The sequence below is a fragment of the Caballeronia sp. dw_19 genome (genome assembly GCF_018449515.1).
Classification (GTDB): domain Bacteria; phylum Pseudomonadota; class Gammaproteobacteria; order Burkholderiales; family Burkholderiaceae; genus Caballeronia.
Genome location: NZ_JAAVUQ010000043.1, coordinates 1 through 57,277, shown reverse-complemented (window position 1 = coordinate 57,277; position 57,277 = coordinate 1). Strand labels below are relative to the sequence as shown.

The 57,277-nt window shown below is 60.3% G+C and carries 54 protein-coding genes and 4 pseudogenes (1 of these 58 cut by a window edge); 19 read left to right on the top strand and 39 right to left on the bottom strand.

Translation table 11 applies throughout. From position 1 onward, the window contains the following. Positions 1-980, bottom strand: partial view of a bifunctional DedA family/phosphatase PAP2 family protein gene (locus tag HB376_RS34845; RefSeq protein WP_213768243.1) — the start only. Its footprint begins 1,030 nt before the window's first position; the window shows 980 of its 2,010 coding nt (coding positions 1-980); the start codon lies at positions 978-980; its stop codon lies beyond the left edge, outside the window. A 380-nt stretch (positions 981-1,360) separates the two neighbouring features. Further along, positions 1,361-1,972, bottom strand: a complete 612-nt coding sequence (locus tag HB376_RS34840) for a J domain-containing protein (RefSeq protein ID WP_213768242.1) — start codon at positions 1,970-1,972, stop codon at positions 1,361-1,363. Between the two features lie 198 nt (positions 1,973-2,170). Here HB376_RS34840 and HB376_RS34835 point away from each other — a divergent pair, with 198 nt between their 5' ends. After that, the gene (locus HB376_RS34835; RefSeq protein WP_213768241.1) at positions 2,171-2,650 is read left to right on the top strand and encodes a DUF2934 domain-containing protein; all 480 of its coding nucleotides are present in this window, start codon (positions 2,171-2,173) and stop codon (positions 2,648-2,650) included. A gap of 43 nt (positions 2,651-2,693) precedes the next feature. Here the strand turns inward: HB376_RS34835 and HB376_RS34830 are convergent, their stop codons facing one another. After that, complete coding sequence (locus tag HB376_RS34830) at positions 2,694-3,083, bottom strand: hypothetical protein (RefSeq protein WP_213768240.1); 390 nt, start codon at positions 3,081-3,083, stop codon at positions 2,694-2,696. 284 nt (positions 3,084-3,367) lie between these two features. Here HB376_RS34830 and HB376_RS34825 point away from each other — a divergent pair, with 284 nt between their 5' ends. After that, a complete protein-coding gene (locus HB376_RS34825; protein ID WP_255631740.1) occupies positions 3,368-4,150 on the top strand; it encodes an H-NS histone family protein in 783 nt (260 codons plus the stop codon). A 321-nt stretch (positions 4,151-4,471) separates the two neighbouring features. Here the strand turns inward: HB376_RS34825 and HB376_RS34820 are convergent, their stop codons facing one another. The 6 genes and pseudogenes from HB376_RS34820 to HB376_RS34795 form a co-directional block, all read right to left on the bottom strand. Beyond that, entirely contained in the window at positions 4,472-4,849 is a 378-nt protein-coding gene (locus HB376_RS34820; RefSeq protein WP_213768239.1) for a hypothetical protein, read from the bottom strand. Between the two features lie 348 nt (positions 4,850-5,197). Further along, a complete protein-coding gene (locus tag HB376_RS34815) occupies positions 5,198-5,482 on the bottom strand; it encodes a hypothetical protein (protein WP_213768256.1) in 285 nt (94 codons plus the stop codon). Positions 5,483-5,589: 107 nt separating this feature from the next. After that, positions 5,590-6,651, bottom strand: a complete 1,062-nt coding sequence (locus HB376_RS34810) for a DMT family transporter (protein ID WP_213768238.1) — start codon at positions 6,649-6,651, stop codon at positions 5,590-5,592. 102 nt (positions 6,652-6,753) lie between these two features. Continuing rightward, a pseudogene (locus tag HB376_RS34805) lies at positions 6,754-7,197 on the bottom strand (efflux RND transporter permease subunit); the annotation flags it as partial. Between the two features lie 6 nt (positions 7,198-7,203). Beyond that, positions 7,204-7,602: a hypothetical protein gene (locus HB376_RS34800; protein WP_213768237.1), complete on the bottom strand. Its 399-nt coding sequence runs from the start codon at positions 7,600-7,602 to the stop codon at positions 7,204-7,206. Positions 7,603-7,866: 264 nt separating this feature from the next. Next, a complete protein-coding gene (locus HB376_RS34795) occupies positions 7,867-8,055 on the bottom strand; it encodes a hypothetical protein (protein WP_213768236.1) in 189 nt (62 codons plus the stop codon). A 24-nt stretch (positions 8,056-8,079) separates the two neighbouring features. On the opposite strand from HB376_RS34795, the gene HB376_RS34790 reads away from it, so the two are divergent. Continuing rightward, positions 8,080-8,523: a hypothetical protein gene (locus HB376_RS34790; protein WP_213768235.1), complete on the top strand. Its 444-nt coding sequence runs from the start codon at positions 8,080-8,082 to the stop codon at positions 8,521-8,523. 56 nt (positions 8,524-8,579) lie between these two features. Here the strand turns inward: HB376_RS34790 and HB376_RS34785 are convergent, their stop codons facing one another. The 5 genes from HB376_RS34785 to HB376_RS34765 form a co-directional block, all read right to left on the bottom strand. Next, positions 8,580-9,398: a DUF2092 domain-containing protein gene (locus tag HB376_RS34785; protein ID WP_213768234.1), complete on the bottom strand. Its 819-nt coding sequence runs from the start codon at positions 9,396-9,398 to the stop codon at positions 8,580-8,582. A 9-nt stretch (positions 9,399-9,407) separates the two neighbouring features. Next, positions 9,408-10,382, bottom strand: a complete 975-nt coding sequence (locus tag HB376_RS34780) for a transporter (RefSeq protein WP_213768233.1) — start codon at positions 10,380-10,382, stop codon at positions 9,408-9,410. 34 nt (positions 10,383-10,416) lie between these two features. Beyond that, positions 10,417-10,869: a glycine zipper domain-containing protein gene (locus HB376_RS34775; RefSeq protein WP_213768232.1), complete on the bottom strand. Its 453-nt coding sequence runs from the start codon at positions 10,867-10,869 to the stop codon at positions 10,417-10,419. Between the two features lie 75 nt (positions 10,870-10,944). Continuing rightward, positions 10,945-11,889, bottom strand: a complete 945-nt coding sequence (locus HB376_RS34770; RefSeq protein ID WP_255631739.1) for a DUF1214 domain-containing protein — start codon at positions 11,887-11,889, stop codon at positions 10,945-10,947. Positions 11,890-12,364: 475 nt separating this feature from the next. After that, on the bottom strand, positions 12,365-13,285 hold the full coding sequence (locus tag HB376_RS34765) for a hypothetical protein (RefSeq protein ID WP_255631738.1): 921 nt from the start codon (positions 13,283-13,285) through the stop codon (positions 12,365-12,367). 615 nt (positions 13,286-13,900) lie between these two features. Here HB376_RS34765 and HB376_RS34760 point away from each other — a divergent pair. The 5 genes from HB376_RS34760 (at position 13,901) to aqpZ (ending at position 18,169) form a co-directional block, all read left to right on the top strand. Continuing rightward, on the top strand, positions 13,901-14,305 hold the full coding sequence (locus HB376_RS34760) for a helix-turn-helix domain-containing protein (RefSeq protein ID WP_213768231.1): 405 nt from the start codon (positions 13,901-13,903) through the stop codon (positions 14,303-14,305). Between the two features lie 75 nt (positions 14,306-14,380). Beyond that, a complete protein-coding gene (locus HB376_RS34755; protein WP_213768230.1) occupies positions 14,381-14,998 on the top strand; it encodes a hypothetical protein in 618 nt (205 codons plus the stop codon). A gap of 94 nt (positions 14,999-15,092) precedes the next feature. After that, on the top strand, positions 15,093-16,511 hold the full coding sequence (locus HB376_RS34750) for a DUF2252 domain-containing protein (RefSeq protein ID WP_213768229.1): 1,419 nt from the start codon (positions 15,093-15,095) through the stop codon (positions 16,509-16,511). A 45-nt stretch (positions 16,512-16,556) separates the two neighbouring features. Beyond that, complete coding sequence (locus HB376_RS34745) at positions 16,557-16,964, top strand: hypothetical protein (protein WP_213768228.1); 408 nt, start codon at positions 16,557-16,559, stop codon at positions 16,962-16,964. 464 nt (positions 16,965-17,428) lie between these two features. After that, entirely contained in the window at positions 17,429-18,169 is a 741-nt protein-coding gene (gene aqpZ, locus HB376_RS34740; RefSeq protein WP_213768227.1) for an aquaporin Z, read from the top strand. A gap of 159 nt (positions 18,170-18,328) precedes the next feature. On the opposite strand, the gene HB376_RS34735 is transcribed toward aqpZ, so the two are convergent. Then, the gene (locus tag HB376_RS34735) at positions 18,329-18,532 is read right to left on the bottom strand and encodes a cold-shock protein (protein ID WP_031362205.1); all 204 of its coding nucleotides are present in this window, start codon (positions 18,530-18,532) and stop codon (positions 18,329-18,331) included. A gap of 1,150 nt (positions 18,533-19,682) precedes the next feature. Between HB376_RS34735 and HB376_RS34730 the strand changes: the two genes are divergently transcribed. Next, entirely contained in the window at positions 19,683-19,988 is a 306-nt protein-coding gene (locus HB376_RS34730; RefSeq protein WP_213768226.1) for an autotransporter domain-containing protein, read from the top strand. A gap of 336 nt (positions 19,989-20,324) precedes the next feature. On the opposite strand, the gene HB376_RS34725 is transcribed toward HB376_RS34730, so the two are convergent. After that, the gene (locus HB376_RS34725) at positions 20,325-20,582 is read right to left on the bottom strand and encodes a DUF6440 family protein (RefSeq protein ID WP_213768225.1); all 258 of its coding nucleotides are present in this window, start codon (positions 20,580-20,582) and stop codon (positions 20,325-20,327) included. Between the two features lie 158 nt (positions 20,583-20,740). Beyond that, positions 20,741-21,859, bottom strand: coding sequence for an aminotransferase class I/II-fold pyridoxal phosphate-dependent enzyme (locus HB376_RS34720; protein ID WP_213768224.1), 1,119 nt, complete (start codon positions 21,857-21,859; stop codon positions 20,741-20,743). 176 nt (positions 21,860-22,035) lie between these two features. On the opposite strand from HB376_RS34720, the gene HB376_RS34715 reads away from it, so the two are divergent. The 3 genes from HB376_RS34715 to HB376_RS34705 all read left to right on the top strand — a co-directional run bounded on the left by HB376_RS34715 (position 22,036) and on the right by HB376_RS34705 (position 25,597). Further along, a complete protein-coding gene (locus HB376_RS34715; protein WP_213768223.1) occupies positions 22,036-22,929 on the top strand; it encodes a LysR family transcriptional regulator ArgP in 894 nt (297 codons plus the stop codon). 136 nt (positions 22,930-23,065) lie between these two features. After that, on the top strand, positions 23,066-24,775 hold the full coding sequence (dhaL, locus tag HB376_RS34710) for a dihydroxyacetone kinase subunit DhaL (protein WP_213768222.1): 1,710 nt from the start codon (positions 23,066-23,068) through the stop codon (positions 24,773-24,775). 30 nt (positions 24,776-24,805) lie between these two features. Beyond that, the gene (locus tag HB376_RS34705; protein WP_213768221.1) at positions 24,806-25,597 is read left to right on the top strand and encodes an SDR family oxidoreductase; all 792 of its coding nucleotides are present in this window, start codon (positions 24,806-24,808) and stop codon (positions 25,595-25,597) included. Positions 25,598-25,612: 15 nt separating this feature from the next. Here HB376_RS34705 and HB376_RS34700 read toward each other — a convergent pair whose 3' ends face one another. Genes HB376_RS34700 through denD form a run of 3 tightly spaced genes read right to left on the bottom strand, consistent with a single transcriptional unit; the run spans position 25,613 to position 28,883 of the window. Then, a complete protein-coding gene (locus tag HB376_RS34700) occupies positions 25,613-26,512 on the bottom strand; it encodes an NAD(P)-dependent oxidoreductase (RefSeq protein ID WP_213768220.1) in 900 nt (299 codons plus the stop codon). Beyond that, positions 26,509-27,876 (bottom strand): MFS transporter, encoded by a 1,368-nt coding sequence (locus tag HB376_RS34695; protein ID WP_213768219.1) that lies wholly within the window; start codon positions 27,874-27,876, stop codon positions 26,509-26,511. Before HB376_RS34695 ends, HB376_RS34700 begins: the two co-directional genes overlap by 4 nt. After that, complete coding sequence (gene denD, locus HB376_RS34690; protein WP_213768253.1) at positions 27,873-28,883, bottom strand: D-erythronate dehydrogenase; 1,011 nt, start codon at positions 28,881-28,883, stop codon at positions 27,873-27,875. The genes HB376_RS34695 and denD overlap by 4 nt, the downstream gene beginning before the upstream one ends. 197 nt (positions 28,884-29,080) lie before the next feature. Between denD and HB376_RS34685 the strand changes: the two genes are divergently transcribed. After that, positions 29,081-29,824, top strand: a complete 744-nt coding sequence (locus HB376_RS34685; RefSeq protein WP_213768218.1) for a Crp/Fnr family transcriptional regulator — start codon at positions 29,081-29,083, stop codon at positions 29,822-29,824. A 400-nt stretch (positions 29,825-30,224) separates the two neighbouring features. Here the strand turns inward: HB376_RS34685 and HB376_RS34680 are convergent, their stop codons facing one another. The 8 genes and pseudogenes from HB376_RS34680 to HB376_RS41430 form a co-directional block, all read right to left on the bottom strand. Beyond that, positions 30,225-30,779 (bottom strand): carboxymuconolactone decarboxylase family protein, encoded by a 555-nt coding sequence (locus HB376_RS34680; RefSeq protein WP_213768217.1) that lies wholly within the window; start codon positions 30,777-30,779, stop codon positions 30,225-30,227. Then, a pseudogene (locus HB376_RS34675) lies at positions 30,776-31,087 on the bottom strand (hypothetical protein); the annotation flags it as partial. The gene HB376_RS34680 and the pseudogene HB376_RS34675, both read right to left, overlap by 4 nt. 37 nt (positions 31,088-31,124) lie before the next feature. Beyond that, a complete protein-coding gene (locus HB376_RS34670; protein WP_213768216.1) occupies positions 31,125-31,781 on the bottom strand; it encodes a TetR family transcriptional regulator in 657 nt (218 codons plus the stop codon). A 60-nt stretch (positions 31,782-31,841) separates the two neighbouring features. Further along, the gene (locus tag HB376_RS34665) at positions 31,842-35,192 is read right to left on the bottom strand and encodes an efflux RND transporter permease subunit (protein WP_213768215.1); all 3,351 of its coding nucleotides are present in this window, start codon (positions 35,190-35,192) and stop codon (positions 31,842-31,844) included. A 10-nt stretch (positions 35,193-35,202) separates the two neighbouring features. Next, positions 35,203-36,435, bottom strand: coding sequence for an efflux RND transporter periplasmic adaptor subunit (locus HB376_RS34660; protein ID WP_213768214.1), 1,233 nt, complete (start codon positions 36,433-36,435; stop codon positions 35,203-35,205). Positions 36,436-36,518: 83 nt separating this feature from the next. Continuing rightward, positions 36,519-38,087, bottom strand: coding sequence for an efflux transporter outer membrane subunit (locus tag HB376_RS34655; protein ID WP_255631737.1), 1,569 nt, complete (start codon positions 38,085-38,087; stop codon positions 36,519-36,521). Positions 38,088-38,715: 628 nt separating this feature from the next. Beyond that, positions 38,716-39,348 carry a hypothetical protein gene (locus HB376_RS34650; protein ID WP_346730646.1) on the bottom strand — a complete coding sequence of 211 codons (633 nt, stop codon included), beginning with the start codon at positions 39,346-39,348 and terminating at the stop codon, positions 38,716-38,718. A 181-nt stretch (positions 39,349-39,529) separates the two neighbouring features. Continuing rightward, positions 39,530-40,069, bottom strand: a complete 540-nt coding sequence (locus tag HB376_RS41430) for a hypothetical protein (RefSeq protein ID WP_255631736.1) — start codon at positions 40,067-40,069, stop codon at positions 39,530-39,532. Positions 40,070-40,382: 313 nt separating this feature from the next. Between HB376_RS41430 and HB376_RS41425 the strand changes: the two are divergent. Beyond that, positions 40,383-40,610 (top strand): annotated as a pseudogene (locus HB376_RS41425) (alpha/beta hydrolase); the annotation flags it as partial. Between the two features lie 25 nt (positions 40,611-40,635). On the opposite strand, the gene HB376_RS34640 reads toward HB376_RS41425, so the two are convergent. Beyond that, the gene (locus HB376_RS34640; protein ID WP_213768212.1) at positions 40,636-41,898 is read right to left on the bottom strand and encodes a multidrug effflux MFS transporter; all 1,263 of its coding nucleotides are present in this window, start codon (positions 41,896-41,898) and stop codon (positions 40,636-40,638) included. Positions 41,899-42,168: 270 nt separating this feature from the next. Between HB376_RS34640 and HB376_RS34635 the strand changes: the two genes are divergently transcribed. Then, positions 42,169-42,435: a hypothetical protein gene (locus HB376_RS34635; protein WP_213768211.1), complete on the top strand. Its 267-nt coding sequence runs from the start codon at positions 42,169-42,171 to the stop codon at positions 42,433-42,435. 149 nt (positions 42,436-42,584) lie between these two features. Next, positions 42,585-43,100, top strand: coding sequence for a GNAT family N-acetyltransferase (locus HB376_RS34630; protein ID WP_213768210.1), 516 nt, complete (start codon positions 42,585-42,587; stop codon positions 43,098-43,100). Between the two features lie 203 nt (positions 43,101-43,303). On the opposite strand, the gene nudC is transcribed toward HB376_RS34630, so the two are convergent. The 6 genes and pseudogenes from nudC to HB376_RS34600 form a co-directional block, all read right to left on the bottom strand. Beyond that, complete coding sequence (gene nudC / locus HB376_RS34625; protein WP_213768208.1) at positions 43,304-44,248, bottom strand: NAD(+) diphosphatase; 945 nt, start codon at positions 44,246-44,248, stop codon at positions 43,304-43,306. A 309-nt stretch (positions 44,249-44,557) separates the two neighbouring features. Beyond that, positions 44,558-46,375, bottom strand: coding sequence for a glutamine--fructose-6-phosphate transaminase (isomerizing) (glmS, locus tag HB376_RS34620; RefSeq protein WP_213768207.1), 1,818 nt, complete (start codon positions 46,373-46,375; stop codon positions 44,558-44,560). 99 nt (positions 46,376-46,474) lie between these two features. Next, a complete protein-coding gene (gene glmU / locus HB376_RS34615; protein WP_213768204.1) occupies positions 46,475-47,836 on the bottom strand; it encodes a bifunctional UDP-N-acetylglucosamine diphosphorylase/glucosamine-1-phosphate N-acetyltransferase GlmU in 1,362 nt (453 codons plus the stop codon). A gap of 131 nt (positions 47,837-47,967) precedes the next feature. Then, a pseudogene (gene ttcA / locus HB376_RS34610) lies at positions 47,968-48,864 on the bottom strand (tRNA 2-thiocytidine(32) synthetase TtcA); the annotation flags it as partial. Between the two features lie 74 nt (positions 48,865-48,938). Further along, a complete protein-coding gene (locus HB376_RS34605; protein ID WP_031362233.1) occupies positions 48,939-49,340 on the bottom strand; it encodes a dihydroneopterin aldolase in 402 nt (133 codons plus the stop codon). Between the two features lie 44 nt (positions 49,341-49,384). After that, positions 49,385-50,224: an SDR family oxidoreductase gene (locus HB376_RS34600; RefSeq protein WP_213768202.1), complete on the bottom strand. Its 840-nt coding sequence runs from the start codon at positions 50,222-50,224 to the stop codon at positions 49,385-49,387. 13 nt (positions 50,225-50,237) lie between these two features. Between HB376_RS34600 and HB376_RS34595 the strand changes: the two genes are divergently transcribed. Together HB376_RS34595 and HB376_RS34590 are read left to right on the top strand one after the other, a co-directional pair. Further along, the gene (locus HB376_RS34595; protein WP_213768200.1) at positions 50,238-51,452 is read left to right on the top strand and encodes an SAM-dependent methyltransferase; all 1,215 of its coding nucleotides are present in this window, start codon (positions 50,238-50,240) and stop codon (positions 51,450-51,452) included. A gap of 4 nt (positions 51,453-51,456) precedes the next feature. Next, positions 51,457-51,651 (top strand): DUF2905 domain-containing protein, encoded by a 195-nt coding sequence (locus tag HB376_RS34590; protein ID WP_213768198.1) that lies wholly within the window; start codon positions 51,457-51,459, stop codon positions 51,649-51,651. Positions 51,652-51,665: 14 nt separating this feature from the next. Here HB376_RS34590 and HB376_RS34585 read toward each other — a convergent pair whose 3' ends face one another. From HB376_RS34585 to HB376_RS34570, 4 genes are all read right to left on the bottom strand, one after another. Further along, on the bottom strand, positions 51,666-52,895 hold the full coding sequence (locus tag HB376_RS34585) for a multifunctional CCA addition/repair protein (RefSeq protein WP_213768195.1): 1,230 nt from the start codon (positions 52,893-52,895) through the stop codon (positions 51,666-51,668). Further along, complete coding sequence (locus HB376_RS34580; protein ID WP_213768193.1) at positions 52,892-53,512, bottom strand: glutathione S-transferase family protein; 621 nt, start codon at positions 53,510-53,512, stop codon at positions 52,892-52,894. Before HB376_RS34580 ends, HB376_RS34585 begins: the two co-directional genes overlap by 4 nt. A 33-nt stretch (positions 53,513-53,545) precedes the next feature. Further along, a complete protein-coding gene (locus HB376_RS34575; protein ID WP_213768192.1) occupies positions 53,546-54,502 on the bottom strand; it encodes a complex I NDUFA9 subunit family protein in 957 nt (318 codons plus the stop codon). A 118-nt stretch (positions 54,503-54,620) separates the two neighbouring features. Beyond that, the gene (locus HB376_RS34570) at positions 54,621-56,591 is read right to left on the bottom strand and encodes a lytic transglycosylase domain-containing protein (protein WP_213768190.1); all 1,971 of its coding nucleotides are present in this window, start codon (positions 56,589-56,591) and stop codon (positions 54,621-54,623) included. Between the two features lie 23 nt (positions 56,592-56,614). Between HB376_RS34570 and HB376_RS34565 the strand changes: the two genes are divergently transcribed. Further along, on the top strand, positions 56,615-57,208 hold the full coding sequence (locus HB376_RS34565) for a 5-formyltetrahydrofolate cyclo-ligase (RefSeq protein ID WP_255631735.1): 594 nt from the start codon (positions 56,615-56,617) through the stop codon (positions 57,206-57,208). The last annotated feature ends 69 nt before the right edge of the window (positions 57,209-57,277 follow it).

The window sequence follows — 57,277 nt, the reverse complement described above, 5'->3', positions numbered from 1 at the left end:
GCAACCGTGCGCCAACGGCGTTCAAACGTCATCCATACGACGACCAACGCCGTTAGCGCGGCGAGTGTCGGCACGCTGCCCAGCGTGGCGAGCACCGCCAGGACGGCGTCGCCCCATGACGATCGGAACGATTGCAGGAATCGATAAACGGACACATCGACTTGAACCAACGGGTCGCCGCGCGAGACGCCGTGGAGCGTGGAAAAGAACACGGTGGCTGAAGCAAGCAGCAGCACCGAGATCACCGCGATAAGCGCGGCGGCCTGATGCTTGGGGTCAAGGATACCGAGCACTACCCGGCCAATTGCGCCAGGGTGATGACGCGCCCAAAGCAGCAGATTTCTGCGCGAGGAGTCCGTCCACGCCCGTGCGTGCGACACGACGAGACTCGTCAGCCTGAAGGTCAGCCAGGTCGCGGCGACCAGGATGGCAAGCACCGCGACGAGCCGGAAGGACACGGCGCCCGCCAGTTCGATCGATGCCCCGAAGACAACGCCCGGAAGGATATGCACGGGCGCCCAGACAAGCGCCGAGATGATGTTGATCACCAGGAATCGCAGGGGCCGCATCCCCATCATGCCCGCTACGACGGGAACGACCGCGCGCAGCGGCGCAATAAAGCGCGCGAAGATCACGCTTTTTACCCCGTGCGCCTCGAAGTAGCGCTGCCCCGCCGTCAGCATGCCGGGGTGCGCGCGGAACGGCCACAGCTTCGCGATGGTTTCCTTGTGGCTGCAGCCGAACCAGTAGCTAGCGGCATCGCCTGCCACGGCCCCCACGAGGGCGCAGGCGAATACCCAGCCGAGGTTGAGCGAGCCGGTACCGACCAGCGCGCCTGCCACGAACATGGCGGTGCTGCCCGGAACAAACGTGCCGATAAATGCAATGGATTCGAAAAACGCTGCAAGCAATACGACCGTGAGCGCCCATTCAGGATGGCCCGAAAGCAGATGCAGCAATTTGAAGTAGGCATGCTCCATCGACGTCTCCGGGCCGTACTTTCCTTTCAGCAGATTTTAAGACTGTTCCCGCGAGGCTAGAAGCGGTGTTGAATCTCGCCGTATTGCCTGCATGATGCTGGTTTGAATGGCGAGTATGTTCCTGCGACACCGTTATTGCGCCGATACCGTTCGCCTGTCTCGTTTGGCGTGGAGCGCGTGACATGGAAGGATCCTGCCCCGAGTCAGGGCGGCCCAGCGTCCTGGCGCGTGAGAGCGCACAAGCGAGCCATAAGCGGACCAGACGGATACCGGCACAGCGTCGCTTAAGCTTATAAGCTTAAGATGAATTTTGCGGGGCTCCGACAGATCCGATTCAGAGGAGGTAGGTAGCAAGACTACGACCTGCCGGGCGCGAGCGGTCATGATCGCAGCACGTTCCAGAAGGGCAGCCAGATATCGGAAAACGAACGCACGCGATCCGCAGGCGCCGGGTCCTCTTCTTGCTGCGCGTTGTGTGTGCCGTGCGCGCCGTGCATATCGGGAGCTACCTCTTCTGGCTCCGCCGATTCAGCGTCGGACTGCCTGGATGCGTGCAGCGCAAGGGCGCTATCGGCGATACGGCATGCAAGGTCGTCGCTGCAATCGTGGGCCAGCAACACGCCGCGGACGACGTCACGGTTATAGCCCTGCGTCGCGAAGCGCATCGCGAGCGCGACTCGGTCGGCATACTTCGCTTCCTGCGCGGCGCGCACCGCGGCGTCGCGTTCAGCCTGCTCCTGTTCCTCACGCAACCGCTGCGCTTCCTGCCGCTTCATTTCCTCAGCAAAAACGGAGTCGTAGACCTGCCTTTGCGCGGGATCGGACAGAATTGCGTAAGCATTTCGAATGTCGAGAAATGCGGCTCGCGCAGCCTGCTCCTGACCGGCATTGCGATCCGGATGCCAACGCATGACCGCCTTCCGGTAAGCCCGTTTTATCTCTTCAGCCGTCGCATTTTCCGGGACGGACAAGGTGTCATATAAGGTTGTCATCGCGATACCTCAAACTTATCCGCGAGACATCCTAGCACGGGAAAAAAGACATTTTTATAGCGTGGCAAGATCTGACCGCGCGTCGTGCCCAGATGAACTCCACGCTCAAGCAGCGCGCTCAATGCGCCCTCCGCCCGTTCACAAGCGGAGCAACGCTCCTGTAACATGAACGCTCGAATACGCGAAATGGTTAATGGAATGCACAACAAATCTTTGGAAGAAAAGCTTCGTTTGCAGGCATACCATCTATGGGAAGCGGACGGTCGTCCAGAAGGACGGTCTACGGAGCATTGGGAGAAAGCACGCGTCTTGCTAGAACAAGCGCTTGCCCCCGTCATACCGCCCCATGAAGCAAACGAAACGGACACGGTTGCCGCGCAGCCCGCAAAGAAGCCGGTCAAGACGAAGTCGAAAGCGACGCTTGCCGGCGAGGACAGCGTCAAAACGCCAAAGGCCAAGTCCAAAGCTGACGCAAAAACCAGCGCCAAGGTTGCACGCAAGACGGCGACCAGGACGGCAGCCAAACCCGAGACTGCCGACACTGATATAGCGCCGAAAAAGCCCAAGTCCGTGAAGTCCGCGGCCAAGCCAAAAGCGATCGCCGAGGCTGGAGAGAAACCCGCCAAGAAGCCAGCAGTCAAAGCCGCGGCAAAGGTTTCGAAGACCCCGAAGAAGTAGCAGGGTGCCGTGTTTTGCCTGGGACGCCAGTCTCGGGGTGAAATCACACGTGCGTTTTTATTGCCGGATAGTGCATCGGCGAGTCAATGATTCTGTTCGTATTTTTGTGGAGCACGTATGCGAAGATTTCTCGCGGTCGTCCTGTTGACCGCTGCAGCGAGCGCCGCCTTACCCACGGTGGCGGACGCCCGTCCGCGGCAGGAATGCCGGCGGGTCTGGGTCCATGGTCATTATGTGCGGCGCTGCCGTCCGCTGCCGCCGCCGAGACACCATCATCATCGCCCGCCGCCGCGCCATCGACCGCCGCCTCATCGGTATTAGAGATCGCCAGCGAGCGTTCGCAGGAACTCCTGCGCGACACAGCATTGGCGGCTTGCCGATCGAACAGATCAAGGCCGTTATCAAGGCCGTTAAGCAGCACCTCTCTGATCAAGGCACCTCTATTACTTCTCTACGCGTTCGGCTCGTCCTTAGGGCAATCATGGCAGCCGGACGTTCGCCCCCTTCACTACTCGCGCGATCAATAGGTCGTTGTCCCCGCGTTTCACAAACCTTCATCGATATCCTGCGCATTTACATCCGCGCCTGACCAATGCCGGAATCGTGCGGCGGCATAACGCAGCGCAGAGTGTTAAAGCCCCGCGCTTCTCCCATTTTTAATGCGCTGCAAGCCAAGCGAATCTAACCCTAAGCATTCAACGCGCGAGGCCTAAAAGCTTGGTCTTTTTGTCACGGATTGAAACAAACTGTATTAAGAGACGCGTGCCTTTAATGCCAAGCTCTATTACCCGCTTCCGAAATCAGAGAACGCATGGCATAGTGCGGGCAATCACTCTTAAGGAAACCATAATGCCGACTCTGGAACAGATTCAAGCCAAGCTGAAAAAGCTGCAGGCGCAAGCGGAAGTAATGATCGCCAAGCGCGCGCAATCCGTGCTCGACGACATCCGCAAGCTCATGGAACAGCATGGACTGACCACCGCTGATATTGACGCGCATTCATCCACGAAGAAGCCGCGCGGGCGGCCTGCGGGCAAAACGTCCAAGCGTGGCGCCAAGGTCAAAGCGGCGGCAAAGCCAAAGCTGCCCGCCAAGTATCGCAATCCCAAGACCGGTGAAACGTGGAGTGGCTGGGCACGCCCGCCGCTTTGGATCAAGGACGTCCGGGACCGTACGAAATTCCTGATCGATGGCCACAGCGACAGCCATGCCCTTGTCGCAAGCGCGACAAAACCTGCCAGCAAGAAGGCGTCAAAGAAAGTGACGGTCAAAAAAGCGGCGGCTAAGACGCTAAGCGAAAAGGCGCCGGCAAAGAAAATTGCCGCCAAGAAAGCGTCGGCCAAGAGTGCGACTGTAGCGAATGTCCCCGCGAAAAAAGCAGCCGCCAAGAAAACGCCCGTGAAACGCGTGTTGGCGAAGAAGTCAGCAACCGCCGCTAGCAAGACGCCGGCGGCTAGCCAGGATTCTGCATCGACGGTAGCGGTTACGCCTGCGGTTTAACGAAAAACCAAAGCGCCCTTCATTGATAACCGAAGGGCTCGCCAGGCTTGAATATTTTGATTTCCGTTTGGCGTCGTTCAACTGCGGGCCCAGCCTGGAAATTTGACCGGGCCTCTGAGAACAGCAGAGAAGCTTTACCGGAATGCGCAGCATGCGGTGCGACGCTGACGCTCGCTCCGCTTGCTGTGTTTTGGCATGAACGCCTGACGCAGTCAAGCCACGCAGGTTCGCTGGATGTTTGATTACTGACAAAGCGTCCGGCAAGCAGCACGCATCAGACGCTGTCACATCAGGCTAACGGTCACGTGATTGGCGCCATTCTTAGCCGCGGCCACCGCCGTGCCCTCCGCCGCCGGCGTGCCCGCCACCGCCCTGCCACTGTCCGCCACCACCGCCATGCCCGTAGCCGCCACCGTGGCCATAGCCGCCGTGATAGCCGCCATACCCGTGGTTCCAACCATGCCAGTTAGCACCATGGTTATAGTAGTGGCCGCCGTACCAGCCGCCACCACCGCCGACATAGACACCACCGCCGTAAACAGCCGGATAACCAGAGTAGTACGGCCCCGAATAATCCGTTGCGTAAGGGTCACCGTATCCATAGCCGTCGTATCCATAGCCATAACCCGGCGCAACGGCACAGCCGCCTAGAGACCCAACAAGTACGAATAATGCGAACAATGCAATTGGCTTAAGCATGTGATTCTCCGCGCTTCTTAATTCTTAAGTAAGAGCCGAAGAACCTTGCTTAGTTCAAGCGCAATTGTGTCTCTGAATTACATAGCGGAAGGCGTGGCGAAGGAACATATTCGTCGGCTAAATTCGCGCGCGGCTAATGCCGTCATGCTTCGCGTCCTTCTGTCACGCACCAGATCCAAGCTTCATTTTCAGCTGGAAATTTTCGTGGCGTCATGCACCAAGTCGATGCCATCGATGCGAATAAAGGCCGGTCCTAAAATCGTGATGCCGCTAATGCGTGGCTAACAGCGGCGACACCACGTCAGAGGACCATTCCCGGCGCCTGGCACCCGCCAGCATGACATTGCCCTACTGGGCGTTCTTTGCAACGCCCTTGGCGCCATTCGACGGCATCGCGCCCATGCTGGCGCTGTTTTCCATCCCCGGGCTTTGCATATTGCCGGGCATGGAACTTGTAGGCACGGCAACCGGATCGCCCCAGTGCGTCATTCCAGCCGTTGCTGCGCTGTGCGCATTACCACCGCCCGAGCCGCCGTTCCCGTTGCCGCCACCCTGCGCGAATGCTGCCGTCGAACCGCACAAGAACGCCGCCGATACACCCGCCAACATCGCTTTGCGCATTACCTTGTTCATGGTTTTTCTCCATTAGCCGCGAGTGCTGGATTGCGTCGCGTCAAGCTTATATACGGGCCTGGCGGGACGCTGGATGCAATGCATGTCTAATTGAAGAAATCCGCCGCTCAATGAATGTGACGATGATGAATATCCGGGAAATGTCCATGGGCGTGCGTCATCGGCACGTGTCGATGCGGGTGTGTGTGCGGCTCCTCTCCATCCCACTTGAAATCGTGCGTATGTTGATGATGCTCGTCGTGGCGATGCCGGTGATTGTGGTCCATCAACACGTGCGTATGGGCGTGCTCGTGGCGCTCACGAATATGCAGCCACACGCCAAGCGCCATCAACGCGGCGGCCACCCAAAACAGCGGGTCAGGCAGATCCGGCCAAAGGATCAGCGAAAGCGTCACGCCGAATATCGGCGCAACTGAAAAGTATGCGCCGGTGCGTGCGGTGCCGAGATTGCGCAACGCGACAACGAACAAGACCAGGCTGACACCGTATCCAGCCAGGCCGATGAACATGGCCGCCGCCGTCGCGACCCAACCGGGAAGATGCGCGCCGAGCACAAGGGCAATGCAAAGATTCACCGATCCCGCGATCAGCCCCTTCAGGCAGGCAATGACCATGGCGTCATTCGTCGATACCTTGCGCGTCAGGTTGTTATCGATCGCCCAGCACACACACGCGGCGGCAACCAGCAGCGCGCCGGCGGATACACCGGCCGCGCCCGGCTGCCACGAGAGCGCCACGCCGCCGGCGACTATTGCCACCATGCCGAGAAAAATCTGCGCATCCACATTCTCGCGAAACACGACCCACGCGATCACCGCCGTGAATACGCCTTCAAGATTCAGCAGTAGCGAACTCGTCGCGGCTGAAGTGGTGCTCAGGCCGAACATCAGGAGCACCGGACCGGCGATACCACCGGCGGCAATTGCTCCGAGCAACCAGGGCATTTCGGCCAACTGAATCCGGCTTTCGTTAGCGCGTTCCTTTTGGGACCGCCTGACACGCTGGAAAGTGATAGCGACAGCCAGACCGACACCGCTGCCTAAATAGAACAACCCCGCGACCATGAACGGCGACATAGTGCCAAGAAGGGTCTTGACAAGCGGGGTCGTCGCGCCAAAGAGCGCCGCCGCGAGAAGCGCCGTGAATGCAGCGTTGTAGCGTACAGACATGGGTGTTCCTGACTCTGGATTTAACTACGATTCTAACGTTTCAGGTACAACAACATCACCACGCCGAACTCCTCCGCCACACCAGCAAGCCATCACGATAGCGGCGCCGATTGCGACCGCAATGCCGCCGAGCGACATCGGGTTTGCGTTGACGCCCTGATTGCACATCACAATAAATGCTGCGAGCACACCCAGCGGCAACGACAGGATGGCGCCAAAAGCGCTTCGCAGATGGAACAAAAACAGCGCACAGACCAGGCTGACGATGACAAACTCCTCGATCAGCCTGGATCTATCGTAGGTGGTGGTGACTTCAACTCCAGGCGGCAGCGACTTCTTCAGCGTATCGAGTTTCGCTTTCACGGCCGCGACGGTCGTGAGCGCATTCTTGCCGGAGCGCATCACGATCACGCCACCAGCGACCTCCCCTTCGCCGTTCAGTTCGGCAATGCCACGCCGCATCCAGGGTCCAATCTGGATACGCGCAACATCGCCCAGCAACATGAGCGTCCCAGCGTCGTTAGTGCGCAAGACAATGCCGCGAAATCGCGGTCACGCGCATTCCCGGTCACGCTCCTGATGACGCGCACGCAACGCATGCAAATGGACTTCCGCGCGCTCTGCCGCAACCAATTCGCGCTTGCCTTTCAAGGTTGCGCTTTTGAACCGCGGGTCGCCCATCGCAGCGACGTACTTGTCCCACCGATACTTCTGATAGCGGCGGAAAAAATCCGGCCCGGGCAAGCCGTTGTCGCATGCAAGCAGCACCCCGTAGTCAATATCGGAACCATCATTGAGTTCCCGCAGGGCAGCATCGAGCACTTCGTATCGCCGGGTCAGTGGAACCATGCGCTCAAACAGGACATGGAAACGTTTGTACGGTAATACCGTACTTTGCAGTGCGGCCCGTTCAAGCGCTCGGATGACAAGGGGCAGCGGATTCGGGTCCATACGAGTCTCCGGTTGAACAACATTCATCGCCACGCACTGCCGGCCAGAACGTAAATTTGCGTTCCGCTCCGGCCAGTGCGATTGAGGTAAAAGATTTAAGCGTGTCTCCGGTCCACGCTCGCGCCGTCTCGTTTCAACGCGGTTTTTTCGGTGGTGAAATTCAACGGTGTGTCAGGGACGATCCAGCCGAACCGCGTGTTTGCGAACGAGGCAAGCCCAACCGGCGCCGGATACTGAACGAACCGGCCGGGCCATCAACGCATGTCATCTGGGCGCCGTAACAACGATGTACTGCACCTGAGCGCCAACGTATTGCGGCTGATACCAGTTCGGCCCGCAATGTTCGTAAGCGATGCCGTTCACCACGATGCTCGAGCAGCTCGGCGGCAACGCGGCAACCGTCGCGCCGACCACCACTGCCGTGGTTACGCCAACCGCTACGCCCACAGCCACCGGGTTCCCATACCAACCGTCATCGTGATAGTGATCATCGTGGTGGTGGTCATCATCGTGATGGCCGTCGTCGTGATGATGGTCATCGTCATGGTGACCATCATCGTGGTGGTCGTCGCCACCGCCGCTGTGGTCGCCGTCGCCGTGGTGATCGCTGCTACCACCGCCGCTACTACCGCCGTTGTGACCTCCTCCGCTGTTGCCGCCTCCATTGTGATCGCCGCCGCCGTTGCTGCCGCCGCTGTGACCGCCGCCATTGCTGCTGCCGCCACTGTGACTGCCGCCACCGCCTCCGTTACTGCTATGGCCCACGCCGCCGCCCGGATGCGCGCCTGCCTGTGGGGCACCGCCCGGACCACCGGGGTGGAAACCACCACCGCCTCCGCCGCCGTGAAAACCGCCTCCCGGCGGCGCGTGAATACTCGTGCGCGCGCCGCCGCGGAAACCAAACGCGTGAACGCTCAATGACGTCGCAAGAAAGACACCGGCAATGCCGGCAACCGCAAGTTGTTTAGTGCGTGACATCATTCGCTCTCCTCATACGGCGTACGCGTAGCAGGCTTCAACTCGATAGCTTTCGCATTCGCCGCAGGCCGGAAAGTAAAGGTCGACGCAGGAAACTCGGGATTGAGTTTCCAGTGATAGGTCACGACGTGTCGTGGACGTGCGTCCTGGGTTGTATCGACAATCTCCATGCGGCACGGCAACTGACGTGTTCCGCTCTGGATCCAGAGCTCCCAGTCGGCGCCGTCCTGCTGATACGCGTAGTGATTGCACCAGCGCGTATCCACGCGCTCCAGCCCGATGAAAAGCGCCGACGTCAATGTGTTGTCATCGACCTTGCCGTCGCCCCAGTAAAACAAATCTGCAAGCGGGGTATCAATGTTGTAAGTCGTCGATAACTCGCGCACCAGCAGGTCGATCGTGGCCGGCGCGGGGTTCTTCGAGTAGTAGCCTTCCACCGTATTGAAGATGGTGAATGTCCTGCCGTCGTAGATCAGCCCCTTGGGACTGCGACTTCCTGTGATATCCACCCTGAGACGATTCGGCCGCTCGACCTTCAGATCCGTTTCATGAAGAAACGCAACGGTCTGTCCGCTGTCGAGAACGGCATCGGTAGCAGATGTCGCGGTCACATCGAAGCGGCTCAGTGAACGCAGATAGCGTCCCATGGACGACAACGCATCGATAGCTTGTTTCTGGCGCTCGGGTTGTGCAGCAGCCGCGGTTGTGGCCGCTGCGGCGCTCGCCGGGTCGGGGCTTGTTTGCGCGAATGCGCTGACCGCGCTGATGCCCAACGCGATAAGCACGCCGCGTATTGGTCGGTGATAGTGTCGTGGCACGTCGTCCCCTTATTGAAAAGTGGCGCTGATTGAAAGTTCGACCGCATTTCCCTTCGGGCGGTTACGCACTGCAAATTCATTGACCCATCGCAACGATGCCGACACAGGTGTGCTGCTCAGCTTCCCCGACCAGGTTGCCATCGGGCCGATCCCGACGGAATGCCCGCTGGTGCCGCCCGTCACGTCGGCGAGACCGCCGGTGTCGTCGCCAAGTTGCTGAATCCAGCCGCCGACTACACCAACACCCCATCCGCCCGTGAAGCGCTTGAGCGCAAGCAGGTCGAGCACGCTGATCGGCGCGTTGTGATAGTGCGTTTCGTTGTTGGCTGTATAGAACTCAACGCCGTAGTTCGCTGACAGCTCGACGTTGTGCTCGGGCAGGAGCTTCGTGTACGCGACAGTCGGAATGAACGTCCACGTGTTCAGCCCGGGATTCGCCAGGCGGTTCACGTTATAAGCCCCCGTGGGCGCATACATCTGAACGCTCAAGGCAATATGGTCGGTCTGCGTCAGGTGATAACCGGCAACCACAGGCGTGAAGAAGATGTCGGTGAACTGCGTGCCGCTGTCGTTAGGCAGCCGGCCGTTGAACGAGGAGATCGACGTGTATTGAAACGGCACGCCGAACGACGACGCGAAGTTCCACCCGCCAGCGGTGATGCCCCAGGTCTTCACTGCATTGATGATGGTGTAAGAGATGTGATAGTTGAGGCCGGCGGACACTGTGTTGCCGATCGGAATTGTTTTGGATTTTCCGAACGAACCCTCGTAATAGATGGTCGAGACGGAAAATATCCAGTCCGACGTGGGCGGCACGATGCCCATGTACGGCGCTATTTGCATACCGGTTAATGGCCGTCCCAGACCACTTTCAGTCGCGTGGGCGGCAGTCGCAATGCCGAGCACAGCAGTGGCGAACGCGACCGCCTTCAGCTTCCGGTGCACGCTTTTACGCACAGCGGCCCACTTGTTGTACGTGTCCATACTGATTCCTTCGCTAAGTGGTTTTCGCAGGCAATTACTGGACGGTATAACCGCGCCCCTGCATGCATGCGCCGTAGGCACGCCAGTACGTGTTCATCTCAGCTTGCTTATTGGCTTGTGCGTTCTGGGCCTGGGCGGCATGCTGCCGGCGGCTACGTACTCCGCCGACTACTGCCCCAGCTGTCGCACCGACGGCCGCGCCGTGCCCCGGGTCGTTGTGGTTCACGTCGCCGATGAGCGCGCCCGCCGCCGCACCGCGAGCCGCGCCGCCCACTCGCGCACCGGTGGGTCCCGGGGGCGGCGGCGGAGTGCCGGCAACGACCGCGGGATCGATGCCTGTGTTTTGCTTGGCCCAGGCGTAGCACGCGCCGTCATCCTGCGACTGCTTGCTGGCGCTTTGGCCATGCGCCGGATACACAGCGGGCTTGGCTGCAAACGCGGTGCTTGCCGTCATGGCAAGCACCGCGGTCAGGAAAATGCCTTTCATACCAACCTCAATATCGATTAGCAAAACTTACATTCTAACAAATATGGAATTCTAACAAATCCGGATGGTTGGATATCAGCCCTCCCCAGCCTTCTTCGGCTTCACGAGCTGCCACGTTCCATTCAGCACCTCGGCATTCGGTCCGTAGATGCGCATGATCAGGGTGTAGGCACCCGTCGGCGCCGGCAACCAGTTCGCCTCTTTCCCCTTGCCCGGCGACTGATGCTGGACATAAAGATCGAGCGAGCCATCCGCGCCATATTTCAGGTGCTTCGTGCGGTCGCCGATCGAATAGCGATTGATTGGATTCGCGACAAGATGGCGCCCCGGAAGGTCATACAGCGTCATCGACCAGAAGAATTTGGCGGGCGGCAGGTCTTTCTTGTCGAAGTGCAGGACATACGGCTGAGCGCCCACGAGTTGCTTGTTGTCCGCATCCACGCGATACCCGACATACACCGCTTCTTCCTTCGTATTGCCGTAGATCCCCATTGCCGCCGCGACTGCGCGTGTCGTGTAGTCGTTCTTCAGGTCGTCGCGTGAACCGAAGAGACCGAAGGAACCCGTCGTCGATTTTTCCGCGGCCGCCAATGCCTGCTTGCCATCGGTCACACCGCGTTCCAATGCTTCACGGGTTGCGGGATCAAGCTTGCTGATATCGAACGGCTTGCCTGGCGCAATCCCTATCTTCGCGAAGCGCTGCATCAGTTCTGTCTCGGACGGATTGGGCGGCTGCGCGAATTGCAATAGAAAATTCAAATAGCCGATAAAGTCGACCGATGTCGCCCTGGCCTCGTCCCACTTGGGGAAGGTCACGCTCGCGACGTCGGGTGGCGGCGTGGTGTGTTCGAAGCTGGAGAGCGGCGTCAGCTCGTACTGCTCCTGTATGCGAACGACGTGTCCGACATCCGAGGGTCCATTCAGCGCCGTACGGCCGAGCGTCAGAACGAGATCGGTCTCCGACTTGAAGACCTTGTCGATACCGGGTGGCGTCGATCCGTTCCAACGAGGGCCTGCCAACAGGTAAATGGCCAGCGCCGTTGCCGGTCGCGCGCGAGCCGACGTAAGCAAAGTTGTAGGTGTACAGGTCGATCCACTGAAACACGTAGTAGCGGTCTTCGGGAACCTTCGGGACCGACAACACCCAGGGTTCGCGGCGCAGATCCAGCCAGGCCCACGAATAGGGTGTGTCGTTGTTCGGCGTGACTATTTCCTTGTTCTGCGGCCCATACAGTTGCGAATAGTGGCGAAAGTTCCCGAATCCGCCGATATACGCCTTCGAGTTCCTGTCCTGCGTCTGCTGGTAGAGGGTCTTGTAGTTGAACAGCATGGGGTACGCATAGATGAATGCGTCCTTGGCGATAGCCTCCGTTTCCTGGGGCGTCGCGCCGGTGGGCTCCTGCTGCGCGCTCGCGGACAAAACACCTGCCAGCGTCAACGAAGTCATTAGTATTCCGAATCTCACGAGATATCCACGTTTCATGGAAGTCCTCCGTTATTTGCCGAAAGTCATGTTCAACCCGGCGAAAATAGTGAATTGCGGAACACCTTGCCCTGAATGAGCGACCGAATATTGCGGCTCTATATATGCGTTGTAGATGGTCGAGCCGCTTTTCCATGCTTTGCCGCCGCCCAGGCCAACCGGGATGTAATAGCTTCCGTGCTGCAGGTCGAACGTCCAGGTGCCGGTCGAGCGCACATACCATCCACCGGGTAAGTTAAAAATGCCGAAAGGCTGGGCCGTCAGCGACTGCACGGCCGGGCGGCTATCCTGCCCGGCAAACGAGTGTTGCCACTGGACCAGCGCGCCCAGCAACCGTTCCTTGGTCGCACTGACCGCGACTGCCGCAAGACCGCCTTGCCACTTGCCCGTTCCCAGGCTTGGGTCGGTAGCGCTCGGCATGGTGATCAGTGGTCCGACGCCTATCTGGACGCCCTCCTGAGAGAGCAGGAAGATATCGAAAAGATTGATATCGCCCAATCCGGTGTTGTATCCGCCATTGGGATCGGGACGGGCACTGACAGGCACGGTTGCGCGGAAGATCTGCGGCACGCCTATCAACCCGTTGGGCCCGATTGGAATGGTCGGGCGCAGTAACAGATCATTAGTATGGGAACTCGCACCAAATACGCTAGGTGTATAGTAATTTTGAATATTGAATGAAGCAGCCAGATTCAGCGGATTATTGCTTTTATTAGCTTCGTCCGCGGCGCTTTGCCCGAATGCCAGATTCGCCCAGACTGCCATAATGAAGCCCGGCAACGATCTACGGACGAATAGTTGCCTATGGCTGCTCATGAATTTTCCCAACGTTAATTTCACAAGATGCAGATAGCCCTTCAGCGTTAATTGAATAACGTTTTTCGGGGCACGCGAGCAGAACCGTTCCCGGCGCACCGGGAAGAGGTTTTCCATGTTTCTATCAATCTGTTTTCCGCGATATACCCACACGGAAGAACGACATGATTTAAGCGAACTGCGTGGAACGAGAAATAGCCATACGTTAGTCCTCTCAAAGACATAACAGGGCACGTTTGTCCTGTGCGGTCTGCTTTAAGCAGTGCATTAGCGGAATTACATTTGTTACGGATGCTAGCAAACGTTTTAGCGTTTGCCAATATTATTTTGTAACTGACAAAGTCCCAATCCAATCAGCCGGTATGTTTCAAAAAAACGTTAGCAAACGTTCGTGAATACCAGGTTGACTGCTCCGCGTCTTAGACAATAATCAAGTAAATTTCAAGTAATAAATTTTGCACAAAATCGGCCCCAAATCTAAAAAAAGCAGATATTGGTAATGAACTTAACCTCCGGGGCTTCCATTCCGACGGCTTGCGCAACAGTGCAATTAACTGAATTAAGCGTTATTCGCCTGACGGATCTTTCTCGGATATTCATATTCTTTTGGAAATCGAAACGGAACGTCAGAGCGTTTCAAAATGGAGATCAGGCCGCCCTGGCGAGCCCGAGTTAAAAACGAGCGGCGACGGACTGCCGTGCATTCCTGATGACACAAGGACGAGTGCACAGATGCTTTCTCAGCCCGAGAACCTTCCCAGCGTCGTACGCCGAATGACGGCGGGACAGATGCTGCTCGACGGAGCGTCGCTGGATGACGTTGCCGAGCAGCTTCATCTGTCCATGGCGACGGTGAAACGCTACAAGGCGCTGATTGACGCCGGTGGCCTGGACGCGTTGAAACAGTTGGGCGTGGGCGGACGTTCTTCCGTGCTGGATCAGCGAGCCCTTGAGTGGATATCCGCGGCGCTTCAGGGCTCGGCCAGGGATCATGGCTTCGACAGTGAGGCGTGGACCAATGCGCGGCTACGGGCACTGATTGAGTCGAGATACGGCGTCCGTTACTCCCGCGTGTACATCTGGCAGATAGCGACCAACCTTGGACTCGGGCACTTGCTGTCCAAGTCGCGTAGGTAACCCCAGGCTTCATCACCCGGCGTTTCGCCGGTCATCCGCATCCATCAACATCGCAACGAACGAGAGGATTCCCTAATGACTCACAAGACTCGCCAATACCCGTCGCAGATTTTCAGCATCAACATCCTCAAGGCAGCAATGGTTGTTTCCGCCCTGCTTGCCGCGCCGGCGTTTTCGCAGAATGCAGCCTCGGCCGCTGGTCCGGGCGGAGTGGGCGCCGCCGCCACCGCGGAAGTTCAGGCGCGTGTAGTGGGCATCGATACCGCGTCGAATAGCGTCTCGTTGCAGGGGTCAGGCGGGAGAGTCGTCGATATTGCCGTGAATCCGGAAGTGGGCGATGTCAGCAAGTTGCAGATCGGCGATATCGTCCATATCAAGTATGAAAACGCCGTGCTGATCCGTGCCACCAAGGTCGCGTCGAATGGTATTCGCGAGCGGGTCGACGAAACCGCGACCATCCCCGCGTCCGGCGGATCGACTGCGACCGCACGTCGGGTGCAAGTGCTGGCAACGGTTCAGAAGGTCGATCATGCAAAACGAACCATTACGCTTCGCGGCCCGAATAAAACAGAAACGCTGCAGGCGGGCCCCGACGTTTCGCTGAAGGGAATAAAGACCGGTGACAGCGTACACGCCGAATTTATTGAAGCGACTGCCGTGCTGGTGACACGCAACGGCGCTCCAATAAAGTAAGCGGTTGGCCGGAAAGCAGTCGTGACGCGGACCGGCCGCTCGTGCAGGGCCGTGTGTGTCCAATGCGTGACGTAAGCGACATAGGGGAGAGGAGATGGCGGCTGAAAACAAGACAGCGTCGCGTATGGCCGCGGGCAAAGCGTACCGCGAGCACATGGCCCGTTCCGCGCACGCCCGGATTGGAACGATCGACCGCGACCCGATCGAGCTGCTCGAGCAAAACAGCAGGGGACGCGTAGAACGGCTGGTCCCGCTCAGATACGGCCGGATGATGGCGTCGCCTTTTACGTTCTTCAGGGGCAGCGCGATCCTGCAGGCTAACGACCTTGGCAAGATATCGAATACGGGCCTGGTGATGCCCATCTGCGGCGATGCGCATCTGATGAACTTTGGCGGATTCGCGACGCCGGAACGCCAGCTCGTGTTCGACCTGAACGATTTCGATGAAGTCGCGCTTGGGCCCTGGGAATGGGATATCAAACGGCTGGCCGCAAGCTTCATGGTGGCCGCACGGCACATGCGCTTAAGCCGCCTGACAGGCGAGAGTCTGATCGAATCCCTGGTGACGCAGTATCAGACGCGCATGCAGGAATACGCACGATACAGCGCTCTGGAGCTTTGGTACGAGCGCATCACTTTCGACCGGATGCTCGAAACCGCCGTGACGCCGGAGCGCAGGCGCGCGTTGCGTAAAGGCATGGAAAAGGCCGCTAGCCGCACACATGACAGCATGCTTGAGAAGGTGGCGGAATTTAATGACGAGACCGACGCCTGGACTCTTCGCGACATGCCGCCGGGCATGTTCCACGTACACGGCGCCAACACGCTGTTCGAAGCCGATGATGACTGGATCAAGCTGGGGAACTGGCAGGCGTTGATCAAGGGCATGTTTGCGCAGTATGTGAAAACGCTTAGCCACGACCGCCGCGCGCTTCTTAAACATTTCACTGCGCAGGACCTGGCGTTCAAGGTAGTGGGCGTTGGCAGCGTCGGGACTCGCTGCCTGGTTCTGTTGATGATGGATGAACTCGGAAAGCCGATGTTCCTGCAGATCAAGGAGGCACGGCCCTCCGTGATCGAACAGCATTTCGATGCCGAACGGCTCGACCATGCTGGCGAGCGTGTGGTGCGCGGCCAGCGGGTAATGCAGGCCGCCAGCGACATCTTCCTTGGCTGGGCGACCGGACCATCGGGACGCCATTTCTATTTCCGGCAACTGCGGGACATGAAACTGTCGGCGAACATCGAATTATTCGATATCGACGTGCTGGAAGGTTACGCCCGGTTGTGCGGCTGGATACTCGCGCGAGCTCATGCAAAAGCGAGCGGCAAGGCTATCGAGATCAGCGCTTATCTGGGCCAGGGCACTCAATTCACCGAAGCGCTGGTCGCCTATTCAAAGAACTATGCGGATCAGGTTGAACGCGATTTCGATCTGTTCACACACGCCGTCCGAACCGGCCGGATAGTCGCCCGGACAGACGATGATATGGCCGCGGACTTCCATGTTTGAACGCCCCGGGAAGCTCGGCGGCAGCCCGTACTTTAAGGAAGCTTTATGCACATCCGATCATCGTCTTACGGCCGTATCGGCTGGCGTCAGTTAGCGGTTTGCAGCGTATTCCTGGGCTATGCCGCAGGCTCCTACGCGGCCAACCTCGGCTTCCTGATGGACACGCCGATCAGTTATATGAAACAGCGCGATCTGCAGCAACTCAACCGCGCCGCGCGAACGGCCCTGGACTCGAAGCAGGACGGTGAAGCGCTTGACTGGAACAACAACGGCACTGGAAATCCGGTTCACGTGGAGGGCACCATCACGCCGCTCAATACGCGAAAGGACGGCGACCGGAGTTGCCGGACGGTTGCCATCGTCGCGAAGGCGAAAGGCCAGACGCAAAGCTGGGCGCCGACTGCCTGCAAGGACGCCGGCCCGGATAGCAAATGGCAACTGCTTAAACAATAGGAAGCGTGATGCGCCAAGATCCCTGGGCGCTTGGGCCGGCTGAAAATTCACGCGTGGCGGGACGGCACGCGGACGACAAACGATCGGCGCGCCGGGCTGCTGATACTCAAACCCATTCCGCAACTGTGATGACATCGATTTTTAAAAACTTTGTCCTACACTGAATTCGTGTCCGAACGACCTCACCCGCGCGATTGAAGTGCGATTGAATCACGCAAAAAGCGATGTTGTAGATGCACTGCACCACGTATTTCCACAGGCAAGCCGTCTGCATCTACCGCTGCACATGCGTGCCCAGCGCGCGGGAAAGTCTTGCGGCCAGGGACGGCCAGACACATAACTCGAAGCAGAAACGCAAACAGGATCGACTATAAAAAAGCGGAGCTTTTCGTAAAGCGCAATTATCAGTTAGCGCGGTCTGACCACTTCGTATTGAAACCGTTACCAATCTTGGATGGCACATCATGCGATTACAACAACGTCTTGCTGCGGAAATGTTTGGCACGTTTTGGCTAGTACTTGGCGGTTGTGGCAGCGCAGTTCTCGCGGCCAAATTTCCCGGTACCGGAATTGGATTTGCAGGCGTCGCGCTCGCGTTCGGATTGACCGTCCTGACCATGGCCTACGCACTTGGACATATATCGGGTTGCCATTTGAATCCGGCCGTCAGCGTGGGCCTCACCGTTGCAGGCCGCTTTCCTGCCCGCGACCTGGCGCCTTATATTGTTGCGCAGGTTGTTGGCGCGACCATCGGGGCATTCGTGCTGTATCTGATTGCGTCCGGCGTGCCCGGATTCGACGTGGCTGCCAGCGGATTTGCATCGAATGGATACGGCGCGCGTTCACCCGGCGGTTATTCGATGACAGCCGCCCTGATCTGCGAAATCGTGATGACGTTTTTCTTCCTGATGGTCATTCTCGGTACCACCGACGGACGCGCCATCTCCGGTTTCGCGCCGCTGGCCATCGGGCTTTGCCTGACGCTGATTCACCTGATATCCATTCCCGTAACGAATACCTCGGTCAATCCCGCACGCTCGACCGGACCCGCGCTGTTCGCCGGTGGCGCTGCGCTGGGACAACTCTGGCTTTTCTGGATCGCGCCCATCATTGGCGCATGCATTGCGGGCGCGTTATACCCGCGGCTCTTTCCCGAGAAGGTCTCGGCGGTTGCCCCGGCACCCCTGGCTATCGACGCACCTTGACGCGGGAATGATGGGGTGGGTGCATGGGGACCTGTTGCGACGCGATCACCGGACAACGGACGCTCATGGCGTCTGCGGCTTGTCCTCGTACCGTGCAAAAACGAATGGCCCGCCTAAGCGGGCCATTCGGTTCATGCAATCAAGCCGGGCTGTAACGAATTACAGCGGCTGGATGTTCGACGCTTGCAGACCCTTCGGGCCTTGCTTCGCTTCGTAGCTTACTTTCTGGTTTTCCTGCAGTGTCTTGAAGCCTTCCGAGCGGATCTCAGAGAAATGCGCAAAGAGGTCATCGCCACCGCCGTCCGGCGTGATGAAGCCAAAACCCTTTGCATCATTAAACCACTTCACAATACCTGTTGCCATTTGCTGATTTTCCTAGAAGAGACGTAATTCCGTTTGGTAGCGCCACCGGCCGTCAATCGGCCAAGCGTTGCAGACTCCTTTTACCACGCGAAAATGTCAGTCTGCAATTGGATTCTGCCCGATGTTTCCAAAACAAAGCTCCAAAAACCGTCACGTGCGCAGTCCGGAGACGCTTGGCGCCCACAATCCGGAAGGTCAGATAATAAATAAAACATTTGATAAGACAAAGGAAAAAATCTATTTTTAGCGGTCATCGAAGGTCCTGGGAGCGCCAGTCAACTAAAAAAAAGCTGGGTACCGGCGTTTGCAGAGGCGTTTTTGTGTCGGAGGCGCTGTCAGGAGCCGCTAAGCAGCATGCAGTTCGACTGGACCGCGGATTGGAACGGGTGTCGTTTGTACCGGCGCCGGCGTTCTTCCGGCTGCCCGTGGCCCTGGAAGATGGCGCGGGCGCGTTCGCCCGGGCCGTCAGCGGTAGTAATTACTTCGACGGAGTGAAGATTGACGCCGGGGCACTCACAGTCGGTGATATATCGCATTCAAGCGCGGCGCTCGGTTGTGACCCGTTTCGGTAGCCATCGGGGTAAACCTTGGTGGGGAAGCGTAGTCGCAATGCCAGCGGCTCCAGAACGCTGCTGATCACGAGCATTGGCGGTACGGGTGCTGCGACGGGTCCCCGACGGCATACAGGCGGTTCAAGCCGCCAATGGCGCCATTTCTGCCCTCGGCGCGATTTCGCTCCCCGCATCCATCAAGGCGGGCGCGTATTCGTACTACCGGGCGAAGGGCGGCGTGACGGCCCGGACCAGCGAGCGCGGGTATTTGCGCAATTTCGTGGCCCGGCAACCCCGGTTGCGCCGACGCAACCCAGCGCTCCGTCAGGTCGATCCCACGGACACCCGGTACACCTGCTGGAACGTCGCCCGCCCCCCAAGGTCGCCTCATCCGGCTCCGCCCGACAATACTGTCGACCGACCAGCGGCCGGATTGCTGCCGCGGGCACTCCGCCCTTGTCTACCCCGCCCCCACCCGGTTCCGCGCCGGATCCCTTTATCGTCCGGAAGTGGCGCTGTACGCCGCCATTCCGCTGATTACCAGAAAAATCAGCATTCAGTAAATCGATACCCTCCACGACCGGCAAGGTGACCGGTCATTGCTCACCGAGACCGGCGCGCTGCCGGCCGTGTGGGCACGCGTATGGGGCGGACATTCGGTAAGCAGCCTGGACGGCGCGGCGAACCCCGAGTTCAACAGCTCGATTTTCGGCGCGCAAGTAGGCCATGACCTCTACTCGGACGTGACGGCGTCGGGTCATCGGAACCACTATGGTTTGTTCGTCGGCTTCGTCCGGACAGTTGGCGGTGTCGACGGCTTTGCGCCAGGTTTTTCCAATGTCGATGGCGGCCATCTGGCGGTGAACGCCTATAGCCTCGGCGGATACTGGACGCATGTCGGCTAGTCGGGCTGGTACGTGGACGCGGTGCTGATGGGATCGTCGATCACGGTGACCGTTATCGAGTCAGGCAACCGGGCGCGGGAACGCACGGTACGGCGGCGACGGGCTCCGTCGAAGGCGGCTTCCCCATGACACTAGGCGGGGCTTTGTCATCGAGCCGGAAGCGCAAATCATCTGGCAACACGTGCCCCTCAATGACTTCAACGTGACTTCAACGACGGCGTATCCCGCTTTTCGGTGCGGCGTCCGCGCTTGGCGACTTGCCTCGCTCGGGCTCATTTGCCATTTTCCATTTCCCGGCCGCGCGGTCGATCAAGACCTCGCAACGCTGCGCGTTGGCTATTGCTGCCCGAGTTTCGGCGCGTTGCAGTCGGGCGTGCCGTTACTCTTCAGAAGCGGCGTGATGCCCTGGCCTTCTGCAATCAGATAACGGCAGCCTGTTTCATGATCCGTTTCCATTTGGACGTTGATGTCCTCGGTGGTATCGCGAGTGAACCGCGGTGATGAGTAGGCACTCGAGGCCTGCTTCGGTTCAGCGTTCTGAGCATGTGCGCTGTATCCAACCAACGCTGCAAGCGATACAAGTAGCCACTTCATATTTTGTACTCCGTGATTTGCACGTCCGTGAGTCTTAGCGATATAGCACCTTAGTGTACGAGTGAATCGGCAAACGTAAAGCGCCAGTGCGCATCGGCACTAGCCCCGGAAGGGGAGAAGTCCACAAACCTAAGTCGGTCAGCGCCTCCCCGGCGGTCCTACTTCGTACCGCGCTCACGCAAATAGTTCTCGAATATTTTCAGGACCTCCGGCAAGTTTCTCCGTCCGAGGCCAATACGGAAATGCTCGTCGCCATGATCGAGAAGCGTGCTGGGAAGCAGAAGTACGCCTGTATGTTCGAGGACTTCAGCGCAGAAGCGCTCGGCTCCCCCGCGCCTCAGTCTAGGAAACGCGACCGTCCCTGCTGACGGCCGGCGCCACTCCAGGATCTCTTGATGACGTTCGAAGAACGGATCGAGGATGGCCAGGTTATTCCTGACAATCGACGTATTGCGTTCGATCAACGCGCCCGTGTTACGCACCGCAATGGCCGCGAGATACTCGCTGGGCGCGCTATTGCAGATGGTCAGGTAGTCCTTGAACGCGCTCATGGCCGCGAGCACATCGCGATCCCGGGTGGCGACCCAGCCAACGCGCAGCCCCGCCAAACCATGCGACTTCGATAAAGCCCCAAGCGATATCGCTTTCTCATAGAGATCGCAGGCCGCCGGCAAACGAGCTGCGGGATCATGCTCCAGCCCTCGATAGACCTCGTCGCTGAATAGCCAGAAACCACGTCGCCGGCAGAACTCAACAACAGCTTCAAACCGCTCGCGCTCAGGCAGATAACCGGTCGGATTGTGCGGAGCGCAGATCAGCAACGCTTTCGTTTCCGGCCTGACGAGCTTCTCCAACTCGTCGGGATCCAGGGCCCAATTCTCCGATTCGCGTGCAAGCCACGGCGACACTGAAACACCCGCCGCTTCAGCGATCGAGTAGTGCGACTGATAACCAGGCATGTGGACGATCATATGGTCGCCCGCCTTGAGCATCGAATGGACGAACGAGAAAATCGCTTCCTGAGCGCCCGTGTGCACGATCAGGTTATCGATATGGATTGATTCGTACAACGTTGCAAGTTCTCGCCGAAGTTCAGGCGCACCGGGATATTCGGTGTATCCCAGACGCAGGCTGCCAAGGCCTTCCATGGAACCGGGTTCGAGCGCAAGCAGGTCAGCGATCGACATGGATTCCGGATCGGAGCTGCACAGCAGATAGCGGGCGGTGAATTCGTGAACAGCGAAATAACGCTCGAGTTGAAACGGCGATGGAGTCATGGCTTTTTCCGGGAGAGGATTCTGTCTTTGCAGCGGGTAGCGAGGCGCGCACGTGCGACAGCCAGCGCCCGGTCCGGCAAAAAAGGCCAGTGGACGTGCACTACCAACAGGCGTAGTCTGCCTTTCGTCGATGCTTAAAAGAAGCTAACTTTCCTAATGCGAGTTAAATTTTACTAATGTTGGATTACGCCTTGCTCGATGCACTCGGAGCGGTCGTGCGCCTCGGCTCGTTCGATCGCGCCGCCCGGGAACTGAACGTGACGCCATCGGCCGTCTCACAGCGAGTGAAGCTGCTGGAGGAAAGAGTCGGAAGCGTGCTGGTGAAGCGCGGCCAGCCGTGTATTGCCACGCCTCCGGGCGCGCTGCTTTGTCGTCATATAGAACGCGTGCAGCGACTCGAAACAGAACTCGGCGGGCAGATGCCAACCTTGCCGGGCATGATCGCTGGAAAGTGGCCAACGTTTCGCATGGCGGTCAACGACGACAGCGTGGGCACCTGGTTCATCGACGCCATCTCCGGCTTCTGCGCCGAACGGGAAATGCTGCTGGATCTGGTTATCGAAGATCAGGAATACACGGCGCAACAACTCCGCGACGGCAGCGTGCAAGGCGCGGTCACCACGCAAGCCGAGCCGGTGCAGGGATGCCGCTCGACCAAGCTGGGGCGCATGCGCTACCTGCCCGTTTGCTCACCGGCGTACTTTGACCGGCACTTCAGCGCGGGGGTGACGCGCGATGCGCTGCGTCACGCGCCGCGCGTCGACTTCAGTCCGAAGGATCAGATGCAAAAGCGCTTCATGCGGCGGATCACGCGGGCGGATCTCGATCCGCCGCGCCATCTGATTCCACACGTTGCGGGCTATCTGCGGGCGTGCCTGTCTGGAATGGCGTGGGGCATGTGTCCCACGCAGATGATCGGGCCGGCACTCGCGTCGGGCGAGCTGGTTGAAATGGTGCCGGGCGCGCATATCGATGTCGATCTGTATTGGCAGAGCTGGCGTCTGTCCATCGGCTGGCTCGATGACTTCAGGGCCATGCTTCAGCAACGCGCGGCCGAGTTTCTCGACTGACATGCGTGACTGACAAGCGCGATGTAAGAGCGATTGAAGAACGCAAAAGCGCGATGCAGTCGGGCCATCTATCATGTCTCCCAACCGCAAAGGGCTCGTACCGAAGAGCCATCGGCTTCAAAGAAGGATGGCTGACATGAAAAAGCTCATCAACGACGTCTCCGAAGTCGTGCCCGACATGCTCGACGGACTCGCCGCGCTCAACCCGGGCTTGTCGTTGCTGCAGGGCAGCACGATCATCGTGCGCGCCGATGCCGAGGCGGCAGCAGCGCGCGGCGAAGTGGCCCTGATCTCCGGCGGCGGCTCGGGGCACGAACCCGCGCACGGCGGTTACGTGGGTCCCGGCATGCTCAGCGCGGCGGTCGCCGGCGAGGTCTTCACGTCGCCCTCGACCGATGCCGTCCTCGATGCCATCCGGACTGTAGCCGGTCCCGCAGGCGTGCTTCTCATCGTCAAGAACTACACGGGCGACCGGTTCAATTTCGGCCTTGCCGCGGAGATCGCGCGGGCCGAGGGCATTGCGGTGGACATGGTGATCGTCGCCGACGATGTCGCTCTTTCCGCACACGGCGAGCACGCCGGCCGGCGCGGTCTCGCCGGGACCGTGTTCGTGCACAAGGTCGCGGGCGCCGCTGCGGCCGAGGGGCGGCCGCTCAGCGAAGTAGCGCAGATTGCGCGCGACACGGCGGCATCGCTTGGCACCATGGGCGTGGCTCTTACGCCATGCACGGTGCCGGCCGCTGGCAAGCCGGGTTTCCAGCTCGCCGACGATGAAATCGAATGGGGTCTCGGCATTCACGGCGAGCCCGGCGTGGAGCGCGGCGCGCTCGAACCGGCCGCGCAGATTGTCGGGCGCCTGCTCGCGAAAATCATCGGCGATCTTGCATTGAAGCCCGATGACCGCGTCGCGTTGCTCGTGAATAATCTGGGCGGCACGCCGTCGAGCGAGCTGAGCATTGTTGCGGGATCGGCGCTGCGCACCCTTCGCGAACATCGGGTCCGGGTCGAGCGGGCATGGTCGGGCACGTTCCTGAGCGCGCTCGATATGGCCGGCATTTCCCTCACGTTATTGCGCGTGGACGATCAACGGCTCGCATGGCTCGACGCGGCTGCGCAGACCACAGCATGGCCCGCGTTGAGCGGCCGCGTCGCGCAGGCATCGGTTAAGCCGGCACCTGTCGCGCCGGTTATAGCTAGCGGCGCGCGGCTCTCGCGTGACTCGTCGTTGCGACGGGTTATCGAAGCGGTATGCGCGTGCCTTCTCGAAGCCGAACCGGTCCTGACCGAGATGGATCAGCGCGTGGGCGACGGTGATCTCGGCATCAGCCTGTCACGGGCGGCCCGCAGCATCCTTCACGAGATCAATACCTATCCCTCGGAGCACACACCGGGAGCCGTGCTGCGGACCATGTCCGCCACAATCCGGCGCGTGGTGGGCGGCACATCGGGGCCGCTCTACGCAGTTATGCTGTTGCGCGCGGCAGCGGTTATCGAACAGTCTGGCGAGTCTGCTGCCAAGGATTGGTCAGCGGCGTTCACTGCGGCTGTCGATGGCGTAACAGCGCTGGGCGGCGCGCATCCCGGCGATCGAACCATGGTCGATGCGCTGCATCCGGCGGCCGTCGCACTGCAAAGCGCGCTCGCGACATCAGGCGGTATCGATACGGACGAAGCATTGAAAGCAGCCGTCGATGCAGCGACATCAGGCGCTGCGCAAACGGCGTCGATGACCCCGCGGCTCGGACGTTCCAGTTACGTGGGCGATCGTGCGCTGGGCTTTGCAGATCCCGGTGCACACGCGGTCGGATTGTGGCTTGCCGCTATCCGCGGCGCACTGAACACTTGAACTTAAGCAACTAAAAAGGAGACGATAAAAATGGATCTGAATTTGCGCGGCAAGGTTGTCGTATTGACGGGCGCGAGCGTGGGCATCGGGCTCGCTGTCGCGGAGGCCTTCGCGGCGGAAGGCTCGAATCTGCTGCTAGCAGCGCGGCAGGAAGAACGGCTGACGGAGGCTGCTGCGCGCATCGCGCGGGAGTTCGGCGTATCGGCGGTGCCGGTCGCTTGCGACGTCGCCACGACCGAGGGCGTAGACAAGATCGTTGCTGCGGCGAGCGCGAATTTCGGCGGCGCCGATATCCTCTTCAACAACGCCGGCACGGGTAGCAACGAAACCATCATGGACGCGCCCGACGAGAAATGGCAGTCCTATTGGGACCTTCATGTGATGGCGGCCGTGCGCCTCGCGCGCGGTCTCGTACCGTTGATGAAAGCGCGTGGCGGTGGCGCGATCCTGAATAACGCGTCGATCTGCGCGACGCAGCCGCTCGGCTACGAGCCTATCTACAACGTGACGAAAGCCGCGTTGATGATGCTGTCGAAGAATCTGGCGAACGAGCTGATCAAGGACAATATCCGCGTCAACACGATCAATCCGGGGCTTGTGCTGACACCCGACTGGATCAAGACGGCCAAGGAACTGACGCGCGATTCGGGCGGCGACTGGGAAGCGCATTTGCAACACGTCGCCGACGAACACGCGCCCATTCGCCGTTTCGCTACACCCGACGAGCTGGCGAGCTTTATCGTCTTCCTATGCTCGGAGCGTGCGAGCTATAGCGTGGGATCGACTTATTTCGTCGATGGCGGGATGCTGAAGACGGTTTGAAACTCGCCCATGCGCTCAACTGTCTTTACGGCTTAACGACAAGTTGTTCTCGCGCCGGATCTCGCGAATGAGCGCGCTATGGTCGAGATCGCCGTCACCGTGATCGACCATTGAAGCGAACAGCGCATCCACAATGTGCGCCACCGGCAACTCAAGCCCGAGGGACCGTGCCCGCGCCAACGCGGTACGCGTGTCCTTCAACTGATACTTCGCGGCGCCACCGGGCGCGAACGTTTCGTCGATCATGCGTTGGCCGTGCTTGCGCAGGATCGGCGAATCGGCAAAGCCACCGGCAAGCGCTTCGATAACCTTCGCCGGGTCCGCGCCGCCACGCTCCGCGAACAATAACGCTTCAGCCACGGCAGCAATCGTGTTTGCCACGATCAACTGATTCGCAAGCTTCGTCTGCTGTCCTGTTCCGGCGGGGCCAACGCGCACCGGGCGACCCATTGCGCCAAGCAGTTCGCGCGCCGCCTCGAAGGTATCCAGTTCGCCGCCGGCCATGATCGCGAGCGTTGCATCGATCGCGCCTTGCTGGCCGCCCGATACCGGCGCGTCGAGATAACCCAAACCCCGCTCGGCGCTCGTTCGCGACTGTTCGACGGCGGTCTCCACGGGAATCGAACTCATCACGATCACCGTCGCGCCGGCGCTGAGCGCAGCCAGGACAGTCTTGTCGTGGAATACCACGGCGTCGCAGGTCGGACCATCGCTCAGCATGCAGATCAGCACGTTCGCGCCTTGAGCCGCGTCTGCTGGCGTGTCGCAAACCACGGCGCCTTTTTCAGCGAGCGCGGAAGCCTTCTCCTTCGAGCGATTCCAGGCTCGCACGCCATACCCGGCCGCCAGCAGGTTGCGCGCCATCGGCTCGCCCATCAGGCCGGTCCCCAGAAATGCAATCACCTCGTCCTTCATGCGTCACCTCGCTGTTCGGTAGTCACTATCGGCATGGTCGCCGATCCGGGACGGCGCGGCAACAACAGCGCGCCCACCCCGCCCGCACCGACCAGCGCGGCGATCAGCAGGAAGCCCGGCGTATAGCTGCCAGTGGCCGTCTTGATCAGTCCAATGAGGTAAGGACCCGCAAAACCGCTCAGGTTGCCGACTGAATTGATCAGTCCAATACCCGCTGCCGCGCCCACGCCCGTGAGTACCTGACCCGGGATAGCCCAGAACGTGATTACCGCGCTATAGACGCCGATTGCGAGCAGGATGAATCCCACGATAGTCGCCAGAGGATGATCCACAACGAGCGCAATCGCGATGGATACCGCGGCCAGAAGTGCAGCGCTGGCCACGTGAACATAGCGCTCCTGCTTGCGGTCCGAGCGCCTGCTCCAATAGAACATCGCAACGCCGGCAAGCGCGTACGGGATCGCTGTAATCAGGCCGTTTTGCAGCAGTCCGAGCTTGATCCCAAACGATTCCTGAAACGACTGGAGCACGCTGGGGAAGAAGAAGTTCATCGCGTTCGAGCCGGATGTGATGCCGAAGTAAGTCAATCCCATCGCCCAGACAACGCGGTTCTTCAGCACCGTCCGGATCTGCGCGCCGTGGCTCATGCCTTTGCCAACCGCAAGCGGCTTTGCGGCTTCCTCGGCCGCGAGCGTGCGCATGAGCCAATTGCGCTGTTCGTCGGTGAGCCAGCGCGCTTCCGACGGCCTATCGCTCAGATAAAACCAGCAGACCACCCCCAGCAAGATTGCCGGCAGACCTTCGAGCACATACATCAACCGCCAACCCGTCACGCCGATATGTTCGCCAAGCTCGATCAGGCTGACGCTCAGCGGCGCGCCGATCACCTGGGAGATCGGCACGCCGAGATAGAAACCCGCGATCACCTGCGCGCGGTACCGCGCGGGAAACCACAATGAGAGCAGATAGATGACGCCCGGAAAGAACCCCGCTTCAGCGACCCCGAGCAGCGCCCGCAGCACGACGAAATGCACGGGCGTTTGCAGCATTCCCATCACGCTCGCCACGATGCCCCACGTCACCATGATCCGCGCGATCCAGAGGCGTGCGCCGTATCGATGCATGAAAATGTTGCTCGGCACTTCGAAAATAAAATAGCCGAGAAAAAAGATGCCCGCGCCGAAACCATACAAAGTCTGACTGATGCCAATGTCCTGGTTCATTCGCAACGCGGCGAAACCTACGTTGGTCCGATCGAGAAAAGCGATGATAAAAAGCAGCGCCAGAAACGGGATCAACCTGCGCGTCACGCGGCTGATCGTCTGCTTTTCCAGATCCGAAACTGGCGTGGATAGTGTGCTCATGCGCTCACTCCTCGCGGGTCAACCGTACGCGCGACAGGGACAGCTTCGTCCTCGATATGCGCTTTTACGATGGCATCGAAGTCCGGATCGGCATGAAAACCCAGCGCGCTCGCACGCGTGGCTTCGACATGCGTCGGCCAGCTTTCCACAATACGCTGCACCTGAGCGTCCGGCACCCAATCGATCAACTCGGTCGCCGCCACACCGCCCGCGCGGGCCAGCGATTCCACCATCCCGGCAACGCTGACCGTCAGCCCCGGTAATGGCAGCGTGCGCTCGGCGCCGATGGTGGCATCGGCGAGATGCATCGCGCGCAGCATGGCGTCGAGTGCGCGACGCGGCGACGAGATATACACAACCGTGTCGGGCTTCACCGGACACACCGCGCGTTGACCATTGAGCGGTTCGCGGATGATCGAACTGACGAAGGTCGACGCGGCCTTGTTGGGTTTGCCCGGACGAACCGTGATGGTCGGCAGGCGCAGCGTGCGGCCATCGATAAAACCCCGGCGGCTGTAGTCAGCCACCAGCAATTCGCCGACCGCCTTCTGCATGCCATACGACGATTTAGGCGTGGGCGCGGTTGCATCGGTGACGACGGGCGGCAGTTCTCCGCCGAACACCGCGAAGCCGCTTGCATAGACCAGACGCGTGCGCGTGTTGCGCTCGCGCAATGCTTCGAGCAGGTTCAGCAGGCCGTACAAATTCACCTGCATGCCGAGATCGAAATCGGCCTCGGCCGCCGAACTGACGACCGCGGCGAGATGCCAGACGAGATCGACATCGCGCGTGATCTCCGCGACGGTCTCGCGGTCGTCGATATCGCCAATGCGGACTTCAATGCGGGCATCGCTGGGTACGTCTTCGCCGGGGAAGGCGTCGAAGAGAATGATCTTGCCAATCTCGCGGGGCGCTTCGCCCTCCAACTGGAACGTGCCTGCATCAAGCAGGTGACGCGCAATCCGCTTGCCGATAAAACCAGTTCCGCCGGTGATCAGGATACGCAGGGGTGAATGTGATGGCACAGGAACGTCCTCCATTGGATGAGCCGCCCGGCCTACACCGGACCCGCTCTGTCTCGTCTAACCTTTTTTGGGCGGCCGAGCCGGTTTCTCCCGGTGCCGTTAAGCTGTCGTCAGACGCGATGCATCGCGTCGTGTGAACACGTTTATAACCGCACTTCGTCGAATAAAGTGTCGCCTACATGACAGTCTCCCAATTCCCTGAGAACGGCGGCGAGCGTCCGTGGACCAACGCCGACACGCTTGCCCGACTGCGCTCATGCGTCCGCAAGGACCCGGTTCTCGCGGCGTTGCCTCTGGAGGAGATCGACTGGATGGTCGAGCGTGGGTCGGTTCGCCAACTCGACGCCGGCGACGCGATTCACAGCAAACACGCGCCGTCCGATTCGCTGTATCGCGTGCTGTCTGGGGCGGTGCGGATCAGCTCGGTGTCGGCGGAAGGACGCGAGGCGATCTTCAATTACTACGGGCGGGATGAATGGTTCGGGCAGATTGGATTGATCGATGGCGGTCCGCGCACGCATGACATTCGCGCTTGCGGACCGTGCGTGTTGCTGACGCTCGCAAGACGCGATGTGGAGGCGCTGCTGGGGCGGCGTCCGGCTTTGTATCGGGAATTTGCGCTGCTGTTGTGCGCGGTGATTCGATATTCGTTCGCGCTGGTCGAGGATCACGCGTTGCTGAGTTTGTCGGCGCGGCTCGCGAAGCATCTTGTGACGCTGGTGGATGCGTATGGGGCAGATCATCCGGCGGGACGGATTATCGACCTGCATTTGCCGCAGGAAGACTTGAGCATGCTGCTGGGCAGTAGCCGGCAGACGATGAATCGCAAGCTCGCCGAGTGGTCGCGGCTGGGGTGGATCAAGGTGCAGTACAGCCAGATCGTGGTGGTGAACCGCGAAGCCCTCGTGCAGCTTTATGAGTGAGCCGATGTTGGTGGCGCGCCGTTGCTTGCTGCACGCAAAGCTCTGGATAACTCCGGCATAACTCGGTGAAGAGCTGTGGGTGGAATCTTGATAACTCGAGTACCGAGCATCAAACGCCAGAAGTTATCCTTCGGCCACCGCCGCAGTCCCCACTTGGTACGCGAGTTACCTTTTCGTTAGAGCGTTGATCCGAAGGGAGATTGATCGCTTATCCACAGAAACGGTCGATGCTTGTTAACTATTACTATGTATACATATCAATCCATTAAAAACCATAAGGCATGGATGCGCATCGCGGGTTGATGCTGCCTTTTTTGTGAGCGCTGGGTCCGAATGTGAAGACTCGTAGCGCGTAAAAAAAGCCACCTTCGAAGTAAGGTGGCTTTTTAATCAGGGTTCGTTATTCCGGGAACGGTAGTGTGGTCTGCCCTTCGGCGCGCATGCCGAACGTGTTCAGGGTCATCGCGACCAACACGTAGTAACCGAGCAATCCGACCAGATTGATGACGACCACGTGCTCGAAGCGTGCGACGGCTGCGGCGAACGTTTTATCGGACACTCGACGGGTCTCGTATAGCTCAGTGGCAAACTCATAGATGAGCGCGTCGTCGGCGTCATCGAACGATGGCCGCTCCCCTCGGTGGATGGCGTCGGCAACCGCCTTCGGAACGCCTGCATCCAACGCGATGGGATAGTGAATGAACCACTCCCCTTGCGATTGCCATCGCGCGGCGGTGACGAGAATTGCCAGCTCAGACAAGCGCAGTGACAAGCCCGTCTTGTATCGACAAAACGCGCCAAGCCGTTGAGCGTGGTCAGCCAGTTCCGGACTATGAATCCATCCGAGGAACGGGCCGTTCAAGTTGCCGCGTGGACCGTTCAGGATGCTTTGAAGAACCGTTTTTTGTTCGTCGGTGGCGTTGGCGATATCGAAATTCGGAAGGCGATGGGTCATGGGTTATCCAGAGTTTGATTGTCACTTAGCGATCGCCCGGTGCGCCGATTTGCGGTTAATGCGCTGTCTATGGCGTCGGGTGCCGATTTGTCCGGCCGTCGCGATGAACGGTGGCGTCAGAAGCACGTGGTCTCCTGCCGCGCCGTCACTGTACCGCGCATCGGATAGACCATCTGGCCGCGCTTCATCGCTTCGGCTTTTACTATTGCGCGTAACTTCTCATCCGCGAAGACCCGCTGGACCTACAGCGCCGCCGCGCAAGCTATAGCGTGCCCATGCAGGAAGAAACCGGAGCCGTTGACAATGGTGTGTAGATCTCGTCGCTGACCGGCGTCCCGCGCCAAGTCATTCGAGCGAATGCGTATCGCCGCACCTTCGCCGCAACGAAGGCGAATCCGCCAGCATGCCGATGCACACATCCGCCAGATACTCAGCATCGCGCGGCAATACGATCGAATCCTGCTCCAGCAGCCAGTCTCGCAAGACCCCGCCGAGAAACGCATGCACGACGCTTGACGCGCGAGCCGTATCCAGGTCGCGCGGCAACTGCCCTCGTGCGATGGCGTTACGCAAAGCAAGCTCAAGCTGCTTTCTTCCATCTCGGGCGGCGTTGCGCTGTCGATCAAACACAAGATCCATGTCGCGTGTGTGCTCACACTTCGTGAACAGCACTTCGAACACACGGCGGCTGTGTGGCTCTACTACGGCCTTGCCGAGGCAGAACACCAGCAGTTGCCGTATCCTGCCTAGCGGATCGGGCTCGCCGGCATCAACCGACGCTGCGACCAGCATTTCCATTGGCAGCATGACCCGGTTCGTCATGGCGACGAATAGCGCGCCCTTGTTGCGAAAGTGTCCGTAAATCGCGCCGCGCGTGAACCCTGCCCGCACCGCGACCTCCTCCAGCGTCGTATGGGCGACGCCATGCTCGGCGAAGACCCGCTCGGCGGCGTCGAGAATCTGATTGCGCGTCTCCAGCGCCTGTTGCCGTGTGTTTTTCATCGGTTGCTGCGGCGGTGCATGGCTGACTGAAGCGCGTCGCATCTGGCGCGCGTCGGCTCGCTAGGCTGGCGCGCCCTCCCCGGCGGGGCTTTGGCCGCTCCCGCTCCCGCCGCCATGACCGTCACCACCCGGTGTCCCACCGTCGTGCTTGCCGTCGTCGTCGCCGCCGTCGTGATGAGGCATCTTGTGCGATACCTCGTCGAGCTTGTCGCCAAGCATTCGCCGTACTGCTACATAGAACACCGGAATCAGCAGCAGACCGAGGAACGTCGCAAACAGCATGCCGCCGATCACGCCGGTGCCAATCTCGTGACGCGAAGCGGCGCCTGCACCTGACGAGATAACGAGCGGGAACACGCCGAGAATGAAGGCCATCGATGTCATCAAGATCGGACGCAGTCTCAGCCGGGCCGCGGTCAGGACGGCATCGCGCAGCGTCATGCCACGTTGCTGACCCTCCACCGCGAACTCGACGATCAGGATCGCGTTTTTCGCCGCGAGACCGATCACGGTCACGAGGCCGATCTTGAAGTAGATATCGTTTGGTACTCCGAATGAGAGGCAGAACGCCAGCATGCCGAGCATGCCGAGCGGCACGACCAGCAGCACCGCAGCCGGAATCGACCAGCTTTCATACAGCGCGGCGAGACACAGGAACACCACCACGATCGACAGCAATAGCAGCGTCACCGCCGACGAGCCCGACAGCAGTTCCTGGAACGACTGCCCGGTCCAGTCCGCCGCGAAACCCGTCGGCAACTGGCGGTCCACGATATTCTGCAGCACATCGATCGCCTGCCCGGTTGAATAGCTCGGCGCAGAGTTGCCGACGATCTCGATCGCGGAGTAGCCGTTGTAGCGCGGCAGCACCGTCGGTCCGAAGCTCCATTTGGCATTCACCACGCTTGCGAGCGGCACCATGTTGTAGGGGCTGATCGACGTATTCGCGGGCGAGGGATCGGCGGGCGTCGTGAAGCCGTTCGGCGACGTGCTCGCGACGGTCGATGACGACTGGCTCGCGGTCGTGCTGGTGCCTGCGCTGTTTGTGAAAACGCTCGGCGTATACAGGTGCTGGAGTGCATCGAGTCCCATCCGGTACGGCGCATCCGCCTGGATATAGACACGCTTCACGCGCCCGCCGTAAGTGAACTGGTCGATGTAAAACGGCGCGAGCTCCATCTGGAGCGTGTTGTAGACATCGGTCAGCGTGAGGCCCATCGCCTGGGCCTGGGTCCGGTCCACCGCGATGTCCAGTTGCGGTGCGCTCGGCAGCGAGTTGGGGCGGATCCCGAACAGCACCGGGCTCTTCGCCGCACCGGCGAGCAGCGTGCCCGTCGCCTGACCAAGCTCTGCGCGCGACTGGCCTTCACGTGCCTGCAAATACATGTCGATGCCGCCGAACTGGCTGAGACCGCGGATGGTCGGCAGATTCACCGCGAAGATCTGCGCATCGGAAATGCCATGAAGGGTCTGGTTGATCTTTGGAATCAGCGTCATCGCGGTGTCATCGCGCTTGTCCCAGTCTGCCAGCTTGATGAACGACATGCCGACGTTTTCGCTCGTGCCGACAAAGCTGAAACCTTCTGGCTGGAAAATCCCCACGATTTCCTTGCTGAACGGACTGTGCGTGAGCTTGTCGCGCACCTCGGTCATCACGTGATCGGTGCTCTCCAGCGTCGAGCCGGGCGGCAGGTTGATAAGTGCGAGCGCGAAGCCCTGATCCTCGTCAGGCACGAAGCTGGTCGGCAGCTTCGTGTACAGAAAGCCAGTCAGCACCACGACGAGCACGAATGCGATCATCCAGCGCGGCGCATGCTGCACGGCACGGCCGGCATGTCCGAGATACTTTTTTGTTGTCCAGTCGAAACTACGGTCGAACCAGCGGTAGAACCAGTTCTTTTTCTCCGCGTGTTCGGGCTTCAGGATCGCCGCGCACAGCGAGGGGGTGAACGACATCGCGAGGAACGCGGAGAATCCCATCGACACCGCGATCGTCAGCGCGAACTGCGCGTAGATGATGCCGGTCGCGCCCGGCTGCAGCGCGGACGGGATGAACACGGCGGAGAGCACCACCGTGATCGCGATGATGGCGCCGGTGATCTGGCCCATCGCCTTGCGTGTCGCCGCCCTTGGCTCTAAATGCTCCTCGGTCATGATGCGTTCAACGTTTTCGATCACGACGATCGCATCGTCGACCACGATGCCGATCGCGAGCACCATGCCGAACAGGGTCAACTGGTTGAGCGTGTAGTGCAGCGCCGACAGGCCAATGAAAGTGCCGAGCAGCGCGACCGGAATCACGAGCGTCGGAATGATCGTGGCCCGCAGATTCTGCAGGAAGATCAGCATCACGAAAAACACCAGCACGATCGCCTCGACGAGCGTGCGGATCACGTCCACGATCGATGCGGTAATAAACGGCGTGGTGTCGTAGGGCACGCTCCACGTGACGCCCTCCGGCAGATCCTTCGCGAGCGCCGCCATCTCGGCTTTGACTGCCTTCGCGACCGCGAGCGCGTTGGCGCCCGGCAGCAGGAACACGGCCATGCCCCCCGCCGCCTTGCCGTTATAGACCGGCGCGAAGCCGTATGTCTGCGAGCCGAACGAAATGCGCGCCACGTCGGAGAGCTTGACCGTGGTGCCGTTGCTGTTCGCGACGACAATGATGTCCTGGAACTGCTTGAGCGACGAAAAGAGGCTGTCGCCCGTCACGTTCGCCGTAAACACCTGCCCTTTCACGGCCGGATCAGCCCCTAGCGAGCCGGCTGCGAACTGCGCATTCTGCGAGGACACGGCATTGAGCACCTGGGTCGTCGATAGCCCGTAACTCTGCAGCTTGTCGGGGTCGAGCCAGATGCGCACCGCGTACTCCGAGCCGAGCAGCGTCGTATTGCCGACCCCGTTCACACGGCCGATGTTTGGCTGGATCTGCGACGCGAGGATATCGGAGAGACGACCTGCATCGATCGCCGGATTGTCCGACTGCAGCGCGACGAACATCAGGATGTCCGGGCTCGCCTTCGCCACCACGACCCCTTGCTGCGTGACCTGCGAAGGCAGCAGCGGCTGGGCGAGCGTGACCTTGTTCTGCACCTGCACCTGCGCGATGTCCGGGTTGGTGCCGGTCGCGAACGTGAGGGTGATCTGGGTCTGCCCGTTCGAGCTCGATGTCGAACTGAAATACAGCAGGTTGTCGATGCCCGTGAGCTGCTGCTCGATCACCTGGGTCACCGTCGATTCCATCGTCTGCGCGCTCGCGCCCGGATACTGCGCCGTGACGGTCACTTCCGGCGGCGCGATGTCCGGGTACGAATCGATCCCCATGCCGTGCACGGAGATGATGCCGAAGAGGCAGATCAGGATCGCAATGACCCAGGCGAAAACGGGGCGGTTAATGAAAAAACTAGGCATGAGCGCTCTCCTATTTCGCCATGCCGGCCGACGCCGGTGACGCCGCGGGACTCGACGCCACCCCTATGGACGCGGCCGAGGCCGACGCACCTGCTGCCGCCTCGGGCAGCTGCCACGCGACGGTCTTCACCGGTGCCCCTTCCCGCGCCATCTGCACACCCGTCACGATGATCTGGTCGCCGTCTGCGAGCCCGTGCGTGACGACCCAGTTGTTGCCAAGGCTATTGGTCGCCTCTACGTCCTTGCGCGCCACCTTGCCGTCCGCGCCAACCACGAACACATATGCGCCGACCGTGTCGCGCTGCACGGCCTGCTGCGGGATCAGGAACACATTGTTCTGCTGGCCGAAATTGACGCTTAGCGACACATACATGCCGGGCAGCAGACGCCGCTGCGGGTTCGCGACGAGCGCACGCATATTGATCGAGCCGGTCGCCGCATTCACCGTCACGTCTGAGAAATCAAGCGTGCCCGCAGTGCCGTACGACGCGCGATTGGGCAGCGCGATCTGCACCGTGGTGTGATTCTGCTGCGACAGATCGATCGAGCCGCTGCTCTGGGACTGCTGCAGCGTCGCCAGATCGGCGGAACTGAGCGTGAAGTTCACGTACATCGGGTCGATCTGCTGGACGGTCGTCAGCAGCGTGCCGCTGCCACCCGTATCAGACGTGCTGGTGCCGACCACCGCGCCCGCCGTCACCTGTTGCTGTCCGGCGATACCGCTGATCGGCGCCGTCACCTGCGTGTAGTTGAGCGAGACCCGTGCGCTCTGGACGGTTGCCTCGTCGGCCTTGAGCTTGGCCGCCGCGCTGCGTTCGGCGGCATCGGAATTGTCGACGGTCTGCTGCGAGACCGAACCGACCGGCAGCAGCTTGCGATTGCGCAGGGCCGTGATGTGGTCGTTGACGTAGGTGGCCTGATCTTCGGCCAGCAGCGCGAGGTCATTATTGAGCTGCGCACGGTAAAAGACCGGATCGATCTCGAACAGGAGCTGCCCCGCGCGAACCGGCGAGCCCTCCGTGTAGGTGCGGCGCAGCAGCACGCCGGACACGCGGGCCGTTACGTTCGCGCTGTAGTAAGGTGAAAGCCGGCCGACGAACTGACGCTCGAGCGGCACCGACTGCATGTGCACCGTCACCACCGCAACCTGCGGCGGAGGCGGAGGCGGCGCGCTTTTCGAGCAGGCGGCGAGTACGATCAGACACAGATACGACAGCGGCGCGCGCTGAGCACGTGACTTCATGAGAACTCCGTTCTTGCTTGAGGCCGGCACACGCGTTACGCCTTACGCCGCGCAATGCCACATCGTAGGGAACAGCATGTAAGTCAGTCGGCTGACCCCGCCGCGGCAGGTCGTACTGCAGTTTCCGAAGCGGGCGATGAAGCGGCGGCCGGCACCGACGCGACCTCCGCGTCGTCGCGCTGCCAGCCGCCGCCAAGGTTCTTGACGAGCAGCACGTTGCTTTCGGCAAGCAGCGCCTGCGTGTCGCGCAGACTCTGCTCCGCCTGGATCAATGTCAGCCGTTGCGTCAGAACGTTCTGCTGGCTGACGGCGCCGGCATCGAATTGCGCCTGTTGGCTTGCGAACAGCCGGCTGTTGCTGTCGTACACCTTCGCGAACGCATTTGCCTGCGCCCGCAGGTGATTCATCGACGACAGGCTGTCCTCCACGCTCTGGAACGCCGTCAGGACCGTATTCCGGTAGTTCGCGACCTCTTCGTCGTAGGTCGCGCGCGCACCGTGCACGGCGGCCGTGCGTGCGCCGGCGTCGAAAATCGTTTCCGCGAGATCGGGGCCGAGCGTCCAGAAGCGGCTCGGCACGGTGAACAGATGCGCCAGCGTGTTGTGCGCGAAACCGCCCTCGGCCGTGAGCGTCAGCGACGGATAGAACGCGGCTTCGGCCACGCCGATGCCCGCGTTGGCCGCCGCTGCCGTGCGCTCGGCGCTCACCACGTCGTAGCGCCGCTCGAGCAATTGGGAAGGCAGGGCCGGCGGCAGCGCAGGTGAAATGAAAGGATAGTCCGGATCGGAGTCGATGCTGAATGACTCCGGCGGTGTGCCGGTCAGTACGGCAATCGCGTGCTCGTCCTGCTCGCGTGTCGTTTCGGTCGCCTGCAGGTCGGCGATCACAATTTCGAGCGTCTGCTGCGCGTCGAGCACGTCGTCGTTCGACGCTTCGCCTTCAGCGAACCCGGTTTGCGTCATCGAGAGAATCCGGCTGTCGATGTCCTGCTGCTCCTTCAACGCGTGAATGTCGAAGTCTGCCTGGCGCAGCTGGAAGTAGTCGGTCGCGACACTGGCCGCGATCGAGATGCGTTCGCCGGCAAGCTGCGCATCCGATGACTCGGCGTTCGCTTTCACTTGCTCGATCTGGCGCCGTATCTGTCCCCACAGGTCCAGTTCCCAACTGACGGTGCCGGAGGCAATGACGCTGTTACCCGCCCCGACCGACGACGAACCGGTACTCGCCGCAAGCCCTCCGATATTGCCGCCGGAACGCGAGCCGGACAGGCCGGCCTTGACGACCGGAAACAGGCCCGCCCGGTCTTCCTCTACGGTTGCAAGCGCGACGCGGTAGGCGGCTTCGGCCGCCGCGATCGACTGGTTCGCCTGCAATGCCTGCTCGACGAGACCATTGAGCTTGTCGTCGCCATACATGCGCCACCACGTGCTCGAAATCGCGGCCTGCGGATTCGCCTCGGCGCGCTGCCAGTCGACGCCTTCCTTGAACCCTTCGGGTACCTGGACCTCGGGCTTGCGATAATCCGGGCCGACCATGCACGCCGCAAGGGACGTCGCAACGACGAGCGCGATGCAGCCCTTCACCGCGCGCCGTGATCGGGGATGCGTATGTTTTTTGTAAGCAGGCCCCGAGGTCCACGAATCACTTTTCAAGTGCATTCCCTCTGTGTCGACCTGAGTGAGCGCTTACTCTGATCCCATAGCGCCTACTCCGGTCCCATGCAGACTCATTCTTCATACCGGATTGGCAGTCCGACAACGAGACGACACAAGCTTTGTATATTTAACTATCTTAAAAGAAAATTTCAATCTCGATCGCTGCTACGAACGCAATCTGATTGCATCGGCGGCGGCGCGCCGTCCGCTATCACCACTCATTGCGCCACAAATGCACCCTGCGCCGCAACATCACTTTGTTACCTGACATGACGCCGGTCAGACGTTGTAAGGTTGGCAGGATTAGCGAGTGAATGCGTTGTTCCGTTGTAAGGAACCCAGGACGAGGCTTACCGCATGCCAGCGCTGGACAATCAGTGGATCTCATTTCCGTTTATTGATAAGGACACCCTATTTTTGGCATAAACCCCGATCATCTTCTAGAGTTGCTAAAACCCTCTGGAGCCGGATCAGATGACGTACGCGCTTTCCAACAGTCGCTCCGGCCGACACCCATCCGGCTGGCGCTAGACTCGCAATTGCAATCAAGTTGCATTATTTGTGACGCACCACCCTAGCAACGGGACGAGCCAAGCTCTTACTCCATCGTGACCCTGGTTCGCGATTAGCGGTCGTCGGAGACGTAATCAGCAAACAGTGCGTTCATGTCGTCGCTGACCCCGTAACCGAAGTTGGCACAAACGCGGCGTACTGCATCGAGCCGGGCGATAAACGCATCGCGTTCGACATCCGGCAGGGAGGCCACCGACTTCAGCGCCTGTTCGTACATACGCACCAGCGCTCCGAAAAAGGCATCGTCTTCCATCCCGATGTCATCGCAGAATCCAGCGGCCCGCTCGCAATAGAACACCATAAGTTCCGTCAGGCCCTCTGGCCGACCAATTGCTTTCTTGTAGTCGGAGATCGCTTTCTTCGCTTTCGAGACCGATACGTCTTGATTCTTGAAAGCGTCTGGCCATACGCATGTGTCTATGACCTTTTTGTATACCTTCAGGACATCGTTTCCCAAGCCGAATTTGGCGTGTAGAAACGCCTGATTGTCCTTGCTTGCGGCGTACAGGTCCTGGACGAGGCCTAGCAGACCAGCGCGATCGAACGCGGAGAGTTGAGCCTTGATGTCGACCCACGAGGGTTTGGCAGGATTTTTCACGGATAGCAAGATGACGAATTGAGATATGCGCCCACGGCGCGATGGCAGTGGCAATGCTACCGCAATATTTGTTGCGTGATCGTCCACGAAGGGGCTGCTGTGCGGATGATTGGAGTTCGCGTTGAGCTGGCATGGTCGTGACGCGTGGCGAGCGTAACAACCGACGATTACCCAGATGTGTTCGGTCGTTTTTCAAGCAGTATCAGCTTCGGCTTCCGGCCATAGACGCGGAAACAGATATCGGAACAAGGTAATTGGCAATGCGAGTTCAACGGGACCTTTGGGCGTTCTCGAGCGAACGATGCCCAGCTTGAAAAGATCCGCCAGCACACGATCCGCGGTTCGGCTCGCTAGCCCCATCATGCCTTTGAACCGGGCTCTGTCCATCGACTCGACGGTTGCCAGATAGGCGAATGGCTTGAGGTACGGACGCTTCAAAGAACACATTGGAGTCGAATGTGGAGAAAGTCTTTTCGCCCCAGCGCTCGGTGACAATATGAGCGACCGCGATGCGTTGCTTGCGCGCTTCATCAGGCCTGCTGGAGAAATCTTTTTGCAACGCGCGCTCGATCAGCAGCGGCTCGGTATGTTGTCCCTCTATCTTGTTCGTATAGTAGGAGTTCATCGGCCGTAGCGCCTCGCGCAGCAGATTGCGCAGATGCGGCATGCCGTAGGCTGCCAGATCCTTTGCCCGCCCGATCACATCGGCGGCTAACGGGCGCAGGGCGTCCAGCTTCGGCTCGGAAGGCAGCAGCGGATGCATCCGGTGAACCGCGTAATACGGATATTTGGGCTTGGAGGCGATCATGGCGGCTATTCTGGCGGATCTTTTCGCGGAAAATTATCGCAAATAATCGATATAATACAGATAGATAGCCGGTTCATGGCGAATCTTGTGGCGTCAAGACCGATCGCCTTGACGTACCGTAAGCATGTTGAAGGCGCGCTTAACCAGAGCCCGCAATGTCCGCTTCTCAAGCGGTACGTTGGCCTCGATGAGGCGGGCCCAGTTATCCGTCGCGAGCAAGCCTGAGCAAGCTCGCATGCTTCACGGCGAGAACACGGGTGCCGGCACGATCACCGTTGATTATGATGGTCCGATCGACCCAAACCGTGCGCGCAACGATATGGACACCTACGCAGCCGACGTCGCCGAACTCACCAAGGCGCTCGATCTCAAGAATGCGGTGCACATCGGTCATTCCACGGGCGGAGGCGAGGTGACACGGTATGTCGTCCGACACGGCACCGGAAACGGGCGCGTAACGAAGGCGGTGCTCATCAGCGCAATTCCGCCGCTCTTTATCCAATCGGAAAAGAACCCTGATGGCGTTCCAAGGAAATCAGATCGCCTGAGCAGCCGCCGGTTACGCGCTACGCCACCTTGCCATTGCGGCACACGGTTGCGTCGGGCTGCAGTTGAGCCAGATGTCGCAGCAGCTTCGTCACCATCCAGACCACCCCGAACGCGAGGATCACGAAGAACACCGCGAGCGGCGTCAGGACCTGCACCGACAAGAAGCCGGCGAGCCCCATCATTGCCGACGACACGAGCAGCAGTGCACATCCGAGGATCGCGCTTGTCAGGCCCGCGATATGCGGGAACAGGGAATTGCCCTTGGCCATCAACGTCGGATACATCGCGCCTGCGCAGAACCCCATCACGAGCACCGGTGTCGCGAGCGTCCATACGCGCAGGCCGACCGTCAGCGCAAGTAACAGCATCGCAATCGACGTGGCCGCCATCAAGCGCGCACCGATGTACAGCCGCTGTTCCGGGGTCGGCAGACGCGGGCCGTGCATACGGTTCGACAGGCCGCCCAGGAAATACATCATCCCGATGCCGAGCGCGAGGTAGCCGAAATAGGTCGGGGGCTTGTGCAGCGTGTTCTGCACCATGAACGGTCCGATGATGTTGAAGACGAGCAAGATGCTGTAGCACAGGCCCTGGGCGAGGAAGCAACTCTGGAACACCGGACTCGAGAGCACCTTGCCCGCGTTTGTCATCAGCGCGCGCGGCTCCAGGCGCACCGGGCGCAGCAACGTTTCTCGGTATCGCCAGATCACCGCCCACATTACAAGCGAATAGACGAGCAGGAAGACGAGGCAGGCCTTCCAGCCAAACAACGTCTGCAGGTGGGCGCCAATCACGGGCGCCACGATCGGCGCAAGCCCCCACGCGATTGCCATGTAGGTGAACGCATGCATCAGCGCCTGCCCAGAAAACGAGTCGGTGATGATTGCCTTCGCGAGCAGGTTCGTGGCGGCGATGCCGAAGCCCTGCAGGCAGCGGGCGAGGAGAAACGTCTCCAGATTCGGCGCGGCGAGCGACAGCAGGCAGCCGATCGTGAAAATGACGAGGCCGAAAGCCAGTACGGGTTTGCGTCCGTATGCATCGGCTACGGGCCCGAAGACGAGTTGGCCGAGCGCGTAAGCCGCCATGTAGCCGGAAACGCTCGACTGGATTGCCTGAGGCGAAGTAGCGAAGAAACGCGCCATCGCGGGTAGCGCCGGCACGTAGATATCGATCGCAAGCTGCCCGGCGGAGGCGAACAGGCAGATCAGGAACAGCAGGAAGCGCGGCGAATTCGGCACGGGCGCGGGAGGGACAGGACGGTCGAGGATAGTGTGGTTCATGAAAGCATCGAAGAGGCGAATTCGGTGATGCGGTATCGGCGCATTCGAATATCGAGCACGACGCGTTTCGGCGGCATCGCTGCGTATTGTGCCTGTCATCTTGCAATTCGACACGATGCCCATTGCGGGTGCATGTGTTTGACAGTTGCGTCGCGTCCTTCTGTGGGCGGCTACCGCCCGCGCAGTCGGCCGTAGCGGTCGATGCAAAGCACCACTTGATCGTTGGAACCTGAGTCTCAGCGTGTCTATCACCTCACGGGCCCACGTGCCATGACGATGCATGAAATTGCAGACGAACTTTCACGACTGCCAGGCCGCAAAGTCATTTATGGGGAGCGAACCCTCGAACAGAAGCGAGATGTTCTGCTGGCAGAAGGGCTTCCGGCGTTCGTCGTTGACCTGCTTGTCGGTCTCGACCAGGCATTCCGCGACTCGGCAATGAGCGAAACGACCACGACTGTCCAGGAGGTGACGGGAGAAGCTCCTTTGCCTCTGACCCGCTGGCTTGTAGAAAACATCGCCATTTTTCAGAAGTAGAGCTACCGCTTGAGCGCCCAGTCTGATACGTCAGCCGTTGCCCGGGCGCAAGCCTTGGCACCTCCACGAAAAACGAGCGTGGGGCCCGCTCTCACTGTGACGGCATACTGCTAACATTCGCTCTCCCGTAGCTATCAAAGGGATAAGTGATGACAAAAAGAATCGTCCGTATGGCAGGGGAAGGGGACGTACCGGCTCTCACGCAAATCCGTAACGATGCACACGCAAAGAAGGTGGCGCACTGCGACTATGCGTGGGGCAAGGAAGGAGACGGATTTTCCGAGAGATGGGTACTAAACAATGTTTCCCAAAAAGATGTGTATGTCGTCGAGCAAGATGGCACGTCCGTCGGAACGTTTTCGCTCGATTTCGACGATGACAGCCACTGGGGGACGCAAGAACCGATCGCCGGTTATGTGCATGGGCTTTGCGTGAGAAAAGGTTTTAACGGACATGGACTTGGCAGCTTCATGCTTGATTGGTGCGCTAACAAGGTGAGCGGCGTGAACCGGCGTTTTGTTCGGCTCGACTGCGACGTCCAAAACGCGAAGCTATGCGCCTACTACGAGTCGCTTGGCTTTATCCGCGCAGGACTGAAACCAGACGGCTATGTCTGGTCACTGTACGAAAAACTGGCCTACCAGCTTTCGACCGGACGACCATGAAAGTTGCAGTCACGGCCGTGCAGAATGAGTCGGATGGACGAGGCAGGTCGGCACGCGTCATTCGAATCGCGCCGATGGGATAAGCTTGAGGGACTGCGAGAATCGGTCCCCACCGACGCCTTACGCCGGAGTGAGCGATCCAGCTTCTGGCCTCGCGCACCAGGCGACTCCCTGCAATTGCAAGCGCTCCTTTTGCGGGACGCTCAGCCGAGCAATACCGAACCACCCTTCTCGACGTACGCCTGCACCAAATGATGAGCGATGGCGAACGGCTTGGGCGTCGACAGCCCATCCGCATGCGTTCCCGCGAGCATCGCCGCAACCTCCTGGCGCGAGAACCAGCGGGCGTCCTCGAGTTCATCCGTATCGACGACGATGTCGGTATCGCTCGCCTGCGCAAAGCAGCCGATCATCAGTGATGAAGGAAACGGCCACGGCTGCGACGCGAAGTAGACAACCTGTGCACACTTCACGCGAGCCTCCTCCATCACTTCGCGGCGCACGGCGTCTTCCGCGGTCTCGCCGGGTTCAACGAAACCAGCAAGCGCCGAGTACATGCCAGGGGCGAATTGACGCTGGCGTCCGAGCAGACACCGTTCGCCGTCTATTACCAGCATGATCACGACTGGATCCACCCGCGGGAAATGGCGCGTGCCGCAAACATCGCAGATGCGTTGCCAGCCGGCCGCCGTGACGCGGCTTGGAGAGCCGCAGTTTGCGCAGAAGGAGTGGCGGCGATGCCAGTCGAGCATCGACTTCGCCTCGGCCAGTATTCCGAGCACGCCCGCAGCGACGAGGTCTTGCAGCGCGAGCGAGCGAAGATCGATGCGGTCATAGCCGGTGCCTGGCGATGGGTCCTCCGGGGCAGGGTTGAATGCGAAGCCGAGCGCAAAGCGTCCGCTGCCGTCGGTGTCTTCCCCGAGGAAGATGCTATGAAGCGGCTGGCCGAAGGCAGCGGTCTCGCTGGCGACGAACCAAGGGTCATGCCCGCTGCCTCGCTTGAGCAAGGGGACGTCGCCGTCGAAGACAAGAAAGCGCGCGGCCGGGTCGCCGCGTAGGTGCTCGAAGAAGGCGTGGTCGTCCCGCTTGTCGGAGCGGCGGTCGAGGGGGTTGAAGTTAAAGCCGATGGACGCGGAAGAGGCAATCATCACGGTCGTTGACATAGGGGCGAGAGGAGCCGCAAGTATGGCACGGGGTTCAGTCCGGTCGCTCGCCGGGGTTGCAATTGAAGAAACCGATGGTCTTCGGTCCGCATGCCTCGTTTGCGACTTCAAGCCCTATCGTTGTCCGGTCATTGCCGTAGCGGCGACTAAACCTTCGCACAAACGAACGGGTGACGATGGAATGTTGGTGGACGCAGCACTGATGTCGCTCGCAGTGCTCGGTTATCTGGAATGCTGCGCGATGATTACAGTTGGCAACGACGTATCCGAGCTTGGTCTGCGAAACATCCCCCCTCACTCCACAGTCACGCTCTTCGCCAAATTCCTGGGCTTATCCACATCTGTCCCTCTGGCACAAGCCGTGTGATAAGCCAGCAACTGCAGCGGCACGACATGAAGAATGGGTGAAAGCAGCCCATAATGCTCAGGCATCCTTATAACGTGAATCCCATCCTCGCTAACGATCCGCGTATCGGAATCGGCGAAAACATACAACTCGCCGCCTCGCGCCCTGACCTCTTGCATATTCGACTTCAACTTCTCCAGAAGCGTGTCATTAGGCGCCACCGTCACCACCGGCATAGCCTCAGTCACCAGCGCCAAAGGCCCATGCTTCAATTCCCCAGCCGGATAAGCTTCCGCATGAATATACGAAATCTCCTTAAGCTTCAACGCGCCTTCAAGCGCGATCGGATAATGCAGTCCACGCCCGAGGAACAACGCATTCTCCTTGCGTGAAAACTCCTCCGACCACGCAATAATCTGCGGCTCCAGCGCCAGCACGCTATTCAGCGCCGCCGGCAAATGCCGCAACTGCGTCAGATAATCGGTTTCCTGCTTCTCACTCACATGCCCACGCAACGTCCCAAGCGTGACAGCCAGCACAAACATCCCGACCAACTGCGTAGTAAACGCTTTAGTCGAAGCTACCCCAATCTCGGTCCCCGCATGCGTGAGAAACGCGAGCTTCGTCAGCCGGACCATCGCGCTGGAAGCCACATTGCAAACTGCCAGCGTATGTTTATGCCCCAGCGCCTGCGCATGCTTCAAAGCGGCCAGCGTATCGGCGGTCTCGCCCGACTGCGAAATCACCACCACCAAAGCCCGCGGATTCGGCACCGATTCGCGATACCGGTACTCACTCGCAATCTCCACTTGCGTCGGAATCTTCGCAACCGATTCAAGCCAGTACTTCGCCGTCATGCCCGCATACGAACTCGTGCCGCACGCAAGAATAAGCACACTGTCGATATCGGCGAAAACCTCTGCCGCGTCCGCCCCGAACAACTCTGCTGCGAACCGATCGGTTTGAGGAATGGTGTCGGTGATCGCGCGCGGTTGCTCGAAGATTTCCTTCTGCATGAAATGCCGATACGGCCCAAGCTCAACCGCGCCGCCATACGCCGCGACCACGCGCACTTCGCGCTCGGCCGGCATTCCATCGCGATCGACAATCTTCACGCCATCCAGCGTGATCTCGACCACATCGCCTTCATCGAGGAACGCAAAACGATCCGTGCTGCCGGCGAGCGCGAGCGCATCGGAGGCCAGGAAGTTCTCGCCGTCGCCCACGCCTACAACCAGCGGCGACCCCTGCCGCGCGCCGACAACCGTATGCGGCTGATCCTTGTGGATCACGGCAATGGCGTACGCGCCATGCAATTCCTTCACGGCGTCGCGCACGGTCTGAAACAGATCGCCGCGATACATGCTGTGGATCAAATGCGCGATGACCTCGGTATCGGTCTGCGAGACGAACTCGTAGCCCTTCCCGCGCAGCATGGTCCGCAAGGTCTCGTAATTCTCGATGATCCCGTTATGCACCAGCGCCAGTTCGTTACGCGAAAAGATGGGATGTGCGTTGTCCGTGACGGGCGCGCCGTGGGTCGCCCAACGCGTGTGCGCAATGCCAGTTACGCCTTCCAGATGCGTATCGCGAACCTGATCGGCGAGATCGGCCACGCGCGCAACGCTGCGCGCGCGCTTCGGTTCGCCATCGGCAATCACGGCTACACCGCAAGAGTCGTAGCCGCGATATTCAAGCCGCCGCAGACCTTCGACCAGCACCGATACGATGTTACGTTGCGCAACCGCGCCGACAATTCCGCACATGGCGTTGTCCTTTTCAGATTGTTTTTGAATCGCTCGAAAACGCCCGGCGCTCGCCGCCAGGGCGCGCGCTCAAGCACATGACAGAGCCGTCCGTATTGTTCAAGCTTTCTTTTTTGTCGGCCGTACGTAACCGCTCTTACTGACCTGAGTTTTTTCGTTCAGCACGAGCTGATCTTCCGCGACATCCTTCCAGACCGTCGTCCCAGCCGCGATGGAAGCACCACGCCCCACTCGCACCGGCGCAACGAATTGCGTGTCCGAGCCCACAAACACATCGTCCTCGATCACCGTGCGGAATTTGTTCGCGCCGTCGTAGTTGCACGTGATCGTGCCCGCACCGATATTCACTCGCGCCCCAATATCCGAGTCGCCGATATAGCTCAAATGGTTCGCCTTCGACCCACGCCCGAACACCGCGTTTTTCACTTCGACGAAGTTGCCCACGTGCGCTTCGTCACCGAGCACCGCGCCCGGCCGCAAGCGCGCATACGGCCCCAGCACGACATTCGCGCCGGTCGTGCCGCCCTCAATGTGCGTGAATGCATCAATCCGCGTCCCCGTGCCAATTGACGCGTTGCGAATCACGCAATTCGGGCCGACGGTCACGTTATCCGCCAGCGTGACGTCGCCTTCGAAGACGCAATTCACGTCGATGGAAACATCCCGTCCGCAGGTCAGCGTGCCGCGCACATCAATGCGCGCGGGGTCCAGCAGCGTGACGCCGGCGGTCAGCAGCGCCTCGGCGACATTGCCTTGATGAATCCGTTCGAGTTCGGCGAGTTGCTGCTTGCTGTTCACGCCGAGCGTTTCCCACTCTTCGTCCGGTTGCGATGTAACCACTTCAATGCCGGCTTCGAGCGCGCGCTCGACGACATCGGTGAGATAAAACTCGCCCTGCACGTTGTCGTTTTTTAGCGATGCCAGCCATTCGCCCAACTGCGCGGTCGGCGTAATGACAATGCCCGTGTTGATCTCGGCAATCGTCAACTGCCCGGCATTGGCGTCTTTCTGCTCGACAATGCACTGCACGGCGCCCGTCGGATCGCGCACGATGCGGCCGTACCCGGTCGGATCGTCCAGCGTGACGGTCAGGACGCCGTAGCGGCCGTTGGCGGCGGTATCGGCCAGGCGTTGCAGCGTGCTGACGCGGGTGAGCGGCACATCGCCGTAAAGAATGAGCGTTGGCACGGAAAGGTCGAGCAGCGGCAGCGCTTGCTGAACCGCGTGGCCGGTGCCCAGTTGCTGGTCCTGCACGGCGAACTGGACATCGGGTGCGCCGACTGCCTTTTGAACCTGTTCCGCCCCGTGTCCGATCACGACGACAAGCCGCGTGGGCTTGAGCGCACGCGCAACGTCGAGCACATGGGAAAGGAGCGGCCGGCCAGCCAGGGGATGAAGGACTTTCGGCAAGGCGGAACGCATGCGCTTGCCCGTGCCTGCCGCCAAAATAACAATGTTCATGGCGTCAGCTTCATGGAAGTGTTTGGAGCCGCCAATATAGCACGCGCGGGCGGACGGAAAACCCCGGCGCAGCCTTGCTGAGTAACGTTTCTGCGGGCTAGTAGCCCGGTGTCAAATATCGTCGCCGAATGTCAAATATCGTCGAATTGAACAATCGAAATAATCTGCGATGGTGTTTCAGTCGAACACGGGTCTTCATCGAACGCGATATCCCCGGCCGGGTCCGCCACGCCCGTCGCGCGCAATCCGCCGAACGCAAACAGCTTGTGATCCATCAAATGCGAAGGCACGACATTCGACAGCGCGTTGAACATATTTTCCACGCGGCCCGGGAAACGCTTTTCCCAATCGCGGATCAGTGCCTTCATTTCGGCGCGCTTCAGGTTCGGCTGGCTACCGCATAGATTGCACGGAATGATCGGGAATTCGCGCAGCTCGGCGAACTTCTCCAGATCTTTTTCCTTCGCGTAAGCAAGCGGCCGGATCACGATGTTCTTGCCATCGTCGGATTGCAGTTTCGGCGGCATGCCTTTTAGCTTGCCACCATAGAACATATTCAAAAACAGAGTTTGCAGAATGTCGTCGCGATGATGCCCAAGCGCAATTTTCGTCGCCCCAAGCTCACCGGCCACGCGATACAAAATCCCGCGCCGCAATCTCGAACACAGCGAACACGTCGTCTTGCCTTCCGGCACCAACCGCTTGACGATGCTGTACGTATCCTGATTCTCGATATGAAACGGGATATCCAGCTTGCTCAAATACTCAGGCAGCACATGCTCCGGAAACCCCGGCTGCTTCTGGTCGAGATTCACGGCCACGATGTCGAAGTTGATCGGCGCGCGTTCGCGCAGCCGCATCAGGAGTTCGAGCATCGCGTACGAATCCTTGCCGCCGGACAGGCAGACCATGACCTTGTCGCCGTCTTCGATCATCTTGTAGTCGGTGACGGCCTCACCCACCTGACGCGCCAGCCGCTTGAACAACTTGTTGTTCTCGTAGGCCTGCTTCTGCTCGCGGCGGGTCATTGGCTCGCGCATTGTCGGGACAGATGCCAACTCCTGAACCACCGGCGCTTCCGTTTCCGTTTCCGTTAGCGAACTCATGCCGTCACCTCTTTGATGCGAAAGACTTCGACGCCCACGGCATCGCAATCGGGATAAACGTCCGGTTTTTCTGTCGATACCACCACGGCACGCACATTCGGATGCGCCAATAAAGCGGCAGCGACGTCATCGCAGAGTGTTTCCTGCAGGTGGATATGCCCTTTGCCCACGCGCTTGGCGATGGTCGAGCGCATGAAATCGTAATCGACGACTTCGCGCAGCTTGTCCTCAGTCGGCGTCGATAACGCCAGCGGCACGAACAATTCCACGTTGATCACCACGCGCTGCTCGCCCTGCTTTTCGAAATCGTGCACGCCAATGTTGATGCGCACTTCGTAATTGCGCAGAAAAAGCCGCCGGCAATCGGCGAGCCGGGGATGCGAAAGTGCGGCAAGCATGGTGATGTCCTGGTGATTCAGATTGACTGACTGAGATTAACTTACTAAGCGCCGCCGCCCGGATTGCGGCCTGCGGTCAAAAACATGATGTCGCGTGGCGACGGCACGAGATGCTGCCCGCCATCCACCACCAGCGTCGTACCCGTCACGCCTGAAGCGTCGGCGAGATAACACGCCGCCGAGACAACATCCTCCACCCGCGAAGCCCGCCCCAACGGCGTTACCCGATGCGCGGCCTCGAACTCGGCCTGCGTCATGTCGGCGGAAGGTAGCGTGAGGCCCGGGGCAAGCCCGACCACGCGCAACTTCGGCGCAAGCGCCTGAGCCAGCGCGACGGTTGCGTTTTCCAGCGCCGCCTTGGTCAGCGTGTACGACAGGTAATCGGGATTCATGTTGTACAGCTTCTGGTCGAGCACGTTGATGACGCAGCCGCGCCGGGTTTCATCGTCGGCGGCGGCATCGGGCGTGGCGTCGTACAGCGCGCGCGCCAATGCCAACGGCGCGCCAACGTTGACCGCCATCATCTCGAGCAGGCGCGGGTAGCTGAAATCGCGCGCGGTATCTTCGACAAAACTCGACGCGTTGTTCACCACGCAATGCAGACCACCCAACGCGTCGATACACGCCGGCACCAGCCGCGCCACGTCGCTTTCCACACCGAGATCCGCATGCAGAGCGACCGCGCGGCGGCCGAGGGCGCGTATCGACTGGACGACTTCCTGCGCCTGTCCCTCAGAACCGCCAAAATGCACGGCGACGTCCCATCCGCGCGCAGCGAAACCGAGCGCGAGGCCGCGGCCGATGCGCTTCGCCGCGCCGGTGATCAGCACCACGCGGGCTTTCGGCGCGGAAGAATCTGGAGAAGTGGACGAAGAAACGCTCATTTACAATGCCGGAATGAATCCAAAAGCTCACGAATCCGACAGTTTACCTGTTCCCGGCTCCGACGCGCTCGCGCAGTCCGAGGCGCTGACAGCACGCATCCGGGCGGAAATCGCGTCGGCGGGCGGCTGGCTGCCGTTTAGCCGGTATATGCAACTTGCCCTTTACGCGCCCGGCCTCGGCTATTACAGCGGCGGCTCGATGAAATTCGGCAAACGCGGCGACGACGGCAGCGACTTTGTCACCGCACCGGAAATGTCGCCGCTGTTCTCGGCGACGCTCGCGCGGCCGGTCGCTCAAGCCTTACGCGACAGCGGTACGCGCAATTTGATGGAATTCGGCGCGGGCACGGGCAAGCTCGCCGCCGGGCTGCTGAACGCTTTGAAAGCGCTGGATATCCCCTTCGACAACTACGCGATCGTGGATTTATCCGGCGAATTGCAGGAACGCCAGCGGGCGACGATTGAAGCGGATGCGCCCGAACTGGCATCGAAGGTGCAATGGCTCAGTGTATTGCCGGAGCGTTTTGAAGGCGTGGTGATTGGCAATGAAGTGCTCGACGCCATGCCTGTGCGCCTGGTCGTGCGCAAACTGGGCGTGTGGCATGAGCGCGGCGTATCGTGGACGAACAACCGTTTCGCATTCGACGACAAACCCCTGCTAGCCGCGCTGGACGATCCGCTGCTGGCCGAAATAGATGCCACCATCGATGAAGTCAACGACGAGCCGTTCGTCGAATACCTGAGCGAAACGCATGAAGCGGCGCTGGCTTTCACGCGCACCATCTGCACGATGCTCACGCGCGGCGCGGCGTTTTTCATCGATTACGGCTTTCCGAGGCGCGAGTTTTATCACGCCCAGCGTGCTCAGGGCACGCTCATGTGCCACTACCGGCATCGGTCGCACGGTGATCCGTTTTTGTATCCCGGCCTGCAGGACATCACGGCGCACGTGGAGTTTTCGGGGATCGCGGAGGCTGGTACAGAGGCCGGCGCCGATCTGCTCGGCTTCACGTCGCAGGCGCGTTTCCTGATGAACGCCGGTATTACCGACGCGCTTTCCGACCTCGATCCCACCGACGCCCGGCGCTTTCTGCCCGCTGCGAACGCGGTTCAGAAGTTGTTATCGGAGGCGGAAATGGGCGAGTTGTTCAAGGTGATCGCGTTTTCGCGGGGTATCGACGACACGCTGGCCGCGTTCTCGTCCGGCGACCGCTCACATACTTTATGAAATCATGATCCGCTGGGTACTCACCACGTTCATTGCATTGTCGATTCTCTCGGCGTGTTTGCCGTGGATGAAGAAACTCGGCATAGGCAAGTTACCCGGCGATTTCACGCTGCGGCTTTTCGGACGGGAATATCCGTTCCCGTTCATGTCGACCATTTTGCTTTCGCTCGTGCTGTCGTTGCTGGCGCGGGCGCTTTGATCTGCGAAGCTGCTTTAAAGCACCGCGTCCACCGCCGCCACGCGCGCGGCGTGAACCGCGTCCTTGATCTTCCCCGGCTCGTTCGCGTACTGCTGCGCGACGGCGCCGGCATCGACCGCACGCGCCGCCACCAACGCGTCGCGCAAACGCTCGGCCTGCGGATACGGTTGCTGGCTCAAACCAAGCCGGCCGCGGGCATCGGAGACACAGGCTTGTAGTGCTTCAGCAAACCGCGCAGGCTTGCGCAGCGCGTCGCAACGCTCGAACAACCGCACCAGCGCCGCCGCCCCAAACTCCATCACCCGATGAATATTGCCGTGCTCACGCGCCACCAGCAACGCGAGATCGCGACATTCGTTCGGCACGCGCAAACGCTCGCACAACGGCTTCAGCAGATCGACGCTACGCCCTTCATGGCCGATATGACGCGGCAGGATATCGTCGGGCGTGGTCGCCTTGCCGAGATCATGGGTCAGCGCGGCGAAGCGCACCGGCAATGTATAACCGTGCGCCGCCGCGTAATCCAGGACCATCATCACGTGCACGCCGGTATCGACTTCCGGGTGATAGTCGGCACGTTGCGGCACGCCCCACAGCGAATCCACCTCGGGCAGGATCCGCGCGAGCGCGCCGCATTCGCGCAGCACCTCGAACATCCGCGACGGCGTTTTCTCCATCAAGCCGCGCGACACTTCCTGCCACACGCGCTCGGGCACGAGCGCATCGACTTCGCCGTCGGCGACCATGCGTTTCATCAGCGCGAGCGTTTCGTCAGCGATAGTGAAATCCGCGAAACGCGCCGCAAACCGCGCGATGCGCAGAATCCGCACCGGATCTTCAATAAACGCTTCACCCACATGCCGGAACACACGCGCTTCCAGATCAGCGCGGCCATTGAACGGATCGATCACCGGTCCGGTCAGCTCGCCATCCGGGCGCACTTCGCGCGCCATTGCGTTGACGGTCAGATCGCGGCGCGCGAGATCTTCTTCTAGCGTAACGTCGGGCGCGTAGAAAAACTGAAAGCCGTGATATCCCGCCGATGTCTTGCGCTCGGTCCGCGCGAGCGCATATTCCTCATGCGTTTGCGGATGTAAAAACACGGGGAAATCCTTGCCGACCGGCTTGAAACCTTGCGCCGTCATCTGCTCGGGCGTGGCTCCGACCACGACATAATCGCGGTCCTGAACCGGCAGGCCGAGCATGTCATCGCGGATCGCGCCGCCCACGGCGTAAATGTTCATCGCTCGTTCCGTGCGCCTTCAATCCACTCTGCAACAGCAGGCAATGCCGTGATGCGGGCGGCGTAAGCGAGCGCCGTTTCGCTCAGCTTGGGCGCGTAGGAATTGAAACGCATGACGACCGGCGCGAACATCGCGTCGGCAATACCGAATTCGTGGCCGAACAGGAACGGGCCACCGTGCGCGTCGAGGCAATTGCGCCAGATCAGGTCGATCCGTTTCACATTCGCCAACGCGCCCGCCGTGAGTTGCTGGCCGAAGGCCTGGTGCCGGATATTCATCGACATCTGTTCGCGCAGATCAGCGAAACCCGCGTGCATTTCCGCGCTGATGCTGCGAGCGTGCGCCCGCGCGGCGCTGTCCCGCGGCCACAACGCGTGCTGCGGGAACAACTCGGCCAGCGTTTCCATGATCGCGACCGATTCCCATACGGCGTCGCCGGCATCGGTCACGAGGCAAGGCACTTTTCCCGACGGCGAATGCGCGAGGATATTCGCGGAGGAATCCGGCCGCGCGAGGCGGATCATCGTCTCCTCGAAAGGAATGCCGAAGTGCTTGAGCACGAGCCACGGCCGCATGGACCATGACGACACATTCTTGTCACCAATAACGAGTTTCATCGCAGATATCTAAAGTTGAATAACTAGCAAAAATCAACGCCCGGCCGACGCACGGAATGTATTGAAGCGCGAACGCGACGATGATCCCGTGAGGTACATGGGCGCGATTGCTTCAATGCTCGCCGGTTCTTCAATGCCGAGTTCCGGCGCCATCGGACCGCTTGCCACCGCAGGCGTTTTCATGGAATCGAGATTATCGCGCGACATCATGGGTTCGCCGGGCGCGAGTTCAAGCGAAATCGCCTGGAGGCGGCCGAGGATATCCGGCAAGCGGATGATCTTCGCGTTTTTGCCAATTGCCGCGCCGCTGAACCTGACCAGTTCTTCCAGCGTGTACACCGTCGGTCCGGCGAGTTCATAAACGCGGCCACTGGAGGCATCGAGATCGAGCACGTTGGCGAAGGCTTTGGCAACGTCACCGACAAAAACCGGCTGGATCTTCGCTTGCGAACACGCCAGCGGAATCACCGGAAAAATCCGTTCGAGAAATGCGAACTGATTCAGGAAGTTGTCTTCAGGCCCGAACACCACGGATGGACGAAAAATCGTGGTCGCCAGATTCGATTCGCGCACGGCCTTTTCGCCGTCACCCTTAGAGCGCAGATACATGCTCGGCCCTTTCGGATCCGCGCCAAGCGCGCTCATGTGGATCAAGCGCCGCACGCCTTTTGCCTGACACGCGGCCACAATCCTGTTCGGCAACTCGACATGCGCCTTGGCGAATTGCGGACCATAAGGATCGCCGCGCTTGCCTTGCAGAATGCCGACCAGATTGATCACTGCGTCGGCTTGGGAGACGAAGGCGGCGAGCTGGACGGAATCGAAGACATTGGTTTCGATCACATCCACGGGCAGCAACGTCAGATGCGCCGCGTTCTCGCGACGCCGCGTGGCAATGCGCACGTTTTTGCCAAGCTCGACAAGCGCGTTCACCAGATGACTGCCGATAAACCCCGATCCGCCGATCAACGCAATGGTTTGATGCCGCATGTTCGCCTCTGTAAGTGGCGGTCCGCGAAAGCGTCAGGGCGACGCCGCCGCGCGTGACTTTCGATTAACCGTATCGACCGGAAAAGCGAAACGCGCGGCGAGTCTTGTTGCAGGCCGCTTACGGCGCGATATAACCGAGCCGCGCTTTCAGCGATTGCGGACGGCCTTCGAACAGCGCCGCGTAATACACGGTGTTCGACAGCACGTTCTTGACGTAGTCGCGGGTTTCGGTGAACGGAATAGTTTCAGCAAAAATCGCGCCCTCTACCGGTGCGCTGAGCGTGGAACGCCACTGCGTCGGGCGTCCCGGGCCGGCGTTGTAACCGGCGGTTGCGAGGACGGCGGAATCGTCGAACTGGTTGTAGACCATGGCCAGATAATTCGTGCCGAGCAGGATGTTGGTGTCGAGGTCATTCATCTGTTCACGCGATACCGGTCCCATGCCGATTTTCTTCGCCACGAGTTGCGCGGTGCCGGGCATCAACTGCATCAGGCCGCCCGCGCCCACTTCCGACTTCGCGTTGATGATGAACCGCGATTCCTGGCGAATCAGGCCATACGCCCATTCGACATCGAGCCCGGTGTTTTTCGACTCACGCTCGACCACATCACGATACGGCGACAGATACCGCAACGAGAAATCGTGTTCGGTCTTGGTTTTGTCGGCCGTGTTTACCGCGCGGTCGAACAATTCGATCCGCTTGGCGTACAGAGCCGTGGCGATCAATTGCCGGTCCGTCATGGTCCGCAGCGGCCAGTTCCATTCGCGGTTGCCTTCGAGCCGCAGGTTCATGGCGTAAAACTTCTGCGACAGCGCAAAACCCGGCACCGATGCAGCCTGGGCGATTTCGGCGTCGCTCACTTCCGTGCGCGGCGGCACGGTGATCTTCTGGCCGAGTTCTTCAGACGCCAACTGGCCGTAGAAGTTGAACTGATCCGCGATGCTCGTGAATTCCTGGTTGGCCGTGGCGGTGTCGCCGGCTTGCTTCAGTGAGCGTGCGTGCCAGTAGATCCACGCGGGCTGGTTGCGCAGCGTGGGCGGCATTTGTTCGATCGACCAGCGCACCATGGTCCAGTCGCCGGCGAGCAACGCGCTGCGCGTGCGCCATTCATAGGCAGGATTCGACAACGGTGCATTCACCGAGAGCCGATACCAGTCCACCGCGCTCGGCATCCGCTTCAATGCAGCCTGATACGCGATCGTGCCCCAGCCGACAGCGCGTTCCGACGGCGTCAACGCCGGCGCGACCGAACTGAACGATGCAGCGGCCATGGCCGGATCGTTGCGTGCCATGCGGGTGATGGCGACGAGCGCCAGTTGATGCGACGATGTGTCTCGACCTACGCCGCGTGCGAGATACAGCGGCGGGGTGCTGGCGGCGGTGTCGAAGACGCTTTGATCCGGGCGTACCTGGCCAAGCGCGTCCGCGATGCGGCTGCCGGTGTTCGTGTAGTTCTGTTCGTAGGCGAGGCGGATTTGCTGCCAGACGTCATCCGCGGTGAATTGCTGCGAGACGGCCAGTGCGTTGATCAGGTCGACGCAGCCATCGCCATACCATTTAGGATCGACGAGCAGAGCGCGCGCGGCGTCCGACACATTTTCTCCGCGCGACGCGCGTGCTTCGAGCGCGTAGCATTTCACTTGCGTGTCGTCGTTCAGGACGAAGCGCGAGTATTGGTCGAGGAAATTGCGCCAGTCGTGGCGCGCGCCGAGCACGTTCAGATAGTCGTTACGCATGCGGTCGGCGATAGCCTGGCCGTCGTAGCGCTGCAGGAACGCGAGGACCGGTTCGTCCGGTGCGTCGACGCGCGCGTGTCCTTGCGAGTCGAAGAGTTGCGGCTTGATGGTGAAGTAATCGACATAACCCGGCGCCGGATAATTCGGAATTTGCGCGGCGAGTTGCATGGCACGGCCGGCGTCATTCGAGCGCGCGGCTTCGCGCAACTGGATGAAGGTGCGGTCGTCGGGCGAGAGCGAATAATCAGCTGCTGTCGGGCGCACGGCGGAGGCGGTACCGCATCCGATCAGCGTGATCGCGGCGAGCGCGGTTGCGGCAGCGAGATATACTCGTTTGAGACGTTTTGACATCGTTATTTCTGGAGCGCGAAGTGATGCAAAGCATAGCACGCAACCCTCTGCTGGAAACCAAAAGCGCGCTGCGTTCGAACCTGCTTGCAACCCGCGAGGCGCAAGGCGTTCGGGCCGATCAGGGTGCACGTGGTGAAGCGTTGGCTCGGCGTTTGATGGAAGCGGTCGCACGCTTTTCCAATGCATCGTGCATTGGCTTTTATTGGCCGGTTGCCGGGGAGTTCGATGCGCGTGATGTGCTGACTGTCTGGCTGGCGCTGAATGCATCGCGGAGGGCGGCATTGCCGGTGGTGGTTGCGCCGAGGGCGCCGCTGATTTTTCATGCCTGGCAGCCGAACGCGGCGATGAAGAAGGGGCGGTATGGTATTCCTGTGCCGGCCGAGGAGCGGGTGGTGGTGCCGGACTTGCTCGTTATTCCTTGTGTGGGTTTCGATGCCGATCGATATCGGCTGGGATATGGGGGTGGGTATTACGATCGGACGTTGGCGAATTGGCCGGGGCGCCTGGCGCCGGCTACGATTGGGGTGGCTTTTGAATCCGCGAAGTGTGATGCCCTGCCGAGGGGGGAGTTTGATTTGCCACTCGGGGCGATTGTGACCGAATCAACGGTTTATTGAGCGTTCGCACCGGTGGACGGTTTTTTGGGGGTTTGGTGGGCGGGGGATGTTGCGGGGTTGTTAGGTTCC

Bases quoted from the DNA above. Each gene is read 5' to 3' on its own strand.
- HB376_RS34765 (WP_255631738.1), bottom strand. From the start codon at position 13,285: ATGGAAAACCTCTTCCCGGTGCGCCGGGAACGGTTCTGCTCGCGTGCC.
- HB376_RS34630 (WP_213768210.1), top strand. From the start codon at position 42,585: ATGACAAAAAGAATCGTCCGTATGGCAGGGGAAGGGGACGTACCGGCT.
- aqpZ (WP_213768227.1), top strand. From the start codon at position 17,429: ATGCGATTACAACAACGTCTTGCTGCGGAAATGTTTGGCACGTTTTGG.
- HB376_RS34780 (WP_213768233.1), bottom strand. From the start codon at position 10,382: ATGGACACGTACAACAAGTGGGCCGCTGTGCGTAAAAGCGTGCACCGG.
- HB376_RS34580 (WP_213768193.1), bottom strand. From the start codon at position 53,512: ATGAAACTCGTTATTGGTGACAAGAATGTGTCGTCATGGTCCATGCGG.
- HB376_RS34715 (WP_213768223.1), top strand. From the start codon at position 22,036: ATGTTGGATTACGCCTTGCTCGATGCACTCGGAGCGGTCGTGCGCCTC.
- HB376_RS34745 (WP_213768228.1), top strand. From the start codon at position 16,557: ATGCACATCCGATCATCGTCTTACGGCCGTATCGGCTGGCGTCAGTTA.
- HB376_RS34575 (WP_213768192.1), bottom strand. From the start codon at position 54,502: ATGCGGCATCAAACCATTGCGTTGATCGGCGGATCGGGGTTTATCGGC.
- HB376_RS34590 (WP_213768198.1), top strand. From the start codon at position 51,457: ATGATCCGCTGGGTACTCACCACGTTCATTGCATTGTCGATTCTCTCG.
- HB376_RS34695 (WP_213768219.1), bottom strand. From the start codon at position 27,876: ATGAGCACACTATCCACGCCAGTTTCGGATCTGGAAAAGCAGACGATC.
- HB376_RS34665 (WP_213768215.1), bottom strand. From the start codon at position 35,192: ATGCCTAGTTTTTTCATTAACCGCCCCGTTTTCGCCTGGGTCATTGCG.
- HB376_RS34660 (WP_213768214.1), bottom strand. From the start codon at position 36,435: ATGAAGTCACGTGCTCAGCGCGCGCCGCTGTCGTATCTGTGTCTGATC.
- HB376_RS34755 (WP_213768230.1), top strand. From the start codon at position 14,381: ATGACTCACAAGACTCGCCAATACCCGTCGCAGATTTTCAGCATCAAC.
- HB376_RS34680 (WP_213768217.1), bottom strand. From the start codon at position 30,779: ATGACCCATCGCCTTCCGAATTTCGATATCGCCAACGCCACCGACGAA.
- HB376_RS34635 (WP_213768211.1), top strand. From the start codon at position 42,169: ATGACGATGCATGAAATTGCAGACGAACTTTCACGACTGCCAGGCCGC.
- HB376_RS34720 (WP_213768224.1), bottom strand. From the start codon at position 21,859: ATGACTCCATCGCCGTTTCAACTCGAGCGTTATTTCGCTGTTCACGAA.
- HB376_RS34595 (WP_213768200.1), top strand. From the start codon at position 50,238: ATGAATCCAAAAGCTCACGAATCCGACAGTTTACCTGTTCCCGGCTCC.
- glmS (WP_213768207.1), bottom strand. From the start codon at position 46,375: ATGTGCGGAATTGTCGGCGCGGTTGCGCAACGTAACATCGTATCGGTG.
- HB376_RS34800 (WP_213768237.1), bottom strand. From the start codon at position 7,602: ATGGACCCGAATCCGCTGCCCCTTGTCATCCGAGCGCTTGAACGGGCC.
- HB376_RS34705 (WP_213768221.1), top strand. From the start codon at position 24,806: ATGGATCTGAATTTGCGCGGCAAGGTTGTCGTATTGACGGGCGCGAGC.
- HB376_RS34600 (WP_213768202.1), bottom strand. From the start codon at position 50,224: ATGAGCGTTTCTTCGTCCACTTCTCCAGATTCTTCCGCGCCGAAAGCC.
- HB376_RS34835 (WP_213768241.1), top strand. From the start codon at position 2,171: ATGCACAACAAATCTTTGGAAGAAAAGCTTCGTTTGCAGGCATACCAT.
- HB376_RS34775 (WP_213768232.1), bottom strand. From the start codon at position 10,869: ATGAAAGGCATTTTCCTGACCGCGGTGCTTGCCATGACGGCAAGCACC.
- HB376_RS34585 (WP_213768195.1), bottom strand. From the start codon at position 52,895: ATGAACATTTACGCCGTGGGCGGCGCGATCCGCGATGACATGCTCGGC.
- nudC (WP_213768208.1), bottom strand. From the start codon at position 44,248: ATGATTGCCTCTTCCGCGTCCATCGGCTTTAACTTCAACCCCCTCGAC.
- HB376_RS34605 (WP_031362233.1), bottom strand. From the start codon at position 49,340: ATGCTTGCCGCACTTTCGCATCCCCGGCTCGCCGATTGCCGGCGGCTT.
- HB376_RS34725 (WP_213768225.1), bottom strand. From the start codon at position 20,582: ATGAAGTGGCTACTTGTATCGCTTGCAGCGTTGGTTGGATACAGCGCA.
- HB376_RS34820 (WP_213768239.1), bottom strand. From the start codon at position 4,849: ATGCTTAAGCCAATTGCATTGTTCGCATTATTCGTACTTGTTGGGTCT.
- HB376_RS34815 (WP_213768256.1), bottom strand. From the start codon at position 5,482: ATGAACAAGGTAATGCGCAAAGCGATGTTGGCGGGTGTATCGGCGGCG.
- HB376_RS34700 (WP_213768220.1), bottom strand. From the start codon at position 26,512: ATGAAGGACGAGGTGATTGCATTTCTGGGGACCGGCCTGATGGGCGAG.
- HB376_RS34640 (WP_213768212.1), bottom strand. From the start codon at position 41,898: ATGAACCACACTATCCTCGACCGTCCTGTCCCTCCCGCGCCCGTGCCG.
- HB376_RS34750 (WP_213768229.1), top strand. From the start codon at position 15,093: ATGGCGGCTGAAAACAAGACAGCGTCGCGTATGGCCGCGGGCAAAGCG.
- HB376_RS34685 (WP_213768218.1), top strand. From the start codon at position 29,081: ATGACAGTCTCCCAATTCCCTGAGAACGGCGGCGAGCGTCCGTGGACC.
- HB376_RS34760 (WP_213768231.1), top strand. From the start codon at position 13,901: ATGCTTTCTCAGCCCGAGAACCTTCCCAGCGTCGTACGCCGAATGACG.
- HB376_RS41430 (WP_255631736.1), bottom strand. From the start codon at position 40,069: ATGATCGCCTCCAAGCCCAAATATCCGTATTACGCGGTTCACCGGATG.
- dhaL (WP_213768222.1), top strand. From the start codon at position 23,066: ATGAAAAAGCTCATCAACGACGTCTCCGAAGTCGTGCCCGACATGCTC.
- glmU (WP_213768204.1), bottom strand. From the start codon at position 47,836: ATGAACATTGTTATTTTGGCGGCAGGCACGGGCAAGCGCATGCGTTCC.
- HB376_RS34565 (WP_255631735.1), top strand. From the start codon at position 56,615: ATGCAAAGCATAGCACGCAACCCTCTGCTGGAAACCAAAAGCGCGCTG.
- HB376_RS34810 (WP_213768238.1), bottom strand. From the start codon at position 6,651: ATGTCTGTACGCTACAACGCTGCATTCACGGCGCTTCTCGCGGCGGCG.
- HB376_RS34735 (WP_031362205.1), bottom strand. From the start codon at position 18,532: ATGGCAACAGGTATTGTGAAGTGGTTTAATGATGCAAAGGGTTTTGGC.
- HB376_RS34670 (WP_213768216.1), bottom strand. From the start codon at position 31,781: ATGAAAAACACACGGCAACAGGCGCTGGAGACGCGCAATCAGATTCTC.
- HB376_RS34840 (WP_213768242.1), bottom strand. From the start codon at position 1,972: ATGACAACCTTATATGACACCTTGTCCGTCCCGGAAAATGCGACGGCT.
- HB376_RS34570 (WP_213768190.1), bottom strand. From the start codon at position 56,591: ATGTCAAAACGTCTCAAACGAGTATATCTCGCTGCCGCAACCGCGCTC.